This window comes from Tatumella ptyseos ATCC 33301 (genome assembly GCF_000735525.1).
Taxonomy (GTDB): domain Bacteria; phylum Pseudomonadota; class Gammaproteobacteria; order Enterobacterales; family Enterobacteriaceae; genus Tatumella; species Tatumella ptyseos.
This window is the reverse complement of record NZ_JMPR01000008.1, coordinates 113,367-171,037: the sequence shown is the minus strand read 5'-3', so window position 1 is coordinate 171,037 and position 57,671 is coordinate 113,367. Positions and strand designations below refer to the sequence as shown.

General features: G+C 52.5%; 45 protein-coding genes (2 of these 45 cut by a window edge). 24 read left to right on the top strand and 21 right to left on the bottom strand.

Annotated elements, in window-relative coordinates; genetic code table 11:
- From nirB to GTPT_RS02660, 4 genes are all read left to right on the top strand, one after another.
- Window positions 1–2,373, top strand: the 3' portion of a protein-coding gene (gene nirB / locus GTPT_RS02675) for a nitrite reductase large subunit NirB (RefSeq protein WP_029990068.1). Its footprint begins 537 nt before the window's first position; 2,373 of the gene's 2,910 nt are visible here — the last part of the coding sequence; its start codon lies beyond the left edge, outside the window; the stop codon is at window positions 2,371–2,373.
- A 24-nt stretch (window positions 2,374–2,397) separates the two neighbouring features.
- Window positions 2,398–3,234 carry a uroporphyrinogen-III C-methyltransferase gene (gene cobA, locus GTPT_RS02670; protein WP_051170725.1) on the top strand — a complete coding sequence of 279 codons (837 nt, stop codon included), beginning with the start codon at window positions 2,398–2,400 and terminating at the stop codon, window positions 3,232–3,234.
- Window positions 3,235–3,263: 29 nt separating this feature from the next.
- The gene (locus GTPT_RS02665) at window positions 3,264–7,364 is read left to right on the top strand and encodes a bifunctional nitrate reductase/sulfite reductase flavoprotein subunit alpha (RefSeq protein ID WP_029990065.1); all 4,101 of its coding nucleotides are present in this window, start codon (window positions 3,264–3,266) and stop codon (window positions 7,362–7,364) included.
- A 151-nt stretch (window positions 7,365–7,515) separates the two neighbouring features.
- Window positions 7,516–8,316, top strand: a complete 801-nt coding sequence (locus GTPT_RS02660; protein WP_029990063.1) for a MetQ/NlpA family ABC transporter substrate-binding protein — start codon at window positions 7,516–7,518, stop codon at window positions 8,314–8,316.
- 199 nt (window positions 8,317–8,515) lie between these two features.
- Here the strand turns inward: GTPT_RS02660 and GTPT_RS02655 are convergent, their stop codons facing one another.
- A complete protein-coding gene (locus GTPT_RS02655; RefSeq protein WP_029990061.1) occupies window positions 8,516–9,634 on the bottom strand; it encodes an ABC transporter substrate-binding protein in 1,119 nt (372 codons plus the stop codon).
- A 168-nt stretch (window positions 9,635–9,802) separates the two neighbouring features.
- Window positions 9,803–11,056, bottom strand: a complete 1,254-nt coding sequence (locus GTPT_RS02650) for a dicarboxylate/amino acid:cation symporter (protein ID WP_029990059.1) — start codon at window positions 11,054–11,056, stop codon at window positions 9,803–9,805.
- Between the two features lie 365 nt (window positions 11,057–11,421).
- Here GTPT_RS02650 and GTPT_RS02640 point away from each other — a divergent pair, with 365 nt between their 5' ends.
- On the top strand, window positions 11,422–12,141 hold the full coding sequence (locus GTPT_RS02640) for a dienelactone hydrolase family protein (protein ID WP_029990057.1): 720 nt from the start codon (window positions 11,422–11,424) through the stop codon (window positions 12,139–12,141).
- Window positions 12,142–12,207: 66 nt separating this feature from the next.
- On the opposite strand, the gene fecA is transcribed toward GTPT_RS02640, so the two are convergent.
- The 3 genes from fecA to fecI all read right to left on the bottom strand — a co-directional run bounded on the left by fecA (window position 12,208) and on the right by fecI (window position 16,144).
- Complete coding sequence (gene fecA / locus GTPT_RS02635; protein WP_277871036.1) at window positions 12,208–14,502, bottom strand: TonB-dependent Fe(3+) dicitrate receptor FecA; 2,295 nt, start codon at window positions 14,500–14,502, stop codon at window positions 12,208–12,210.
- A gap of 161 nt (window positions 14,503–14,663) precedes the next feature.
- Window positions 14,664–15,623, bottom strand: a complete 960-nt coding sequence (gene fecR, locus GTPT_RS02630; RefSeq protein WP_029990054.1) for a ferric citrate uptake sigma factor regulator FecR — start codon at window positions 15,621–15,623, stop codon at window positions 14,664–14,666.
- A complete protein-coding gene (gene fecI / locus GTPT_RS02625) occupies window positions 15,623–16,144 on the bottom strand; it encodes a ferric citrate uptake sigma factor FecI (protein ID WP_025901603.1) in 522 nt (173 codons plus the stop codon). Before fecI ends, fecR begins: the two co-directional genes overlap by 1 nt.
- A gap of 175 nt (window positions 16,145–16,319) precedes the next feature.
- On the opposite strand from fecI, the gene GTPT_RS02620 reads away from it, so the two are divergent.
- Window positions 16,320–17,066, top strand: a complete 747-nt coding sequence (locus GTPT_RS02620; RefSeq protein ID WP_025901602.1) for a 5'-nucleotidase, lipoprotein e(P4) family — start codon at window positions 16,320–16,322, stop codon at window positions 17,064–17,066.
- A gap of 168 nt (window positions 17,067–17,234) precedes the next feature.
- Here the strand turns inward: GTPT_RS02620 and GTPT_RS02615 are convergent, their stop codons facing one another.
- From GTPT_RS02615 to GTPT_RS02590, 5 genes are all read right to left on the bottom strand, one after another.
- A complete protein-coding gene (locus GTPT_RS02615; RefSeq protein WP_025901601.1) occupies window positions 17,235–17,837 on the bottom strand; it encodes an NUDIX domain-containing protein in 603 nt (200 codons plus the stop codon).
- A gap of 368 nt (window positions 17,838–18,205) precedes the next feature.
- Window positions 18,206–19,846, bottom strand: coding sequence for a GMC family oxidoreductase (locus tag GTPT_RS02610; protein WP_025901600.1), 1,641 nt, complete (start codon window positions 19,844–19,846; stop codon window positions 18,206–18,208).
- A complete protein-coding gene (locus tag GTPT_RS02605) occupies window positions 19,843–20,376 on the bottom strand; it encodes a sugar dehydrogenase complex small subunit (protein WP_025901599.1) in 534 nt (177 codons plus the stop codon). The genes GTPT_RS02610 and GTPT_RS02605 overlap by 4 nt, the downstream gene beginning before the upstream one ends.
- Window positions 20,363–21,754, bottom strand: coding sequence for a cytochrome c (locus GTPT_RS02600; protein WP_422396441.1), 1,392 nt, complete (start codon window positions 21,752–21,754; stop codon window positions 20,363–20,365). Before GTPT_RS02600 ends, GTPT_RS02605 begins: the two co-directional genes overlap by 14 nt.
- Before the next feature lie 381 nt (window positions 21,755–22,135).
- A complete protein-coding gene (locus GTPT_RS02590) occupies window positions 22,136–23,488 on the bottom strand; it encodes a carbohydrate porin (RefSeq protein WP_038010765.1) in 1,353 nt (450 codons plus the stop codon).
- Window positions 23,489–24,202: 714 nt separating this feature from the next.
- Between GTPT_RS02590 and spfP the strand changes: the two genes are divergently transcribed.
- Complete coding sequence (gene spfP, locus GTPT_RS18080; RefSeq protein ID WP_071892919.1) at window positions 24,203–24,250, top strand: small protein SpfP; 48 nt, start codon at window positions 24,203–24,205, stop codon at window positions 24,248–24,250.
- A gap of 87 nt (window positions 24,251–24,337) precedes the next feature.
- Here the strand turns inward: spfP and yihA are convergent, their stop codons facing one another.
- Window positions 24,338–24,970 carry a ribosome biogenesis GTP-binding protein YihA/YsxC gene (gene yihA, locus GTPT_RS02585; RefSeq protein WP_025901595.1) on the bottom strand — a complete coding sequence of 211 codons (633 nt, stop codon included), beginning with the start codon at window positions 24,968–24,970 and terminating at the stop codon, window positions 24,338–24,340.
- Window positions 24,971–25,422: 452 nt separating this feature from the next.
- Between yihA and yihI the strand changes: the two genes are divergently transcribed.
- Both yihI and hemN read left to right on the top strand, forming a co-directional pair.
- Window positions 25,423–25,935, top strand: coding sequence for a Der GTPase-activating protein YihI (yihI, locus tag GTPT_RS02580; RefSeq protein ID WP_025901594.1), 513 nt, complete (start codon window positions 25,423–25,425; stop codon window positions 25,933–25,935).
- 228 nt (window positions 25,936–26,163) lie between these two features.
- The gene (gene hemN / locus GTPT_RS02575) at window positions 26,164–27,537 is read left to right on the top strand and encodes an oxygen-independent coproporphyrinogen III oxidase (RefSeq protein ID WP_029990047.1); all 1,374 of its coding nucleotides are present in this window, start codon (window positions 26,164–26,166) and stop codon (window positions 27,535–27,537) included.
- 41 nt (window positions 27,538–27,578) lie between these two features.
- On the opposite strand, the gene glnG is transcribed toward hemN, so the two are convergent.
- From glnG to glnA, 3 genes are all read right to left on the bottom strand, one after another.
- The gene (glnG, locus tag GTPT_RS02570) at window positions 27,579–28,988 is read right to left on the bottom strand and encodes a nitrogen regulation protein NR(I) (protein WP_029990045.1); all 1,410 of its coding nucleotides are present in this window, start codon (window positions 28,986–28,988) and stop codon (window positions 27,579–27,581) included.
- Window positions 28,989–28,995: 7 nt separating this feature from the next.
- On the bottom strand, window positions 28,996–30,045 hold the full coding sequence (gene glnL / locus GTPT_RS02565) for a nitrogen regulation protein NR(II) (protein WP_025901591.1): 1,050 nt from the start codon (window positions 30,043–30,045) through the stop codon (window positions 28,996–28,998).
- 217 nt (window positions 30,046–30,262) lie between these two features.
- A complete protein-coding gene (gene glnA, locus GTPT_RS02560; protein ID WP_025901590.1) occupies window positions 30,263–31,672 on the bottom strand; it encodes a glutamate--ammonia ligase in 1,410 nt (469 codons plus the stop codon).
- A 453-nt stretch (window positions 31,673–32,125) separates the two neighbouring features.
- Here glnA and typA point away from each other — a divergent pair, with 453 nt between their 5' ends.
- The 5 genes from typA (at window position 32,126) to fabY (ending at window position 37,119) form a co-directional block, all read left to right on the top strand.
- Entirely contained in the window at window positions 32,126–33,949 is a 1,824-nt protein-coding gene (gene typA, locus GTPT_RS02555; protein ID WP_029990043.1) for a ribosome-dependent GTPase TypA, read from the top strand.
- A gap of 229 nt (window positions 33,950–34,178) precedes the next feature.
- Window positions 34,179–34,784 (top strand): glucose-1-phosphatase, encoded by a 606-nt coding sequence (gene yihX, locus GTPT_RS02550; RefSeq protein ID WP_025901588.1) that lies wholly within the window; start codon window positions 34,179–34,181, stop codon window positions 34,782–34,784.
- Window positions 34,785–34,832: 48 nt separating this feature from the next.
- A complete protein-coding gene (locus GTPT_RS02545) occupies window positions 34,833–35,684 on the top strand; it encodes a virulence factor BrkB family protein (RefSeq protein ID WP_025901587.1) in 852 nt (283 codons plus the stop codon).
- Entirely contained in the window at window positions 35,681–36,118 is a 438-nt protein-coding gene (gene dtd, locus GTPT_RS02540) for a D-aminoacyl-tRNA deacylase (RefSeq protein ID WP_025901586.1), read from the top strand. The genes GTPT_RS02545 and dtd overlap by 4 nt, the downstream gene beginning before the upstream one ends.
- A 59-nt stretch (window positions 36,119–36,177) precedes the next feature.
- The gene (gene fabY / locus GTPT_RS02535) at window positions 36,178–37,119 is read left to right on the top strand and encodes a fatty acid biosynthesis protein FabY (RefSeq protein ID WP_025901585.1); all 942 of its coding nucleotides are present in this window, start codon (window positions 36,178–36,180) and stop codon (window positions 37,117–37,119) included.
- 41 nt (window positions 37,120–37,160) lie between these two features.
- Here fabY and GTPT_RS02530 read toward each other — a convergent pair whose 3' ends face one another.
- The 7 genes from GTPT_RS02530 to gmk form a co-directional block, all read right to left on the bottom strand.
- On the bottom strand, window positions 37,161–38,843 hold the full coding sequence (locus tag GTPT_RS02530; RefSeq protein ID WP_029990040.1) for an AsmA family protein: 1,683 nt from the start codon (window positions 38,841–38,843) through the stop codon (window positions 37,161–37,163).
- A 166-nt stretch (window positions 38,844–39,009) separates the two neighbouring features.
- The gene (locus GTPT_RS02525) at window positions 39,010–40,398 is read right to left on the bottom strand and encodes a nucleobase:cation symporter-2 family protein (RefSeq protein WP_029991285.1); all 1,389 of its coding nucleotides are present in this window, start codon (window positions 40,396–40,398) and stop codon (window positions 39,010–39,012) included.
- Between the two features lie 84 nt (window positions 40,399–40,482).
- Window positions 40,483–42,561: an ATP-dependent DNA helicase RecG gene (gene recG, locus GTPT_RS02520; RefSeq protein ID WP_029991283.1), complete on the bottom strand. Its 2,079-nt coding sequence runs from the start codon at window positions 42,559–42,561 to the stop codon at window positions 40,483–40,485.
- On the bottom strand, window positions 42,558–43,268 hold the full coding sequence (gene trmH / locus GTPT_RS02515; RefSeq protein ID WP_038010762.1) for a tRNA (guanosine(18)-2'-O)-methyltransferase TrmH: 711 nt from the start codon (window positions 43,266–43,268) through the stop codon (window positions 42,558–42,560). Before trmH ends, recG begins: the two co-directional genes overlap by 4 nt.
- 4 nt (window positions 43,269–43,272) lie before the next feature.
- The gene (gene spoT / locus GTPT_RS02510; RefSeq protein ID WP_025901580.1) at window positions 43,273–45,390 is read right to left on the bottom strand and encodes a bifunctional GTP diphosphokinase/guanosine-3',5'-bis pyrophosphate 3'-pyrophosphohydrolase; all 2,118 of its coding nucleotides are present in this window, start codon (window positions 45,388–45,390) and stop codon (window positions 43,273–43,275) included.
- A gap of 21 nt (window positions 45,391–45,411) precedes the next feature.
- On the bottom strand, window positions 45,412–45,687 hold the full coding sequence (gene rpoZ, locus GTPT_RS02505; RefSeq protein ID WP_025901579.1) for a DNA-directed RNA polymerase subunit omega: 276 nt from the start codon (window positions 45,685–45,687) through the stop codon (window positions 45,412–45,414).
- Between the two features lie 54 nt (window positions 45,688–45,741).
- Entirely contained in the window at window positions 45,742–46,365 is a 624-nt protein-coding gene (gene gmk / locus GTPT_RS02500) for a guanylate kinase (protein ID WP_025901578.1), read from the bottom strand.
- A 236-nt stretch (window positions 46,366–46,601) separates the two neighbouring features.
- Between gmk and ligB the strand changes: the two genes are divergently transcribed.
- The 10 genes from ligB to GTPT_RS02445 all read left to right on the top strand — a co-directional run.
- The gene (gene ligB / locus GTPT_RS02495) at window positions 46,602–48,308 is read left to right on the top strand and encodes an NAD-dependent DNA ligase LigB (protein WP_244875088.1); all 1,707 of its coding nucleotides are present in this window, start codon (window positions 46,602–46,604) and stop codon (window positions 48,306–48,308) included.
- A 308-nt stretch (window positions 48,309–48,616) separates the two neighbouring features.
- Window positions 48,617–49,660: a phosphate ABC transporter substrate-binding protein PstS gene (gene pstS / locus GTPT_RS02485; protein WP_025901575.1), complete on the top strand. Its 1,044-nt coding sequence runs from the start codon at window positions 48,617–48,619 to the stop codon at window positions 49,658–49,660.
- A 74-nt stretch (window positions 49,661–49,734) separates the two neighbouring features.
- Window positions 49,735–50,697, top strand: coding sequence for a phosphate ABC transporter permease PstC (pstC, locus tag GTPT_RS02480; RefSeq protein ID WP_025901574.1), 963 nt, complete (start codon window positions 49,735–49,737; stop codon window positions 50,695–50,697).
- Entirely contained in the window at window positions 50,694–51,581 is an 888-nt protein-coding gene (pstA, locus tag GTPT_RS02475; RefSeq protein WP_029991277.1) for a phosphate ABC transporter permease PstA, read from the top strand. The genes pstC and pstA overlap by 4 nt, the downstream gene beginning before the upstream one ends.
- Before the next feature lie 52 nt (window positions 51,582–51,633).
- Window positions 51,634–52,407, top strand: coding sequence for a phosphate ABC transporter ATP-binding protein PstB (gene pstB / locus GTPT_RS02470; RefSeq protein ID WP_029991276.1), 774 nt, complete (start codon window positions 51,634–51,636; stop codon window positions 52,405–52,407).
- A 71-nt stretch (window positions 52,408–52,478) separates the two neighbouring features.
- On the top strand, window positions 52,479–53,204 hold the full coding sequence (gene phoU, locus GTPT_RS02465; RefSeq protein WP_025901571.1) for a phosphate signaling complex protein PhoU: 726 nt from the start codon (window positions 52,479–52,481) through the stop codon (window positions 53,202–53,204).
- A 163-nt stretch (window positions 53,205–53,367) separates the two neighbouring features.
- The gene (locus GTPT_RS02460; RefSeq protein ID WP_156022701.1) at window positions 53,368–54,558 is read left to right on the top strand and encodes an MFS transporter; all 1,191 of its coding nucleotides are present in this window, start codon (window positions 53,368–53,370) and stop codon (window positions 54,556–54,558) included.
- Between the two features lie 431 nt (window positions 54,559–54,989).
- Window positions 54,990–55,211 carry a hypothetical protein gene (locus GTPT_RS02455; RefSeq protein ID WP_025901569.1) on the top strand — a complete coding sequence of 74 codons (222 nt, stop codon included), beginning with the start codon at window positions 54,990–54,992 and terminating at the stop codon, window positions 55,209–55,211.
- 117 nt (window positions 55,212–55,328) lie between these two features.
- Window positions 55,329–56,621 (top strand): HlyD family secretion protein, encoded by a 1,293-nt coding sequence (locus tag GTPT_RS02450; protein WP_025901568.1) that lies wholly within the window; start codon window positions 55,329–55,331, stop codon window positions 56,619–56,621.
- Window positions 56,614–57,671: the 5' portion of a peptidase domain-containing ABC transporter gene (locus tag GTPT_RS02445; RefSeq protein WP_029991274.1), read on the top strand. It continues 1,054 nt past the right edge of the window; only the first 1,058 of its 2,112 coding nucleotides appear in the window; its start codon is at window positions 56,614–56,616; the stop codon falls past the right edge of the window. The genes GTPT_RS02450 and GTPT_RS02445 overlap by 8 nt, the downstream gene beginning before the upstream one ends.

Here is a 57,671-nt window from a genome sequence, read left to right as displayed (position 1 = left end):
CTGATGGCGGTACAGCTGGATAATGACGGAGCGTCGATGTTGCAGAAGAAAATTTCTGCACTGGGCGTCCGGGTGCATACCGCGCGTCAGACCGTCGAAATTACCGACGGCGAGCAACGGCAACATAAGCTCTGTTTTACCGATGGGACTGAGCTGGAGACCGATTTGGTGTTGTTCTCTGCGGGGATCCGCCCCCGTGATGAGCTGGCAGCGAGTGCGGGACTGGAAAAAGGTCCCCGTGGCGGCATTGTGATTGATGATTACTGTCAGACCTCAGACCCATCGATTTCGGCCATTGGCGAGTGTGCTCTCTGGCAGGGCAAAATTTTTGGCCTGGTCGCGCCGGGATATCAGATGGCTCGTTGTCTGGCCGACCGGCTGGCAGAGAAAGCCACAGCCTTTACCGGCGCGGATATGAGCACCAAACTGAAACTCTTAGGCGTGGAAGTTGCCTCTGTCGGTGATGCCCATGGAGCGACGCCGGGGAGTCAGAGTTATCAGTGGATTGATGGTCCGGGGCAGATTTATAAAAAAATTGTCGTTTCGGAAGATGGCAAAACATTACTGGGTGCGGTACTGGTTGGCGACAGTTCAGATTATAGCGATTTATTACAGCGGATGCTGAATGCTATCCCTCTGCCGGCGAATCCGGAAAGTCTGATTTTACCGGTATCGGAAGGCGGAGCACCGGCCGGTGTCGGCGTGGCATTATTGCCGGAAAGTGCACAGATTTGTTCCTGCCACAACGTCTCTAAAGGCGATATTTCTGATGCGGTCCGTGGCGGATGCACCGATATGAACGCGCTGAAAAGCTGTACCCGGGCCGGGACCGGGTGTGGTGGCTGTGTTCCTTTACTGAAGCAGGTGATGGAACATGAGCTGGAAGCCCTGGGTGTGGAAGTTAAGAAGGATATCTGTAGCCACTTTGCCTGGTCGCGCCAGGAACTCTATCACCTGATTCGGGTAAATAACATCCGGACCTTTGATGCACTGATCCGGCAATACGGGCACGGAAGAGGGTGTGAGATTTGCCGGCCACTGGCCGCTTCGCTGCTGGCTTCCTGCTGGAATGACTATGTATTACAGCCGCAGCATGTGTCGCTGCAGGATACCAATGACCGCTTTCTGGGGAATATCCAGAAAGACGGTACCTATTCCGTCGTACCGCGCATACCGGCCGGTGAAATTACCCCGGCAGGCTTAATCACTCTCGGTCAGGTGGCTCAGCGCTATAACCTGTACACCAAAATTACCGGCGGGCAGCGTGTGGATTTGTTCGGTGCACGCCTTGAGCAACTGCCTGCCATCTGGCAGGAGTTACTGGAAGCCGGATTTGAGACCGGTCATGCCTACGGTAAATCCCTGCGTACAGTAAAGTCCTGCGTCGGATCGACCTGGTGCCGTTATGGCGTACAGGACTCCACCGCGCTCGCCATCCGGCTGGAGGATCGTTACAAGGGGCTGCGTTCGCCTCACAAAATCAAAATGGCCGTTTCCGGATGTACCCGGGAATGTGCTGAGGCACAGGGAAAAGATATCGGAGTGATTGCCACCGATAAGGGATGGAACCTCTATGTCTGCGGCAATGGCGGGATGAAACCCCGGCATGCCGATCTCTTTGCATCCGACCTGGACACGGACACGCTGATCCGCGTGATTGACCGGACCCTGATGTTTTATCTGCGAACGGCGGATCGCCTGCAGCGAACCAGTAGCTGGCTGGATAACATGGACGGCGGGGTGGACTATCTGCGCCAGGTCATCCTGGAAGACAGCCTGGGCCTGGCGGAGACGCTGGATCAGGAAATGCAGCAGATTATCGACACCTACCAATGCGAGTGGCAGACCACTCTCGACGATCCCCGTTCACGACAACTGTTCCGCGCCTTTATTAACAGTGATCAGCCGGATGAAGCGGTGGTGATGGTGCCGGAGCGCGGACAGATCCGCCCTGCGGAGCCTTCAGAAAAACCGGGAGTAGCGGTGACCGAAGAGCCGGCAGATGAATGGGTCACCGTGGGGCGGCTTGACGATATTCCGCCGGATACCGGGAGGGCAGCCCGCCTGGGCCGGCAGCAGATTGCGGTTTTCCGTCTGGGGGAAGAACAACCGGAAGTTTATGCACTGGATAATCTTGAGCCAGGCAGCGGGGCAAATGTCCTTGCCCGCGGTCTTCTCGGCGACGATGACGGTATCCCACTGGTGATTTCACCGTTATACAAAAAACGACTGCGGTTAACCGATGGTATCAGTCCGGATGATAGTACGGTCCGGGTCCGCTGCTGGCCTGTACGCGTTGAAAACGGGATGATCAGCGTGCAACGCCGGCCGGTGTCCGTTTCACCGCCACAAACCGCGCTTCCGGTTTCCTGAGGTTCTGACAACGGAGATTTTCCGATGAAAAAACTTAATGATTTTATCAGGGCGGCAGAGAGCCGGCAGCCGGTGGAAAAAGGCACGGTCTGGCTGACCGGCGCAGGCCCGGGGGATGCAGAGCTGCTGACGCTGAAAGCATTACGTGTCATTCAGCAGGCGGATGTGGTGGTGTATGACCGCCTGGTGTCTGCAGAAATTATGGCGCTGGTGCCTGAGACGGCGTTATGTATCGATGCGGGGAAATCCCCCGGCGATCACCGCCTCAGTCAGGCACAAATCAATCAGTTACTGGCGGACCTGGCGCTGGCGGGACAAAAGGTAGTACGCCTGAAAGGCGGTGACCCGTTTATTTTTGGTCGTGGCGGGGAGGAGATGGTCTTCCTGCAACAGGCAGGCATCCGCTGTTACATTATACCCGGGATCACCGCGGCGACGGGGTGTGCCGCGGCGGCAGGTTTGCCGTTAACCCACCGTGATTGCGCGCAGTCGCTGCATTTTATCACCGGATATACCCGATCGGCCGGTGATATTGCGGAGACCGCAACGCTGGCCCGCGCGGGACAGACGCTGGTTTTTTATATGGGGCTAAGTCATAGCCTGCGTTTTTGCCAGCGGCTGATCACCTCAGGGCTGGCGGGGACGACGCCGCTGGCCATCATTGAAAATGGGACACGGCCGGAGCAACGTTTGCTGATAGCGACGCTGGAAACCCTCCCGGAACTGCTGGCACGTTATCAGCCTCAGTCACCCGGGTTACTGATTATTGGTGACGTGGTCAATTATTGTCGTGAACCTGCGCTGCGGGTGGATAACACAGCGGCAGCCGGAAAGCACGCGGTAAGCGATGCGGCTGCCTGATAGCGGCTCAGTGACCGGGGAAGATGCGCATGAGTCATGACGTGAAGCAGGTTAAAAGCGTCTGCCCTTATTGCGGGGTGGGCTGCGGTATTGTGATGCAGGTCGAAAACGACCGGATTATTAACGTCACCGGCGATAAATCACATCCGGCGAACCGGGGGAAACTCTGTACCAAAGGGCTGACCTGCGCCGGCGCAGTCACGGCTCCCGGGCGCCTGCAGCAGGCTTTTATGCGCGATAACCGGCAGCAGGAGCCGGTGCAGACTGCTCTGGACCTTGCACTGCGGGAAACGGGCCGCCGTTTACGACAGATTATTGATACCCATGGGCCGGATGCGGTATCCCTGTATGTTTCCGGGCAGATGTCACTGGAAGCCCAGTATCTGGCGAATAAGCTGGCGAAAGGTTTTATTACGACCCGGCATATTGAGTCTAACTCCCGGTTATGTATGGCCAGTGCCGGAAGCGGTTACAAACAGTCACTGGGAGCTGATGGCCCGCCCGGATCTTATGACGATTTTGAACAGGCCGATCTGTTCCTGGTCATCGGTTCAAATATGGCAGACTGCCATCCGATTTTATTCTTACGCATGATGGCCCGGGTCAAGGCCGGGGCCAGGCTGATTGTGGTCGATACCCGGCGTACCGCGACGGCAGAGAAAGCCTCACTTTTCCTGCAGATCAAACCCGGTCAGGATCTGGTGCTGCTTAACGGCTTACTTAACCTTCTGTACCGTCATGGACATACCGATAACGACTTTATTGAGCGTTATACGGAAGGCTGGCACGACATGCCGGAATACCTTTCAGCGTTCCCGCCGGAACAGGTAGCCGCGGTGACCGGGCTGCCTGAAGAAGCGATTTGCCAGGCGGCACAGTGGATAGGTGAGGCCGGGGCCTGGATGAGTTGCTGGACGATGGGGCTGAACCAGAGTGTGCAGGGGACTCAGAACACCAGTGCACTCTGTAACCTGCATCTTGCGACCGGCACATTGTGCCGCCCGGGATGCGGTCCTTTTTCGCTGACGGGGCAGCCGAATGCGATGGGCGGCAGGGAAATGGGCTACATGGGGCCGGGATTGCCGGGTCAGCGTTCTTTACTGGCAGAAAATGATCGCCGTTTTACGGAAAATGTCTGGCGGTTAGCCCCCGGGACATTACGTCCTCTGGGCGGAGAAGGCACGGTAGAGATGTTTAAGCAGATGGCTGCCGGGGAGATAAAGGCCTGCTGGATCATCTGTACCAACCCTGTCGCCAGTATGGCCGATCGCCGGCATGTGATTCAGGCGTTAGAACGTGCCGAACTGGTGATCACACAGGATGCCTTCCTGGACACAGAAACCAACCGCTATGCAGATATTCTGCTACCGGGGGCGCTCTGGGCGGAGGGAGAAGGAGTGATGATCAACTCAGAGCGTAATCTGACGCTGATGCAGAAAGCCGTGACGCCCCCCGGAGAGTCGCTGCCTGACTGGCAGATTATCGCCCGGGTGGCCTGTGAAATGGGATATCAGCAGGACTTTGATTATCAGTCTGCCGAAGAGGTTTTTTGCGAGCTTCAGCAATTTGCCAATCCGGCGACCGGGTACACCTTGCAGGGGGTGAGCTATCCGCGGCTCAGTAGCAGCCCTGTCCAGTGGCCGTCCCCGGCCGGAGACAGCGTCTCGCGCCATCCTGTTCGTTACCTGCGGGGCGAAGTGGCGGTCGCTGACCTGTCTGCCGCGCCCGCGATATTTTTCCCGACGCCCTCCGGTAAAGCCAGGTTCCACTGCTTCCGGGATCTTGTGGCTCCCGAGCAGGCAGACAGTGAGTTTCCGTTCATCCTGAATACCGGCCGGTTACAGCATCAGTGGCATACGATGACCAAAACAGGCCGTATTCCGGCGCTGAATCAGCTAAACCCGGCACCTTTTATCGAAATTCATCCTCAGGATGCGGAACGCCTGCAGATCCGGCCTCAGCAACCGGTTGAAATCCGCTCCCGTCGGGGGTATGCGCGACTCCCGGCGAGTATCAGTCACCGGGTTTTACCGGGGCACTGTTTTGCACCGTTTCACTGGAATGACCTTTTCGGCGAACACTGCGCGATCAATGCCGTCACCAGCGACAGTGTCGATCCGTTGTCCTTACAGCCGGCACTGAAACAATGCGCAGTATCGTTAGTTCCTGTGGCAGAAGAGAACCGTATGGATGATGACAGCAACACCGCAGAAGCAGAACCGGCCGGAAATGTTACCCGTTCCGTCAGTGATCTCACCGCAGAACTTTTTGCCGGTGAGCTGGGCTTATCCCGCGCACCGGCCATAGAATGGGACCCTGAAGAACAGCGTTACCTGCAGGGTTTTCTGGCGGGTCTGCGCCTGGCCCCGACAGAAGCCGGGGGAAGTATCCCGCGCCTGCCTGCCAGTTCACCGCTGGACCCCGGAAAATTACAGTGGGTAAATGGCCTGCTGGCGGGGTTATATTCACGGGCCGCAGAGGAGACGAAACCACGTACCTCCGCCAGTCAACGTGCCGGGGTTAGGGTGTTGTGGTGTTCAACGACCGGTAATGCGGAGTCTCTGGCGGCACGCTGTGTCGGGCAACTGACAGACGCCGGGATCCCGGCCGAAGCCAGTTGTATGGCCGGAACGGAAGTCTCGCAGTTAGTCGCTGCAGAGTATGTGTTGCTGGTGGCCAGTACCTTCGGGGACGGAGATCCTCCCGATAATGGATCGGCTTTCTGGCAGGTACTTGCCTCGGAGTCGGCTCCACGGCTGGAGTCTCTGCACTTTTCGGTGCTGGCGTTAGGTGACAGCAGTTATGATCAGTTCTGCGGGTTCGGCCGTTCACTGGATGAGCGATTATCAGCGCTGGGGGCGACACGGCTTTTGCCTCATGCCGAGTGTGACGGGGCAGATCTGGCCCCGGCCAGTCAATGGCTTGCGGGGATCTGTGAGCGTCTTGCCCGACCGGGAGAGCCGCAGGCCGCGGGGGCTATGGTACCGGTAAAGCCGGTGAACACGGTTACGGAGAAATACCACCGGCATCATCCTTACCCGGCCAGGGTGATGGCCAACCGCTTACTCAGTGGTGAGGGGTCAGACAAGGAGACCCGGCAACTGATTTTTTCTGTGGATGACGCAGAATTCAGCTATCAGGCCGGAGATGCTCTGGGCGTATGGCCACAAAACAGCGAGCCGCTGGTTGATGCCGTGATCCTGGCGCTGCAGGCCGGGCCGGACACTCTGGTGAATACGGAGCGCGGGGGCCGTGTTACGCTTAAAACGGCGCTGACATGGCATACAGACTTATCGGTAGTCAGTCGTGAACTGGCGCAGGCTGCCGGTGAACACACGCTGGCGGACCGGTTCCCGGACTCATTACAGCAACTTCTGTCTGCCGGATCCAGTGACTGGCAGAAACAGCATCGTGTTCTCGATCTGCTGCGTGCGTTTCCGGCCAGGATACCGCCCGAACAGTTTGTCGCGTTACTCAGTCCGTTACGTCCGCGTCTGTACTCCATTTCGTCCTCTCCGGACTTTTTCCCGGGGGAGGTACACCTGACGGTGTCGGTGATCCGTGACCCAACGACCCCCCTGAATAACGGGGTCTGCTCGACGTTTCTTGCGGATATACCGGCCGGTGGTGAAGTCCCGATATTTGTCCAGAAATCGGCCTGGTTCCGTCCGCCGGCGGATGACCATTTGCCTTTGATCATGATCGGACCGGGCACCGGAATTGCGCCTTTCCGGGCCTTCTTACAACACCGGCAGGCTCTGGGTGCTGATGGAAAGAACTGGCTGTTTTTTGGTGAGCAGCATGAAGAAAGTGACTTCTATTATCGTCAGGAACTGGAAGTCTTTCGCCGGGAGGGCATCCTGCATCGGCTGGATACCGCATTTTCACGGGATCAACCGGAAAAGATCTACGTACAGCAACGTATGCTGGAACAGGGCGAGGAATTCTGGCGCTGGTTACAGGCGGGAGCCAGTGTCTGTGTCTGCGGGGATGCCAGCCGAATGGCGAAAGATGTCCACCAAACCCTGCTGCAGATTATCGCCACACAGGGAAAGATGACCGCAGCGGAGGCAACAGAGTGGCTGGCAAAAATGACACACGAAAAACGGTACCTGCGTGATATTTACTGAGTCACAGACCGCTATTAGCTCATACCTGCTCCGTCGTTCACCGGACGAAATGAGGAGCAGGCTGAGCTAAAAAACACGGGCAAATTTTTAGATGTACAGACGTCCAGACTTCCTTTATAGTGCCAGTAAACTGATACAGGGAGAGTTTCCAATGAAAAAGATATTACTGACGTCGGCCATCGTTCTGTCTGCCTTATTACTGAATGCCTGCAAGCAAAACGATCAGGACAGCGTAAAAGTCGCAATTAACACCGGGCCGGACCAGCAACTCTGGGACACCGTAAAACAGGTGGCTAAGCAGAAATATCATCTGGATGTTCAGGTCATTGCATTTAATGATTATGTACAGCCGAATGAAGCCCTGCTGAATAAAGATGTGGATGCCAATGCCTTCCAGAGCGTACCTTATCTGGAAATGCAGGAGAAAGAGCGCGGTTATCCATTCGCAATTTTAGGTAAAACCTTTATCTTCCCAATCGCAGCCTATTCTAAAAAGATTAAAAATATCAGTCAGCTTCCTGATGGCGCGACGATCACGTTATCGAATGAAGCTACCACTCTGGGACGCAGCCTGCTGCTGTTACAGGCTCAGGGACTGCTGAAGGTAAAACCGGAAGCCGGTTTATTGCCGACGTTACTGGATATCACCTCTAACCCGAAACATCTGAATATCCTGCAGGTGGATACGCCACAGCTTGCCCGTACGCTGGATGACCCGAAAGTCTATCTGTCGGTGATTAACAATAACTTTGCCTCGCTGGCTGGGTTATCTGCGTCACGTGATGGTCTGTTTATGGAAGGGAAGGCATCGCCTTACCTGAATGTGCTGGTGGTACGTAAAGATAATATTAACGACAAGAAACTTCAGGAACTGAAAGAAGCTTTTCAGTCTCAGGAAGTTCTGGATAAAGCGAATGAAATTTATAAAGGTGATGTGATTAAAGCCTGGTAATTTCGAGCGTTATCCCCCTGTCGCATGGCGGCAGGGGGGCGTCTCCTCCCTGATTTCCTGTCCCCCGGCAACAGCCTGATGCATCTGCTGCCTGCCTCTTCGAAGGTGTCCCTGGCCCGGCGAAGATCTCACGAACGAATAAAACAGGTAGCTGGCGGATCACCCCGTGGCGGGGAAGCTAAAGCCACGGGGTGCTGCCTTACTGAGAAACCCAGAAGGTTCCGGAGGTCTTCAGACCCATATAGTTCTGATGAATATTTTCCAGGTCTGCCTGCGGATCAATATCCTTAAATAACTGTGGATGCAGGAATTTAGCGATAGCTTCTACCGCGACCACATTGGAAGGCAGATCATAGAACTGATGGTAAATGGCCAGCACATGATGATTCTGCGTTGCCTGCAGGACGTTAAATCCGGTCCGGTTCATCAGTGCTGCCAGTTTCTCTTTGGCGGCACCGGACGGGAGACCGTAGCCCAGTGGAATTGACGCCGATGCTTTGCGATTTCCCTGCCAGTCTGCACCGGTCAGCAAATAGAAGTCCGGATTGAGGGTAATAATTTTTTCCAGGGTGACATCGCCGCCCATCCCGTCAAACAGCTTACCGCCCAGGTTAATTCCCCCTGCCGCCTGGACAAATTCGCCCATGCTGCCCTGACCGAAAGTGCTGCAACAGAAATCACCGAGGATGCCGGCACTACGCTCGATAAACACCGTCGGGCGCTGTTGGGGGCTGAGGGTAGCGACGCGTTTCTCAATCAGCGACATTCTCTGACGATAGAAATCCAGATAGCGTGTTGTATTTTCCTGCTGATGGAAGACTTCACCCAGTAGCTCGATGCTTTTTGCACTGTTCTGTAACGGTTTCTGCCGGAAATCGATAAAAATATACGGGATATGCAGGCTGTTAAGCTTATCCATCACCCCTTCATCCTTTAGCTTACTGACCAGACCGATATCAAAAATGACCAGGTCCGTTTTCCGGGCAACGGCATTCTCGACGTCAAAGGTGGTGGTGTAAGGGTTACCAAACGTAGGGATCTTCTTCAGAGCAGGAAAGTTGGAAGCAAACGCCGTCATAATGTCCGGTGATTTCTTCTTTAAGGAGTCATCCCAGGCAGCGATGCTGGACGAAGGGTCGCCGTTAAAGATGATGCTCATGGCCTCAATCGCACGGGCATCTGCCAGCATAATATGATGGGGCACGTCCGGAATATTGACTTGTCTGTTAAGCAGGTCGGTCACTGTCTCTGCCAGGGTCGGCGCGACCGGTATCACCATCATGGCTAATGTAAAAATGATTTTTTTTGCAAATTTCATTTCAGTTGTCTGCCTGTCTGTTAGCTAAGGAGTCCCGTCATCCCGGGAAGGGGTCCAATTTAACAGAGGTGATGGCAGAAAGGGACCCGGGAAATGTCAGACAGAGTGTCAGGAAGCCTTGCCGGGAGACACTGTTCACCCCTTTTCCGGGGATGAACAGTGCAGACATTATTTACCGTTCAGGGTGTCATGCATTTTTTGCTCGTCCAGCTCACCCACGCGCTTAGCCACGAAAATTGTCGCTACGCCGTTACCAATCAGGTTAGTCAGAGCACGGGCTTCAGACATAAAACGGTCAATGCCCAGAATCAGTGCCAGACCGGCGACCGGGAGTGTACCCACGGCAGAAAGTGTGGCTGCCAGAACGATAAAACCACTGCCGGTCACGCCCGCAGCCCCTTTCGATGACAACAGCAGGATCACCAGCAAGGTTATCTGATGGAAAATATCCATATGCGTGTTGGTCGCCTGGGCAATAAAGACCGCCGCCATCGTCAGATAAATCGAGGTGCCATCGAGATTAAACGAGTACCCCGTCGGGATCACCAGACCTACCACAGACTTCTTACAGCCCAGCGCTTCCATTTTATCCAGCATGCGCGGCAGGACGGATTCGGAGGAGGACGTTCCCAGCACGATCAGCAGTTCATCTTTGATGTAGCTGATAAATTTAAAAATATTGAAACCTGTGTAGCGGGCAATCGCCCCGAGGACGATCACGACAAACAGAACACAGGTAATGTAGAAGCAGATAATCAACTGGCCCAGCTGTAACAGAGAGCTGATGCCATATTTACCGATAGTAAATGCCATTGCCCCGAAGGCCCCTATCGGCGCGAGGCGCATGATCATATTGATGATGCCGAAAATCACCTTAGAAAAGTGTTCAATGACATTGAACACTAACTGACCGGTATTCCCCAGGCGATGGAGGGCAAAACCGAATAAAATGGCGAACATCAGGATCTGCAGAATATTACCGCTGGCAAAGGCTCCGATAACGCTGTTTGGAATGATATCAAGCAGGAAAGGCACGACTCCCTGACTCTTTGCCTGTTCGGCATAGGTGGCGATGGCCGAGGCATCCAGACTGGCGGGGTTAATATTCATACCACCACCGGGATTGGCAATATTGACGATAATCAGCCCGATAATCAGTGCCAGGGTGCTGACAATTTCAAAATAGAGCAGTGCAATCGCCCCTGTCCGGCCGACGGCTTTCATACTCTCCATTCCGGCAATGCCTGTCACGACAGTACAGAAAATCACCGGTGCTATTACCATTTTAATCAGTTTGATAAAGCCATCCCCGAAAGGCTTCATCTGTGTTCCGATGTCCGGATAAAAATGACCCAATGAAATACCCAATGCAATGGCGATGATCACCTGGATATAGAGGCTGCTGAACAGCGTTTTTTTCATAATGATTCCAGTCTTATAAGTATGACGTTTATTTTTATAGTCGCTATCAACTACGCGCTAAAAAGTAACAGCATGTTAATTAAAAGCAAATATCATCACAGTGTTAAAGTAAAAATTGGTAGTTTTATGAACTGACTCGCTTCAGTGTGTTCATTCGGGGATCATACCGTTTACCGGTATCTATAATCCGCAATGGGGATGAAACGGGAATTTTCTGTCTGTGGCATATTATTAAAACAGCACAGATGCTTATAACGGGAATTTTTGCACCGGAAGCGATTATCAGTCATGGTGTGTGCACGGCAGAGCGCCTGTACCGCGTGACAGAACCATTTTTACGTTTATTCACCTGATCAGGAAAACATATGAGCCATATTCAATCGAAAAAAATCGTTTATCGTGACAACAGCACCGACTTAGAAGGTATCCTGGTATTTGATGCCAGCAGCAAAGTTGCGGCACCAGGCTTAGTAATGGCCCCTAACTGGATGGGTGTCACCGATGCTTCTGTCTCACTGGCAGAGAAAGCGGTGGCTCAGGGGTATGTTGTGCTGATTGCCGACCTGTACGGGCAGGGCAAACGTCCGTCTTCCGCAGAAGAGGCCGGTGAAATTATGATGACAGTTAAAAATACCCCGCAGGAAGTCGGACGTATGGCGCTGGCGATTGATGCCCTGAAAGCACAGACCGAGGCACCTGTCATTGCTGAGAAAATTGCGGCCTTCGGTTTTTGTTTAGGCGGACACAATGTCCTGGAACTGGCACGCAGTGGCGCGGATATTAAAGCGGCCGTTTCTTTCCACGGCGGACTGGATACCTGCGGTCAGTATGATGCGAAGAAGATCCAGGGGTCCGTCCTGGTGCTGGATGGGGCCGGCGATCCGCTGGTACCTCGCGAACAGCTTCCGGCCTTTGCGCAGGAAATGCTGTCTGCTAACGTCGACTGGAAACTGCACAGCTATAAAGGTGCTGTTCACTCCTTCACGGATGTGAACGCGAATGTTGAAGGCGTTGCCGAATACAATGCGGATGTCAGTGACCGTGCTTTTAAAGCGATGTTTGCTTTATTAGCTGAAGTCTTCTGATATTGCTCCCCCGCGGGCATCATCGCCCACGGGGGAAAGTCACCGACTCTTTTTCCTGCCAGGAGATTATAGTTTCACTGAAGCCTGCATGTAGAATGTGCGCGGCTCACCGGCATACAGCCCTTTATTGTTATCGTCATAAGAACGGACAAAATACGGCTGATCGAACATATTTTTGACCCCGAAGCCCACCTTCAGATTTGAATAACGCGGGCCAAAATCATATCCGACACGAGCGCCCCACAGCATATAACCGGCAATACGCCCGGTACTGCCATCGGCACTTTCTGCCACGGTATTGGCGTTATCGGCGAATTGTGACGACTGATACTCACCGTTCAGATTAAAACGCCATTGCCCCGGAGTGTAATCGAGGCCCACGACCCCTTTATGTTTCGGGGAAAAGGGCACCTGATTACCGTAAGTCTCCCCATGTTCAAGGATCACAGCATTCACATAGGCGTAGCTGGCATAGACCGAAAGATCATCCAGTGCCGGAGACAGCGCTGACATATCATAACGGACCTGAGATTCCAGCCCGCTGTGACGGGTTTTTCCGCGGGCCGTGACAGAGTCAGTAATCTGGTCTGAGTCATACTGATTATTGAAATTAATCAGGAAGATCCCGGCTTCAGCACTCAGATAACCATCATCGTATCGGGTTCCGGTTTCCCAGGTCCGTGCTTTTTCCGGCCCGATACTCCCGCTGCTGACCGCTTTACCAATCTGACTATATTGCACAGTACCGAACGAGCCTTCGGTATTGGCATACAGGTTCCAGCTATCGGTAAGATGATAGAGTACGCTCAGCGCCGGTAACGGTGCGTTATAGCTGATTTGCTGGTGTGTATGAGTCAGAGCATTATTCTGAAACGACTCGATATGCTCAAAACGCATTCCCGGGGTAATCGTCCAGTTACCCATATCAATACGGTCATCGGCATAGAATGCATGGGCTTCTGTGCCTGAGCGCGTATCCCGGTCGTACGGGCTATAGGCGGTCGGTACGACCCCACCGGTCGTGGGTGTGTAGTAACGCATTTCATGGCTGGATTCGCTGATATAGCGGTAACCGACACTGATTTCCTGAGCAACGCCGCCATCAGACAGGAAACTCTGACTGTAGCGTGGCTCAATACCTCTTACCCAGTACTCCCGGGGGGAAAGGGTGATCTTCTTACCCTGTTCAAGATAGCCGCTTCGCAGTGTATGCGTGAGGAACCCCTGCACATTAAATTTATGCTGCGTATCCGGCTGGTACTGATAACCGAGACTGGCAAGTTCTCTGCGTCCCCAGAACTGATCGTAAGGACGGGTGGACTGCCAGCGATTGGCCTGGTAGTCGGCCCGGCTGAGGCCTCCCGGCATGTCGGCCCGGCCATCGTAATATTGCAGCAGGCTGTTAAACGTATTGACACCGTCAGGCGCGTAGCGGCTCTTGAGCATAATATCATCGATACGGGTCGCACTATGCTGGCGCCAGTCGCTGCCCCGGGTCCCGGAATAGAGCAGGGCACTGCCGAAACCGTTATCAGCGGTGCCGCCGACCATCAGGTTATGGGTTTCTTTCGGGCTGTTCTGTGATGAGGTCGGGCTGAGCATACCCTCGACTCCGGCTTCTATCCCGAAGGTTTTCGGGATAGCCCGGGTGACATAGTTGACGACCCCGCCGACACTTTGCGGTCCGTACCGCACTGCACCGCCATCCCGTACCACGTCGACTGCATCCATGTTCCCCAGAGATACCGGTGCCAGAGACAGTTGCGGCTGCCCATACGGGGCATATGGCACAGGAATGCCATCCATCAGTATGGTTGAACGTGTTGCGAGACGCGGATTTAATCCGCGAATACCAAAATTCATCGCCAGGTCATCGCTTCCGGTCCCGTTATTGTCAGGTGCATTCACGCCCGGGATACGGTTTATGACATCGCGTATTGTGGTTGCTCCGGTTTTAGCAAAATCCTGTCGGCGGATAACATCGCGGGCACCGGGATGTTCAAAGACATCACTTTCACGGGCCTCTCCGAGCCAGTCACCCACCACGGTCATTGAGTTACCCTGAATAGCGGGAACAGGCTCCAGCGTCCAGCTGCCGGGACCTAATGCTTTGGCCTGTAACTGGCTTCCGGTCAGCAGTGCCTGCAGGCCGTCTGCGACCGTGTAGTCACCCTGCAGACCATGACTTTGCTTGCCGCGGGTTAGTTCTGCCTTCACGGATAAAGTAATTCCGCTCTGCGCGGCATACTGGTTCAGCGTGTTATCCAGAGAACCCGCCGCAAGCTGATAGTGATGCGTTAGCGGGGGAGAAGCCGCGAAGCTACCGGTACTGAACAGGCCCATCCCGCTGAACAGGCTCATGCGCAGCCAAAGAGCCAGAGAAGGTGATTGCCGCGATCTTCTTACGGATGCGCTGTCTGAGGTCGTCATACTCTCTCCATCATAATTTTTAGTATTCACTGATGAAGTCGTATGAGAACGTCAAAAGGACAAAAGGAAATGATAATTTTTATTATTATCGTTCAGCTTTTGTTGCTGATGACGATAACGTACTGTGTCAGGGTATGGATAGTCACCGGCAGTGTTGCCGAAATGGCCGCCAGGGTGGCTTTAAGATTGACTGCCGGGAAGGTACCGCTCAGACGAAACTCCCCTGCGGTGCCTGTACAGCGGATCAGTCCGCGATGATAACGGGAGAGTGTCGCCACCACCTCACTCAGCGGTTGATCACTGAAACTGAGGGTACCCCGTTGCCATCCGGTTTCTTGCGGATCTGCCGGTTGAATCGCTGAAAAAGCGTGGCGGGTAAAGCGCAGACTTTCCCCTGCACATACCAGCCTGAACTGACCGGGGGCATCCGGTAACCGGACCTTCACCGCATGCTCACTGACCGTCAGTAGTGTACTCTCCTCGTCTTCCCGGACGGAAAAGATTGTCCCGAGAGCCGTCAGCAGCCCCTGGCGGGTCAGCACCCGGAACGGACGGTGCAGGCTGTCTTTACCGGTGGTAATGGCAATATCACCATACAGCAGCCGGATCAGACGTTGCTGCTGGTCAAAACGAACATTGACTGCACTTCCGGTATTCAGCATCAGAGTCGAGCCGTCAGCCAGTTGCTGCTGCATCATCTGTCCTTTCGCCGTATGGTAATCGGCCCGCAGACCTTCAGCCATCTCTGAGCGCCATAACGGCCAGCCGGTGGCAGCACCACCGAAGAGCAGAAGGAGGCCTTTCAGCACCGAACGACGTGTGGCTGGTGGGTCTTTCAGTAAAAAACGACCGGTTCCGGCGGGCAGATCGGTGATTTGCTGACGCAGCGCTTCAACCTGTTGCCATGCCCACTGATGGTCGGTATGACCGTTCACCCACTGCTGCCATTGACGGGTCTGCTGTGGGGTCACCTGCGGATCATTGAGCTGAGCATACCAATGGGATGCCGAGCGTAGTGCCCGCCGTCTGGCCTCTGTCAGCGAACTCTGCATTACAGCCCATTCTCCAGCCGGAAGAGCAGACAGTGCTCAGTGGCTTTGGCGATATATTTCTTCACTGAACTGACCGATACGCCCAGGACTTCTGCAATATCGCGATATTGCATGCCGTCCAGCTGAGAGAGCAGAAAAGCCTTACGGCTTTTTTCACTGAGAGTATCCAGCATGCGATCGACCTGTTGCAGGGTCTCCAGCTGGATCTGGCGGATTTCTTCTGACGGTTGCTGCGCTTCCGGCAGAGAGGCCAGCATCTGTAAATAGCTTTGTTCCAGTGCCTGGCGGCGGAAAAGGTCAACCATTACCCGTTTCGCTACGGTACAAAGAAAAGATTTCGGGTCGCGGATAGTGGGTATTGTATCTTTCCCGAAAAGCCGTAAAAAAGTGTCATGCGCAACGTCTTCGGCATCAAAAGCGGAGTGTAATTTCCGGGTAAGCCAGACCGTTAACCAGCCATGATGTGAATGATAGAGTTTATCCAGCGTCAGGGCAGCAGAAGAAATGGCGGAGTCAGTCATGGCATCAGGCGTCACAGGTTAAGATCAGGCTGCATATTAATATGAGAATAGTTATCATTTCAATGACGGGATACATTTATCCTGGCGGGGGATAGCCCCGGTGATTTGCGTTGGTCATAAAATTGTCATACCGTCAGTGTAGTCTGCCCGAAAATATTCAGAGAGAGCGAACATGATGAAAAATAAGTTAAAAATCCTGCCCCTCATTTTACTCCCGCTGGTAAGTTTTTCTTCCCGAAGTGCTGATGTCCCTTCAGTCTGTGCCCCGAAAACCTATGAAATGGCACTCCGTTATCAGCAGAAATCTGCAGAAATTATGGCTCTGCAGTTGCAGACCTATAAATTTGCACAGCAGACCTTTCAGGCAAAAGTCGCCCGACTGGCGGACCCGGAAAAAGCGGCAGTGGTGATGGATTTAGATGAAACCGTGCTGGACAATACGCCGTTAATGGTCAGGGATATCGAAAATTGCCACGATTTCACCCGCTGGGATACGTGGGATGCATGGGAGAAATCGGGACATCCCGGGCTTATCCCCGGCGCAAAAGCGTTTCTGCAGGCCGTGAATGCGAAAAAGGTGCATATTTTTTATGTCTCCGATCGCAGTCAGGCGAATAAAGCACAGACTCTGGCATTACTCCGTTCGCTGGGGTTACCTCAGGTATCAGAAGATAATGTTATGCTGGATACCGCATCTAAGCAGGTCAGACGCGCCACCATCCGTCAGCACTACTCCATCATTATGTTATTCGGTGACAGCCTGCCGGATCTCTCAGCGCAATTTAAGAATAAAAAAACAACCGAGCAGCAGCGTCAGCTGGTCGCAGAGAATGAAGCACATTTTGCGGATGACTGGATTGTGTTACCGAATGCGGCCTATGGTTCCTGGACGGATGCCACATTGACCCCCTGGAAACAATGAGGGCATAAGGTCGATACTTTATTTATCACAGACTGACCGGGATCCCCATGTGAAGTAAAGAATGTACCGGTGCTACGACCGGTATCCGATACCTTTTCTGGCCGGTCTTTCATAAAATTTTCCCGCTTACCCTGTCCCTCTTGCCTGATTTCAGGGGGGCAGGCATGATTACTGGTCAATAGAGGGTGACATTAACTGATTCAGGGCCGCGTACTGCAGCAGCATAATAGTTTTCCCGTCATTGATGGTACCGTTATTCATGGCCTGCATAGCCTCGGTAAAAGGCATTTCAAGCACTTCCAAATCTTCGCCTTCCTCTTTCAGTCCGCCTCCCCGCGAAACCCGGTCTTCCGGGTGATATTCCGCGACAAACAGGTGTAACTTTTCGGTGACCGATCCGGGACTCATCCAGGCCTCAAAGACTTTCCTGACGTGACTTATCCGGTAACCGGTTTCCTCTTCAGCCTCCTGACGTACACGGGACTCAGGGTCTTTTGCTTCCAGCAATCCGGCAGCGACCTCAATCAGCATGCCTTCGCCGCCATTAATATACGCGGGCAACCTGAATTGGCGGGTCAGTATTACGGTGCCTTTCTCGCGGTTGAAAAGTAACACGGCCGCACCGTCACCGTGATCATAGGCTTCACGATTTAACCGCTGCCACGAACCGTCATGGCGCTGAAAATCAAAGGTATATTTCTCCAGCAGATACCAGTCATCAGAAAGCGTTCTGACATCGACTATCCGGACTCTGTCATTCGGTGATTTCACTGTATGGCCTCCATCGGGTGGTTTGCCGGGAAAATAACCCCGTCATTCTGTACTTTTTACAGGCAATCAGTGTAGCGGGGAGGGGGAAAATGTCATTATAAAAGACGTTTTGTACCCGGATGGCAGCGCCGTGGGGGGTGACAAACCGGAGATTCGGACATACCTGTAGCCATTTCATGGCCCGGACGTTGCAATAGGTTCCATCATCATAGGCCAACTGTTCTGTACAGGCAGAGAGTTCTGCTGCGCTAACCCGCGGCTGCCTCCGGAATACCTGGATCTTATATGACCGGAACAAGCGGTTTTGCCTCCGCAGATGACCCCGGGCTGTACAGATACCGGGCCTTCACCGGCCCGGTATCTGAGCGTTATACCAGGTTGTTTTTGAGCAGGTGATCTGCCAGCCTCAGCGTTAACGCCGCCCCGGTCAGGGTTGGATTCATACAGGAGGTGGAAGGCATCACACTGGTTCCGGCGATATAGAGGTTCGGATGGTCATGAGTCCGGCAATCTGAATTGACGACCGAATTCTTAGGATCATCACCCATGATTGTGGTTCCCATGATGTGCTGACGATCCTGATAGCTGGTATCAATTTTCAGTATTTTTCCGCCGAGTAGTTTTGCAAAGTTAGCAAAATCTTTCAGCCCTTCATTTTTACCCGCTTGCCAGTAATCGGTGACACTATAAGAGAGTTCCGGCAGGGGAATACCAATAGCATCTGTTTTGGTTTTACTCGGTACGATGCGGTTCTCTGGCAGCGGTACTGTTTCAAAATCGATAGCAAAGTTAAGTGAACGTGCAGATTGTCTGCGCAGCTCAGCATCCAGTTCTGATCCCAAAATCCCTTTGCTGATCAGCGAAGCTGCATAGTCTGCCGTAGGCACGGTATTACGTACTTTGATTTTGTAACTTGGAAACTGTTTCCTGAATTCCCCGTCACGGTTATTCAGATACACCAGTAATTCTGTCGGTCCCTGCCCGGGCCAGACATCCTCATCCATCATAAAATTCATACTGATGCCGGTATGTCCCATCAGGTTCCGTCCTACCTGATCTGAGGAGTTAGCGATACCTTTAGGGTATTTTTCAGAGACAGACATCAGCAGAAGTTTTGGCGATTCAATCCCGTAAGCCGCGACAATAAAGACATTTGCCGTCAGGGAGTGCTCTGACCGGTCCGGCTTCCTGTACCAGATACGGGTAATTTTACCGCTGTCATCGGCTTCAATGTTATAAACGACCGAGTTATCCAGTAATTTCGCTCCCAGGCGTTCTGCTTCATCGATGTGACGGGTACCGTCATATTTGGCTCCGATTGGGCAGACCGGGTTACAATTATTATTTCCGGCACATACCGGACGATTCCCCCATGGACGGGTGGCCCTGCCATTTGGTTCAAGCACCGGGTTGTAGCCTCCCTTTCCCAGTAATTCACTGAGGCGGTCAAACATATAACTGGTGGGTAGCCCGGGCATCGGAAACGGTTTTGAGCGCGGCGGCCAGGCTTTACCCCCATGTCCGCTCTCATCCTGCCCATCGACGCCGGATACACCAAGCTCATATTCTGCATCGCAGTACCAGGGCTCCAGGTCATCATAGCTCAGAGGCCAGTCACGGCCATGGCCGTACAGGCTTTGTAACCGGAAATCATTTGGGATCATTCGCCACAGGGCTGAACCAAAATGCCAGGTCGTTCCGCCCACCACCCGCAAATACTTGGTAGGATATTTGACCGGGCCGACCTGCTGTAAATAATCGCCATAGGTCGAAGGCACATAGGGCAGGTCAGGATAAGGTGACCCGACACCTTGCAGTTTCATATTAGTCAGAGACATTTTAAACGGTGAGTTACGGAAGCGTTCCACAATCTCCTGTCGGGTGACCCTCGGGCCAGCCTCGACAATAATGACGGATTTACCGGCCTGCAGCAGCCGTGTTGCCAGTAATCCGCCCATGACACCTGACCCGATAATAATAACATCTGCATCTGTCGTCGTCTGACTCATACTTCCGGCCCCTGATGTGCGGGTTTATTATCAACGGCAGCCCAGGAAATCGGGCCACTGCCATACGTGGGAACCACAAGAATGCCCTGTGTTGGCAGGTACATCATGGCTTCTGCATAGGCGATTAGCTCCAGTTTATCGTCATTCCCTACAACTCCCCGGTACCAGGCTGAGATAACTTGTGAGGCTGCCTGACGGAGATCAGAATTCACAGGATTATTCTGCAGAAAATTATCAATATTCCGGTATTTTCCCGGCCGGATATCCTGCTGTAACAGGGACAGTTTCTGATCAAAATTAGCATCATGACGATGCAGGCCATCAAAATAACGTTGTGCCAGCACAGGATTTACCCGCCGGTTTACCAGGAATTCCGACAGCGGAATAAAACCGCTGTCATGTAAACCGGCAGCCGCGGCACGATACGCAGGGAACAGAGAACCGCATAATCCGGCAACCGAAAGTACTCCAATCCCTTGTAATAAATGCCGGCGGGAAATACCGGAAGGGGGGGGATTATTTACGGACATGTTTCCTCCTTTTACGCAGAGCCAGCAGGATCAGCACGAGGATCACTATCACGCCGCCTGCCAGTACTGCCGGGTTAGCCAGCCGGACAATGATCGGCGTCGGACCGCCTTCCCGCACCGTTTTGACCTGATCTGCCGTCACGGACAGTGCGGCATTACCGTAGTGTTTCAGTACATAGTTAGCGACATCAGCGACCTGTTGATCATTCAGTCGTTCAGAAAAAGCCCCTGCGGGGCCAAAAGCTGGCATCGCGATGTACTGCCCATCCGCATGGCGATGTACGCCAAACAGGATCGTAGCGATCAGATTGTCCGGTGTTGTTGCACCGGTGGCGCTGTTATGAAACAGAGAAGGATAGAACTGACTTCCTTCGCCGTTTGCCTGATGGCAGCTGGCACAGGTGCTGCTATAGATTTGCCAGCCAGCATCCGGATGAGCCACCGAACGTAATGTGTTTTCAGTCTCTGACGGTTTCCCCTGATCAAAGCGTGATACCGTCGCCGCTGCTCCGGAGGGGGGCACCTGGCGGAGCCAGGCGACGATGGCATGCAAATCATCATCGCTAAGATATTGCAGGCTATGATCAATGGCTTCAGCCATCGGGCCAGCGGCCTGCGCCTTACCATTAACATGGCCGGTTTTCAGATAACGATATAGCTCATCATTGCTCCAGCTACCGATGCCGGCGGTTTTATCAGAGGTGATATTCGGGGCATACCAGCTCCCCAGTTGACTGCCAGACAGCGCTTCACTGTTTTTCTGCCCCATCATAAAATTACGTGGCGTATGACAGGTATCACAGTGCTCCAGAGCATTGACCAGATAGTAACCCCGGTTGAGCTGCGCCGATCCCTGAGTATCGGGAGTAAAACGCTGATTATCAGCAAATAACAGGTCCCATAGCGCCATGGTGCTACGTATTGAGAACGGGAAAGGCAGGTGTGTCGCCGGAGCGGCTTTATTGACGGGGTTAACATCATGCATAAAATACTGATAAAGCGCGCTTATATCGCTATCAGTCATTTTACTGTAAGAGGTATAAGGCATCGCCGGATAGAGGTATTCCCCTTTGGCATTCACCCCTTCGCGTACGGCCCGGGCAAAGTCTGCCTCACTGTAATTACCGATGCCGAAGATCTTTGATGGAGTAATATTGCTGGCGATAATATTTCCCATGGGCGATGAGACAGCATACCCGCCGGCCATCGGTGCCCCTGAAGGTCCGGGTGAGTTATGACAGGCACCACAGTCGGCAGCAATTGACAGATATTTTCCCTGCTCAATGACTGATGCTGCGGCCGGGGTATCTGCAGCTTGTGCCGCTTTACCTGCCAGCATCAATAGGCTGAGAATCAGAGCCAGACTCGATCGTCTCAATTTACACTCCTGCACATGACTAAGTTATCAATCACTGCCCCGAACACCGGGACCGCCGATCCCGCGGCCAGCGCCGTAGAGGGAAGTGAAAAAAGCATCCTTCGTGATAAGAAAAATAATGCGTACTCTCAGGTCCCGGCCAAACCCGGGGATAAGCCATTGAACAGGTTATCCGGCGAGGTAATTACCTTAAAAATAGTCATCACGCTAATGTTTGCAACGAATATTATTAACAATTTGTTAATTTAATCGCAAAATCTACAGGGGGGAATAATATTGTAACCGGTGATATACCCCTGCCAGACGATGCGGGGTCTCGCTGGCAGAGGGGGCATGCCATAAAAAAGGCAGCCGGAGCTGCCTTTGATGCCGGTGGATATTTTAGAAATTGACGTTCGCGCTCAGGCCACCAATAAAGGCATTCTGTACCTGGCTGACCGCGCCGGGGGCGGCGACCAACTGCAGATTCGGACGTACCTGTAGCCATTTCGTGACCCGGACGTTGTAATAGACTTCATAATCATCTTCCGAACCGCTCTGTACAGGCAGATAGGTCGGACGGGTATCGCTATTCACGCCCTCAGCACGGTTTTCATCACGCAACATGCGGGAGTAGCTTGAGTTCACGTGGATACGGGCAGCACCGACCCCGATTTCATCTTCCGGGCGGGCATCAAAAGGACCTTTCCAGGTGAATGAAACGGCCTCGTAATTATCGGTTTTCGACGTCCGATGGTCATTCATCACAGCCTGTAATGTCAGTGTTAACCCACGATCTGCGCTGCCATGCCAGGTGGTCAGTTGCTGTTGAGCCACCAGGTAACCGCCATAAGCATGGGCGGTATCGCTATACCCTGTGTTGTGCCATGAGCTGTAAACATTGTCACTGGCTGACGAGTAGTAATAACCCAGACGATAGTTGCCAGGTAAGTGATCCGGACCCAATGCCGGCTTCCAGCCCAGCTCTACCGGCACCATATTGCCGGTCGTCGGGCTGAACTCCAGACGGAAACCGTCACCGCGTTCGGTGTTGTAAGGGGTCTGATTATACAAACCGACCTGCATAAAAACGTCCGGCGTAATATTCAGCTTAACCCGGCTACCCCATTGGGAAACCGGCCAGTTAAACCAGTGATCACCACGCCAGTTACCGGCCTGGCCATTTCCGAAAGCCAGGTTCTGGAACTGACTGTCGATCACATCAAAGTCTTCTGCGACAGTGAGACGACCGGCCTTGATATCCAGACGATGATCGAAAAAGCCTTTTCTCAACCAGAACTGGGTCAGACGCCAGGTCTGGCCCCGTCCCCAGACTTCCTGAGGAGATGACAACATGCCCGCCTGCGGATCACTGATATGATCGCCCAGGTTTTGCCCGTCACGATTGGTGACGGTGAACCGGAATTCGGTATCCTGCCAGTTGAGGAGTTTTTGCAAATCGAGGTCGACTCCGAACCCCCACTGGTCACTGTAACGGGCGGTAGTTGAGGTGTTATAGCCTCCTGCCAGGTTCGCCGCATTTTCCATGGTGTAGTTAACCTGGAAATCTACGCCTTTCTGTTTCAGTTGGGTGCGTGTCCCGCCCCAGTCACCGGACATCCAGGGCGAGCCATTACTCAGGGCATCGGCTGCTGAACTGACGGACGGAAATACTGATGTGCTCAGCAGCGCCAGACTGAAGATAAGAGTGTTATGAGAGAGCCTGTGCATTGCTTTTTTTTTCATGATAATAATTCTTATAAAAAAGGTATTTTCTTACTTTATGGGTGTGATTGCCTTTTTATGAATATCGTGCTCAGAAGAATTTTATTATTTAAAATTCAGAGAAGGTGCACCAATATCTATCGTTATATTAAAAAGCCGATCCGCGTATCCCATGTTTTTGTCTTTGCCGGCCAGCAGGGGGGCTGCTTTATCCTGTATTCCGTTTTGCCGACGGAGGATGGCGAAAGCTCACTATTTGTGGCGACGCCTGCCGGGGAAAGGCGGGGGCTACTATACAGTAAAATCTGCATAAGTTAATTAATTGTTGATTTGTTTTGTTCTTAATGTTTTATAAATGGATCGTGGTGTTGTATTTTCAAGGAAGGAAAAGGGATCATATTTTCGGAACATATAAAAATGTACTGTTTTTCACACTATTCTTAAGGAAAGTTATTATTTTCAATGGGTTGTGTTTTTCCGGTTTCCGGGGGAGCAGGCCGTTTTCAGGGGGCAGGGGTAAATAAACGCGATAATTCACGAATAAGAAATGAAAACCTGAGGGAAACAGAAGAAATATTATCTTTATTACGTGACAGGTGTTTATTATGCGGATAGCCCGCGATATTTTTTTATTTTATATTTTCTGATTAATAAGGCGTCAAAAGTATTAAAAAAAGAGCAAGAAAGTGCTTTATTGGGTCCGGAAAATCAGGTACATTTTCAGACGTAGGGTACAGAGGTAAGATGTTCTATCTTTCAGACCTTTTACTTCACGTAATCGGATTTGGCTGAATATTAGCCGCCCCGGTCATTTCGGTGATCGGGGCGTTTTTTATGGAAGATAGTGCGAAAGTACCGTCAGGAAGCCATATGCGGGAATTAAACTTCGGCGTTATCTCCGGCACTGATCGAATAAGTACTGAACCACTCGTCCAGTTTATTTTTTAATTTATCAACGCCAATTTTCTTCAGTGAAGAAAACATCTCTACCTGAACGTCGCCTTCAAAGGATTGGCTGTGCTCACGTACCAGATTCAGCTGTTTTTTTCTGGCGCCAGAAGCCAGCTTATCGGCTTTGGTCAGTAATACCAGCACCGGAATATGGCTGTTAACGGCCCATTGCACCATTTGCTGATCGAGATCTTTCATCGGATGGCGGATATCCATAAGAATGACCAGTCCTTTTAATGAATCCCGCTTTTGCAGATATTCAGCCAGCGCGCGTTGCCACTTCAGTTTCATCTCTTCCGGGACTTCCGCGTAACCATAACCCGGTAAATCCACCAGCCGATAGCCGTCAGCAACTTCAAACAGGTTAATCAGCTGGGTCCTGCCGGGGGTTTTACTGGTACGTGCCAGCGACTTCTGATTGGTTAACGTATTTAACGCACTGGATTTACCTGCGTTAGAACGTCCGGCAAAAGCCACCTCCACACCACTATCGACAGGCAGATGGCGAATGTCCGGGGCACTGGTAACAAAGTGGGTAACGTGATAATTCCATCCAGACAAGGTCAAACTCCGCATAATAAGGTCAGGGTAATAACGGGAGTATACCTGTTATGGCGGCAAAGTGCCTGTATACAATGTGATCCGCACCCGATTTGATCGCGGGTGGCGCCCGGCAGGATCGGTCATCAGTGAACGGGGGATATCCGTTACCCTGTTTTCGCCCTGTTATTGGCCTGGAATCCAGCTCACACGGGTGTGTAATCCCCTGACCCTGTGAGTTTTTCCTGCTATTGTTACGGAACAGGTGAACAGCCTTGCGGTTTACTCAGTGCTGATCTGCGGGGGAATAAATACCGGTTACCGGGCGACAAAACCGGCTTCGGGTATCAGCATGGGAGCACCTGGTTCTGATAAATGTGCGATACCCGCAGCTGTCGCTTTTTAATTGTGCTGGTTTCTGCTAGATTCCGCCGCAATTCTATACTAAAGAAAAACCATTGAGACTGAACACCATGAAACAACCTGCCAAAGCACCGCGCGGTAAATCCGCACCTCAGCGTAAGACGCGCGCCGAACTGAATATGGAAGGCCGTGACCGTCAGCGGCAGAAAAAACAAAAAGGTCTGACAGCCGGTAACCGTGCAAATCCTGCGAATGATCAGGGCAAGGGTAAAGGGAAAGACAAAGCGCTGAACGACCCGCGTCTGGGCAGTAAAAAGCCGGTTCCTCTGGTCGCTGAAGGTGCTGTGGCCGCAAAACCGGTGGTTAAACGTCGCGAAGCGGCACCTGCCCTCAGTGCCCGTGAAGAACTGGCCGCGCTCGAAAGTAATGAGCGTCTGGATACGTTGCTGGATCAGCTGGAGAATGGCGTAAAATTATCTGCAGAAGAACAGACCTGGCTGGATACGACGCTGGACCGTATTGAAGTCCTGATGGAAAAACTGGGTATCGATCTGGATGAAGACAGCGAAACGCAGGATCCTGAAGCAGAAGAAGATATGTACAGGTTACTTAAGGGTAACTAATCAGTTTTCCGGGGTGCAGAGTGAATTTTGTACCCTTTACTGAGAATAGTTAATCATGCTTTGGCCAGGATCAATTTTAGCGCTGTTGTATGCGTGTTTTCTCCTGTTCTTCTTCGGTAAACTACGGCGTCTGTCACGATTGAAATCGCGGGTGCGTCGCCGATACCGGCCCCCTTCTCCCGGAGTTGCGCGATCTTCTTTCAGAGCCCGCCACCGGAAGGAGTAAGTATGTCTGTACCTCAGATTGAATGGGATCAGCCATTAATCGAAAAATATAATTATTCCGGGCCGCGCTATACATCGTATCCCACTGCTCTTGAGTTTGATCAACGCTACACCGAACAGGACTTTTTGCAGGCGGTCGGTCGCTATCCGCAACGTCCGCTGTCTCTCTATCTCCATATCCCGTTCTGCCATCGACTATGTTATTTCTGTGGGTGCAATAAGCAGATCACCCGGCAAGGGCATAAAGCGGATCAGTATCTGGATACGCTGGAAGCTGAGATCCTGAAACGCGCACCTCTGTTTCGTGACAGGACAGTGACACAGATGCACTGGGGCGGGGGAACACCGACATTTCTGAATACTGCTCAGGTCTCACGTCTGACGGCCTGCCTGAAAGCGAACTTTTGTTTCTCTCCGGATGCTGAAATTTCTCTCGAGCTGGACCCGCGCGAAATTGAACTGGATATGCTCGATCACCTGAAACAGGAAGGTTTCAACCGGCTGAGCATGGGGGTTCAGGATTTCAATAAGCAGGTCCAGAAACTGGTTAACCGCGAGCAGGATGAAGACTTTATTTTTGCCCTGATGGCACGGGCAAAAGCACTGGGTTTTGTGTCCGGAAACATTGACTTAATTTATGGATTGCCGAAACAAACCCCGGAAAGTTTTGCCTATACCCTGCAAAAGGTCCTGGAATTACGTCCGGATCGCCTGAGTGTCTTTAATTACGCCCATATGCCGGAGCTGTTTGCCGCTCAGCGAAAGATAAAAACGGCTGATCTTCCTGATGCCGCTCAGAAACTGGCTATTCTGCAGCAGAGTATTACCACCCTGACGGAGGGGGGCTATCAGTTTATCGGCATGGATCATTTTGCCTTACCGGAAGATGAACTGGCGATAGCGCAGCGGGAGGGAGTATTACACCGGAACTTCCAGGGATACACGACACAGGGAAATACCGATTTACTGGGTCTGGGCGTCTCGGCCATCAGTATGATCGGGGATACTTATGCGCAGAATCATAAAGTGCTTAATCAGTGGCACCAGAGTGTTTCAGAACAGGGGACGGGGCTCTGGCGCGGAGTCAGCCTGGATACCGATGATTGTCTGCGCAGGGAAGTGATTAAAGCCCTTATCTGCCAGTTCTCGCTGGATATTCGCCAGACGGAACAGCAATGGGGGATCGATTTCAGTGACTATTTCTCAGAAGATTTGCAGTTATTAACGCCTTTTATCCGCGATGGTATGGTCATCAGGGAAGGGGATTGTCTGCGGGTGACTGCCCGGGGGCGGTTACTGATCCGTAATATCTGTATGTGCTTTGACCGGTATCTGCGTAATACCGTCCGGCAGCAGCACTTCTCACGTGTTATCTGAAACAACCGGCAGTCTGGCTGCCGGTTTTCAGAAGAGGGGGATTATTCCATCCCCAGTTCCTTCAGTTTCCTGGTCAGAGTATTCCTTCCCCAGCCTAACAGACGCGCGGCCTCCTGCTTATGCCCCTGGGTAAAGCGCAGGGCTGTCGTCAGCAGCGTTCTTTCCATTTCCGGCTGAGCATCGGATAACAGGTTTTGATGACCGGAACGTAATGCCCGGTCAGCCCATTGCGCCAGCAACGTTGCCCAGTTATCCGGTGACGAGGTGACCGGAGTCTCCGCCGGTGTTGTTTCAAATAACTCCGGAGGCAGATCCTGAATCAGCACTTCCTGTCCGGCAGCCATGACGGTCAGCCAGCGGCAGGTGTTTTCCAGTTGCCTGACGTTCCCTGACCAGTGCAGGCGTGTCAGTGCCGCTTCGGTTTCCGGATGCAGGATCTTTGTTTCCACCCCAAGCTCCCTGGCAGCCACTTGCAGGAAGTAGTGTGCCAGACGCGGAATGTCCTCCCGGCGTTCACGCAGCGGCGGGAGGTGGATACGGATCACGTTCAGACGGTGGAATAAATCTTCACGGAATTTCCCTTCCTGAACCCGTAATTCCAGATTCTGGTGGGTCGCGGCAATAATACGGACATCCACTTTGACCGGGGCATATCCCCCGACCCGATAAAACTGACCATCAGCGAGTACGCGTAATAACCGGGTCTGCACGTCCAGTGGCATATCACCAATTTCATCCAGGAACAGCGTACCGCCGTCCGCCTGCTCAAAGCGCCCCTGACGAACCTGATTCGCTCCGGTAAATGCCCCTTTTTCATGTCCGAAAAGTTCTGATTCAATCAGGTCTTTCGGGATAGCGGCCATATTCAGTGCGATAAACGGTGACTTTGCCCGCGGACTATGACGGTGTAAGGCATGCGCCACCAGTTCTTTCCCCGTACCGGATTCCCCGTTGATCAGTACACTGATCGATGAACGTGACAGACGACCGATAATACGGAAGACGTCCTGCATGGCGGGTGCTTCACCGATAATATCGGTGGTCGGTCCGCTGTCAGGATGGTTTCTGGGTTGCTGTTGTTCCTGATAATGGCTGATGGCCCGCTCGACGAGAGCGACGGCTTCATCGATATCAAAAGGCTTGGGCAGGTAATCAAAGGCCCCTTGCTGGTAGGCACTGACCGCAGCATCAAGATCAGAATGTGCCGTCATTATGATGACCGGCAGCATAGGATGACGTTTTTTAATTTGCTTGAGTAGTTCAAGGCCATCCATACCCGGCATGCGGATATCTGACAATAATACGTCCGGCGTTTTACTGGCGAGTGCATTCAGTACGTCGTTTCCGTTTTCGAACGCCGTACAGCTGACACCGGCTCCAGTGAGCGCACGTTCAAGCACCCAGCGGATGGAGCTATCGTCATCGACGATCCAGACTATCCCTCGTTGCATGGTAACCTCACTGGCGAATAGGCAGGAAAACCGAGAATTCGGTATGTCCTGGCCAACTGTTAAATTCTATTTTTCCTGAGTGCTGGTCAATCAGGCTACGGGCAATGGATAATCCAAGGCCGGTACCTCCCTCACGTCCACTCACCATGGGATAAAATAATGTATCCTGCAGTTGCTGGGGTATGCCCGGGCCATCATCTTCAATATCGATACGGGCAACCAGACGGTAACGCACACCGTGTAAGGTGAGCTGAAATGCGGTACGGGTACGCAGGGTGATGGTCCCACCCGCCTCACCTAATGCCTGCAGAGCATTCCGTACTACGTTCAGTAATACCTGTTCTATCTGATCCGGGTCGTGGGCCAGTTCCGGCAGACTGGGATCATAATCTCTCACCAGAGAGACATTCTCCGGCAGTTCCATCGACACCAGATTGACAATACGTTCAGCCACCTGGTGAATACTCTGAGTCACGTGCATGCCTGGCTGCTGCGGGCCCAGTAACCGGTCAACCAGGTTACGTAAACGATCAGCCTGCTCGATAATGACTTTGGTATATTCATTGAGCGACGGGTCCGGAAGTGCCCTGGAAAGCAACTGCGCTGCTCCGCGTAATCCTCCCAGTGGATTTTTTATTTCATGGGCCAGTCCACGGACTAAGTCTCTGGCGGCGACCTGTTGTGCATGCTGAATCTGTTCCTGGCTCAGGCGGCGCTGGTTATCCATCGGGGCCATTTCCAGCAGGATTTTTTGATCAGGAAACGTCTGTGCGGTCAGGGACATAATGTGCGCTCTGCCATCCACCACTATCGTCACTTCACTGTCAGTAAATCCCAGACCTGATTTCAGGCTTTCCTGCATCACATCGATATTCAGAGAGAAATATCCGGTCAGTTCCGGTAATGGCGTACCAAAAATTTTACGGGAACTCTGTGCCAGTAATTGTAATGCAGCCGGGTTCGCATAATGGATGACCAGATTATCATCGACCACTAACACACTGTTGATGAGAGAGTTGAGTATCTGCACGGCATCGTGTTGTGTGTTGGCTATCATTTTTCCATCTCCGCGTGACCAGATAAAGCCCGTCAATGCCGTATTCCGGACTAAAACATCAGTTGATACGGGCTGTTGTCTGTCTGCCCGGCAATGAAAGGCGGTTAACTGGCAGTATAACCAGCATGAAATAATTATTACACATTGAAATTACTGAGAAAAAAGCCCATCCGGAGATGGGCTGAATTTTTCCACGCCAACAACTCTGCAGCAGAGATTAAACGCTGTAGTAAAGCTCGAACTCTACCGGGTGCGGAGTCATACGCACACGGTCGTTATCTTCTTTACGCAGGGCGATATAGGCATCGATAGTATCATCGGTGAATACGCCACCACGGGTCAGGAAGCTACGGTCTTCGTTCAGTGCGTCCAGCGCTTCTTCCAGAGAACCTGCCACTTTCGGGATCTCTGCTTCTTCTTCAGGAGGCAGGTCATACAGGTTTTTATCCATCGCATCGCCAGGATGGATTTTGTTGATAATACCGTCAAGACCTGCCATCAGCAGTGCTGCGAATGCCAGGTATGGGTTGGCCGCCGGGTCCGGGAAACGCGCTTCGATACGGCGAGCTTTAGGGCTGGCAACTACCGGGATACGGATTGAGGCTGAACGGTTACGGGCAGAGTAGGCCAGCATAACCGGAGCTTCATAACCCGGGACCAGACGCTTGTATGAGTTAGTCGTCGGGTTAGTCAGGGCATTAATCGCTTTCGCGTGTTTGATAATACCGCCGATGTAGTACAGCGCCGTTTCAGACAGGCCGCCGTATTTGTCACCTGAGAACAGGTTAGTACCGTCTTTAGACAGTGACATATGGCAGTGCATACCTGAACCATTATCGCCAAACATAGGTTTTGGCATAAAGGTCGCAGTTTTACCGTAAGCATGTGCAACGTTGTGTACCACATACTTATAGATTTGAATTTCGTCGGCTTTTTTCACCATGGTGTTAAAGCGGGTAGCGACTTCGTTCTGGCCTGCAGTAGCAACTTCATGGTGATGTGCTTCAACGACCAGGCCCATCTGCTCCATCGTCAGGCACATTGCTGAACGCAGGTCCTGTGAGGAGTCGACCGGAGGTACCGGGAAGTAACCGCCTTTCACACCAGGACGATGGCCTTTGTTACCGCCTTCGTAGGCTTTACCGGTGTTCCATGCTGCTTCGATATCATCGATAGCCACGTGAGAACCGGACATGGTTGAACCGAAACGTACGTCATCAAACAGGAAGAACTCGGGTTCCGGTCCGAACAGTACAGTATCAGCGATACCTGAAGTGCGCAGGAAGTCTTCGGCACGTTTCGCGATAGAGCGCGGGTCACGGTCGTAGCCTTGCAGTGTGCCTGGTTCCAGAATATCACAACGGATGATCAGGGTCGGGTCTTCGAAAAACGGGTCCAGTACCGCGGTGGTTGGGTCCGGCATCAGCACCATGTCTGATTCGTTAATACCTTTCCAGCCGCCGATGGATGAGCCATCGAACATCTTCCCTTCTTCAAAGAAGTCTTCGTTGACCTGGTGAGCAGGGATGGTGACGTGCTGCTCTTTACCTTTACTGTCGGTAAAACGGAGATCAACAAACTTAACTTCGTGTTCGTTCATCAATGAGAGAACGTGTTCAACGGACATACTAACTCTCCTGAAATAATCATTGTTGTCGTGGATGGAGAACTGAACCGACGATGACTCACGAGGCGCTGTGAATTCCCGGTGGAAAGTTCCCGACAAGCGTTTCAACCGTTATGAAACTGTCGTTGTTGCTTCTCTTTGGTTAAGCGAAAACTGTGCCAACTTTTTATTTCACCGGAAAACGGGGTTTTAGCGGCAACCGGCATTAATGGGCGGGGCACTATACTGGCGCAATGCACCAATTTGGTGATATCAGGGGAGATGAATTGCACTATGATGGTGCATGCTATCTCTGTCTGCTCTCCATTGCACTAAAAACGTACGTAATCTGCTGCGGATACAGGCCATTTAAAAAAGACTGTGAGAAAGTTACACGGAATACTGTGATCATGTTCAGTCTTCCGCCTAATACGTGTACAATAGCTCGCTATTTCTAATGCCTGAGGCAAAGCTGTGATCGAAAATTTGCGTAATATCGCCATCATCGCGCACGTTGACCATGGAAAAACGACCCTGGTTGATAAGCTGTTACAACAGTCCGGTACTTTTGATGCCCGTACCGAAGCAACTGAACGTGTGATGGACTCCAACGATTTGGAGAAAGAGCGTGGGATTACTATCCTCGCGAAAAATACCGCGATTAAGTGGAACGATTATCGAATCAATATCGTCGACACTCCGGGACACGCCGACTTCGGTGGTGAAGTGGAACGTGTCATGTCGATGGTAGACTCTGTGCTGCTGGTGGTTGATGCTATCGACGGCCCGATGCCACAGACGCGCTTCGTAACCAAGAAAGCATTTGCTCATGGTTTGAAGCCAATCGTTGTAATCAACAAAATTGACCGTCCGGGCGCACGTCCTGACTGGGTTGTCGACCAGGTATTTGACCTGTTTGTTAACCTGGACGCGACCGACGAACAGCTGGACTTCCCGATCATTTATGCATCGGCTATCCAGGGTATTGCCGGTGATGATCACGCTGCAATGGCGGAAGACATGACGCCACTGTATGAAGCTATCGTTAAGCACGTACCTGCGCCGAACGTTGATCTGGATGGTTCTCTGCAGATGCAGATTTCTCAGCTGGACTACAACAACTACCTGGGTGTTATCGGGATCGGTCGTATCAAGCGTGGTAAGGTAAAACCTAACCAGCAAGTGACTGTTATCGATAGCGAAGGTAAAACCCGTAACGGTAAAGTCGGTAAAGTCCTGGGCCACCTGGGTCTGGAACGTATCGACAGCGACCTGGCGGAAGCCGGAGACATCATCGCTATCACCGGTCTGGGTGAGCTGAACATTTCTGACACTATCTGTGATCCTCAGAATGTTGAAGCGCTGCCTGCACTGACCGTTGATGAACCAACCGTTAGCATGTACTTCTGCGTAAATACCTCACCATTCTGTGGTAAAGAAGGTAAATACGTAACTTCACGTCAGATCCTGGATCGTCTGAAGAAAGAGCTGGTACACAACGTTGCTCTGCGCGTTGAAGAAACCGAAGATGCTGATGCCTTCCGTGTATCTGGTCGTGGTGAGCTTCACCTGTCTGTACTTATCGAAAACATGCGTCGTGAAGGTTTCGAACTGGCGGTATCCCGTCCGAAAGTTATCTTCCGTGAAGTTGACGGTCGTAAGCAGGAACCTTACGAGAACGTGACCCTGGACATCGAAGAACAGCACCAGGGTTCAGTGATGCAGGCGATGGGTGAGCGTAAAGGTGACATGAAGAACATGGATCCGGATGGTAAAGGCCGTGTGCGTCTTGACTATGAAATCCCGAGCCGTGGTCTGATTGGCTTCCGTAACGAATTCATGACCATGACTTCAGGTACCGGTCTGCTGTATTCGACCTTCAGCCACTATGGTGACCTGCGTCCGGGTGAAGTCGGTCAGCGTCAGAACGGCGTACTGATTTCTAATGGTCAGGGTAAAGCTGTTGCGTTCGCACTGTACAGCCTGCAGGACCGCGGTAAGCTGTTCCTGGGTCACGGTGCTGAAGTTTATGAAGGCCAGATTATCGGTATTCACTCACGTTCAAACGACCTGACCGTGAACTGCCTGACCGGTAAAAAACTGACCAACATGCGTGCTTCCGGTACGGATGAAGCCACTACTCTGGTTCCTGCTATCAAGATGTCTCTGGAGCAGGCTCTGGAATTCATCGATGATGATGAACTGGTTGAAGTGACTCCGACCTCAGTACGTATCCGTAAGCGCCATCTGACTGAGAATGAGCGTAAACGTGCTTCCCGTGGCGGCAAAGACTCTTAACTGAGCTTGCTGTAACGCAAAAAACCCCGGCAAGCCGGGGTTTTTTTATGTCTGCAGGCCGGCCTGTGATACTGCGTACATTTGTCCGTAACCCCCGGTCTGTGGCTTGTTTTCCTGTGCCGAAGGCAGGCTTGTTACCTGCTCTGCTATTTTTCTCTGTCTGCCTCTCTGTTAACCGGGACTATTTGCCGCTAAAGTGAAATGACCGATAACAACCAGGGAGACGACTATGCTCTATATCTTTGATTTAGGAAATGTCATCGTTGATATCGATTTCAAACGGGCACTGGGGGTCTGGAGCCATCTGAGTGGCGTACCGCTAGCTTTATTACAGCACCGTTTTACGTTTGACGAGGCGTTTGAACAGCATGAACGCGGAGAGCTGACCGATCAGCAGTTTGCTGCCTCTCTCTGTAAAATGCTGGAGATTAACCTCAGCTATGCGCAGTTTGCGGCGGGCTGGCAGGCTATTTTTGTGGGTGCCCGCAACGAGGTCGTCGCACAAATGAATGCACTGCGGGCGCAAGGCCACCGGGTTGTCATCCTGTCAAATACCAATAATCTGCACTGCGAATTCTGGCCGGAACACTATCCGCAGGTGACTGATGCAGCCGATGCCGTTTATCTCTCCCAGCAAATGCAGATGCGTAAACCTGAAGCGAAGATTTACCAGACTGTGCTTGAAAAAGAAGGGGTAACGGCACAGGATGCGATCTTCTTTGATGATAATCCGCAGAATATCGAGGCTGCTCAGCGCCTCGGGATCAAGAGTGTTCTGGTCACCGGTCCTGAAACCCTCAGAGAGTGGTTTTCTGCCAGTGTAGCGACCCACTAGCCGACAGATCTCCGGGTCTTTCATTTCATAGGCAGGGAGCTCAACGATATGATCAAGCGGATAAAATTTCTGCTCAGCTGGGTGGCGCTGCTTTGGCGTCGCATTGACGACGATAATATGACCGTCCATGCCGGCAATCTGACATTTGTCTCGTTGCTGGCGCTGGTACCTTTGGCGACGGTGGTGTTTGCCTTGTTTGCTGCCTTCCCGGTATTTTCTGACATCAGCGTCCAGTTGCGGCATTTTATTTTTGATAACTTTGTCCCTGCCGCGGGCACGGTGGTGGAAGATTATCTGGAACGCTTCGTTTCCAATGTTAACCGGATGACGGCGGTGGGAGCCATCGGGCTTATCGTCACAGCGCTGCTGCTGATGCACTCGATTGACAGTGCATTGAACACCATCTGGCGAAGTACGAAAAAGCGGCCGCTGGTTTTCTCGTTTGCCGTCTACTGGATGGTGCTTACCCTGGGGCCGTTACTGGCCGGGGCAAGCCTGGCAATGAGCTCGTATCTCCTCTCTGTGCAATGGCTCAATGATACCGGGGTCACTCATTTGCTGGACCCTGTGCTGCGCTTATTCCCCCTGTTGCTTTCCGTACTAGCCTTCTGGTTGTTGTATAGTATTGTGCCTACACGTGAGGTGCCTTCACGGGATGCGTTTACCGGTGCATTGTTTGCCGGCATTCTGTTTGAACTGGGCAAAAAGGCATTTTCACTGTATGTCACCATGTTCCCGTCATATCAGCTGATCTACGGGGTGTTGGCGGTAATACCGATCCTTATCCTCTGGATGTACTGGACCTGGTGTATCGTGTTGCTGGGCGCAGAGATCACGGTCTCAATCGGGCATTACCGGCAGCTGAAACAATCACAGAAAGAAGAGTCGGAAACCGCATGATTGCATTAATACAACGCGTCACTCAGGCCAGTGTCACTGTCGACGGTGGGGTCGTCGGCCAGATAGGCCCGGGCTTACTGGTGCTGCTGGCGGTAGAAAAAGAAGACGACGAGAAAAAAGCGCAACGGCTGGCTGAGCGTGTGCTGGGGTATCGTGTTTTCAGCGACGAGCAGGGGAAAATGAATCTGAATTTACAGCAGGCAGAAGGTAGTCTGTTGGTGGTGTCGCAATTTACTCTGGCGGCAGATACCGGTAAAGGGATGAGACCGTCATTCTCCGGGGGAGCTGCGCCGGAAAAAGCACAGGCACTTTATCAGTATTTCAGTGAATGTTGTCGTCAGCAGGGTGTCACTACTGAAAACGGGCAATTTGCCGCAGATATGCAGGTGAGCCTGGTCAATGACGGACCGGTCACTTTCTGGCTGCAGGTGTAATAAGACAAATGTCGGTACTCTGGCCGGACCGTTGATGGGTCAGCAGGGAGAATTTTTATATGTATCACCTTCGAGTGCCCGAAACACCGGAAGAGCTGGAAACGTACTTTCAGTTCCGCTGGGAAATGCTGCGCAAACCTTTAAATCAGCCCGTCGGCTCTGAGCGCGAAGCATGGGATGCTACCGCGCATCATCAGATGGTCGTCGATGAAGATAACCATCCGGTGGCTGTCGGACGTTTATATATTAATGCCGATAATGAGGCATCGATCCGGTTTATCGCGGTAGATCCGGCGCTGCGTGGGAAAGGGCTGGGAACACTGTTGATCATGACGCTGGAATCCGTGGCCCGTCAGGAAGGTGTGAAACGTATCACCTGTAGTGCCCGTGAAGATGCTATCGAATTTTTCGTCAAACTGGGGTATGTCAATCAGGGGGAGATCCTTGCGGCACAGACCTCACCGGTTCGCCATTTTCTGATGATAAAGCCCAGTGTCAGTATGGACGATATTCTGCATCGGGCTGACTGGTGTGAACAGTTGCAACAGGCCTGGTACCAGCATATTCCCCTGAGTGAAAAAATGGGGGTCCGTATTCAGCAATACACAGGGCATCAGTTTATTACCACGATGCCGGAAACCGGCAATCAGAACCCCCATCATACGTTGTTTGCGGGGAGCCTCTTTTCGCTGGCGACATTAACCGGCTGGGGGTTGATCTGGTTATTGTTGCGGGAGCGTCATCTGGGGGGAACCATCGTCCTGGCAGATGCCCATATCCGTTACCACAGTGCCATTACCGGCCGGCCGGGAGCGGTGGCTGAATTAGGTTCACTGCGCGGAGACCTGGACAGGCTGGCCCGGGGGCGGAAAGCCCGGGTCCGTCTGAATGTACAGCTACAGGGTGATGAAAAAACCGGTGCGGTATTTGAGGGCGTCTATATTGTCTTGCCTGCCGATCCGCAGCGGTCACTGGAGGAAGGCGGCTCAGGAATTAACTGAGCAACGCCGGGTCAGACGGGCGCTGTCGCGCCCGTGGGTATTTAACGGATCACGCCGTCCTGCATGGACTGCTGTTGTGCCCCTGCCGGGGTGCTCAGGTGTAACGTACCATTAACGGTCGGACGAAGCGGCTGATCTGCCTGCAGCTTGCCGGTCACATTGAGCGTAATACTGCCTTTTTCACCCGCGGGAGTCACCGGCCAGCCCCAGTGGGCAAAAAGGTCGGTCGGAACAGACTGCCCTTGTAAGCTGAGGCTGAAATTACGTGACGGCTGCTGTGAGATTTGAGCACTGCCAACCAGCGGACCGTTATCTGCCAGCATTTTCAGATCACTGACAGTGATTTGCCGGTCATCGGCATGGAGTTTCAGCCAGGGGGCATTAATATCCCGGCGGTTAAATGTCGCTTCGGTCGCTTTCCATTCACTGTCACCGGACCAAATCCCCCACTGATGATTTCTGGCCAGTAATAATTCGTGGCCGGTACCATGCAATGCTGTCATCTGGAACGGAAATGCCGGATTGATATCGATCACCAGCGAGTTACTCACGGCCAACTGATGAACGACCACCGAGTCCAGCCAGTCAGGTAACGGAGCCATCCACCACTGACGCCAGTCCTGCGGCAGGGTATATTCCAGCCCGGAGATTGTCAGGTTGTTCAGTGCCAGTTGCCGGTTAGCACGCAGCCAGTCACCACTGGCGCTTAGGGTTCCGTTTTTCCAGTGAGTACTGATGCTGTCTATTCGCAGACCCTCAGGGGTGGCTTCGGCGTCGGCCTGTGGCGACACAAAATCATTATTATCATAGACCAGCTCACTGGCTTGTAATTTCAGTGTGCCTCCCTGAGTCAGCAGGTCACTGGCCGGTAATTGCGGATTGGCCAGCTGCATATTGAAATCTGTGACTGCCCAGTCCGGGCCGACAATGGTGGCATGGCTGATATCTATCCGTGCGGGACGAATATTGTGGCGGACCAGCGGTGCCAGAAAATCAGGTAAGTTTTTTTCGGTCTGGAACCGGATATCCTGCAGGGAGAGTTGCTGTACCTGCCAGTGACCCTGCGCATCGCGGGTCAATGAACCGGAGAAATTGCCCCGTTCTGCCTGACCATCCAGATGATCCAGAGTCAGTTGTTGCGGATCAACCTGGCCGTTGGCATGAATATTCGATAATTGCTGTGTGTTTAGCGTTAACTGTCCGATACCCATACTGAAGTGATACTGGCTGCCTTGCAGACTGTTTTCCCCGGGGTTCCAGGGCGAAATATCTGCCACTATCTGACTGGCTTGAAAGCCGGAATCGGTACCCGTACCCGGCTCGACGATGCTGATGTTGTTCAGCCGGAGGTGATTTGCCTGTAACGGGATAGCCGTACCGGGACTGATGTTCGCCAGGTTAACTTCACCGTTCGTCAGGGTAATCGAATCAAAGCGGGAAGGAGAGCTGAACTGAAGCAGTGATAAATCCAGTGTTACCTTATCGGCGACGACCAGGGCCGGCTGACCATCATGACCAAAACTGAAGTTGTCTAAGGTAACTTCCAGCGGAGTACTGAACGAGTGGTGTAATCTGCCGATAGACAAATGATAGGCGGTTTCATCGCTGATCCAGCGACTAAGCGTGGCTGCTCCCCAGGCGCTTTTCAGCAAAAAATAGCCAGTAATAAGCACAAGTAAAAGGATTAGCAGCAGTATCAGGAAAAATTTTCCAATAAATTTCATGGTGTCGGTCCTGAGTCCTGAGGGTAAGCGAAGGTCTGTTATGCCTGAATTTGCTTCAGACCTCAACGGTGATCATGCGCGGAGTCCACCGGAAGGCGAAAAAAACAGCCTGAACCGGTTAGCAGAATGGCGGGGTTACCCCGCCATTCTGCTCTGAAGTTCTGCCTTATGCGCTTTCCTGGTCTGCAGGAAAAATCAGATTCAGGATAATCGCCGTGATCCCCCCGGCGGCAATGCCGGAAGAGAACAGGGTTTTTAGCCAGTCAGGAGCAAACTGCAGGATCTGCGGTTGCTGGGAAACGCCCAGGCCGACGGCCAGTGAAATGGCAATGATCAGGATAGCCCGCCGGTCAATCGCCTGCCTGGAAACAATACGCACTCCGGAGGCCGCAATCGTGCCGAACATGACCAGCGTGGCCCCGCCCAGCACCGGTTCAGGAATATGCTGAACGGCTGCACTCACTGCCGGGAAAAGCCCCAGCACAATCAGCATTAATGCCACCAGGAACCCGACATAGCGGCTGGCGACCCCTGTCAGTTGAATAACGCCGTTATTCTGCCCGAAACAGGAGTTAGGGAAGGTATTAAACAACGCGGACACACAGGAGTTGATACCGTTAGCCAGTACGCCGCCCTTCAGGCGTCTCATATAAACAGGACCACTCACCGGTTGTTCTGAGACATCAGAGGTCGCCGTAATATCGCCGATGGTTTCCAGGGAGGTCACCATAAAGACCAGCATCAGCGGCAGTAACAAATTCCAGTCAATGCCCAGTCCATAGTAAAAAGGGCGGGGCACTGCGATCAGCGGAGCATCCGGATCCGCGGCAGTTACCGGCAGCATATGCAGGCACCACGCCAGCAGGTAGCCGATGGCCATTGCGATCACCAGTGAGGCAATACGCAGATACGGGTTTTTCTGACGGTTAAGCAGGATTATCGTCAGTAAAACGACACCGGCCAGCAGCAGATTTTCCGGAGCGCCGAAGGTGTGGTTGCTCATGGCGCTAAAGCCCCCTCCGATGGAGGTTAATCCGACCTGGATCAACGACAGACCGATGATCATCACGACAATACCGGAGACCAGGGGAGTAATCACCTTACGGGCATACGGCAGAATGCGGGATAACAGCATTTCGGTACAGGAAGCCAGCATAAGGGTGCCAAACAGAGCAGCCATCATCGTCGGGACATCGGCCCCCCCATGTTTCAGCGCCAGGCCGCCCATGATCAGCAGGGAGACAAAGTTAAAGCTGGTGCCCTGAATGGAGAGCAGCCCCGAACCTACCGGCCCCCAGGTGCGGATTTGCAGCACAGAGGCGATACCGGACGCGAATAACGACATACTGATAATATGCCGGGTGTCCTGTGCCGGTAAGCCGAGGGCATGGCAGATGAGTAATGCCGGCGTGATCACAGCCACAAACATTGCCAGCAAATGCTGCAATGCCGCGAACAGGGCCTGCGGTAAGGGCGGTTTGTCTTCCAGACGGTAAACCAGATCACTGTGTGAAGAACCGGAAGGTTGTCGGTCAAACGGGGCATGGGCAGACATCAAGGCATCCTGATCGAGATAAAAGAAAGCGATTTTAATTATCCGCCGGATAAAAGCAAACGTTTGCCAACGGGGCAGGAACTCTCAGGCGTGGGAAAAACGTTCTGTCGCGGGCAGCCAGCGTTCAATCAGTGCAACCGACTGCGCCGGATATTGCTCATGAAGATGGCGTGCAATACGTTGTATGGCCGGGATCATCGCCTGATCGCGGAGCAGATCGGCGACTCTGAATTCCGCATTACCTGTCTGGCGTGTACCCAGTAATTCTCCCGGGCCACGGATTTCCAGGTCATGCTGGGCAATAACAAACCCGTCATTACTGTCACGTAACACCTGTAAACGTTTCTGTGCTGTTTTACTGAGCGGCGATTTATACAGTAAAACACAGTGGGAGGCGACGGCCCCGCGCCCGACGCGGCCCCGCAGCTGGTGCAGCTGGGCAAGCCCGAGCCGCTCAGGATTTTCGATGATCATCAGGCTGGCATTGGGTACATCGACACCCACTTCAATGACCGTGGTGGCGACCAGCAGGTGTAACTGGTTTGCTTTAAACTGCTGCATGATGGCCTGCTTGTCGGCAGGTTTCATCCGTCCGTGTACCAGACCGATTTTCATCTCAGGCAGCGCAAGTTGCAGTTCCTGGCAGGTGGCTTCTGCGGCTTGTGCCTCAAGCTGGTCAGACTCTTCGATAAGGGTACAGACCCAGTAGGCCTGACGTCCCTGCCGGCAGGCCTGCCCGACCCGCTGAATGATGTCGTCACGACGGGTATCCGGGATGGCCACCGTCGTAACCGGCGTACGGCCCGGAGGCAGCTCATCAATGGTAGAGGTTTCCAGATCGGCGTACGCCGTCATGGCAAGCGTACGGGGGATCGGGGTCGCGGTCATAATTAACTGATGCGGATGGAAGCCCTGTTGCTCCCCTTTTTCCCACAGTGACAGGCGCTGATGTACCCCGAACCGGTGTTGTTCATCAATAATGACCAGTGCCAGCCCGTTAAATTTCACCTGCTCCTGAAACAATGCATGTGTACCGACAATCATAGAAACCTGACCACTGGCAATGGCTTCCTGCTGCGCCTGACGAGCTTTACCTTTCTGCTTGCCGGCCAGCCAGCCCACCTCGATACCTAACGGTGCCAGCCACTGGCGGAAATTACTGGCATGTTGTTCTGCCAGTAGTTCTGTCGGGGCCATCAGTGCGACCTGATAGCCATGGGCAATGACATTTAATGCTGCCAGTGCGGCCACCAGCGTTTTACCTGAACCGACATCCCCCTGAACCAGGCGTAGCATCGGGTAGTCATGCTGCAGATCCTGCTCGATTTCTTTGACTACCCGCGTCTGTGCTCCGGTCGGGGCAAAGGGTAGCGAGGCCAGAAATTGCCGGCTGAGGCGGTGGTCTGCCGGCATGGGGCGGGCATGATGACGCTGTGCGCCGGCCCGTACCGCCAGCATACTCAGGTTATGGGCCAGTAATTCTTCGGTGATCAGACGTTGCTGTGCCGGATGTTTCCCTTGTTCCAGGTCGCTGAGCAATAACCCCGGCGGGGGACGGTGTAGCGTTTTCAGGGCGTCGGCCAGTGACATCATGCCGCCACGCAGTTCAGCAGGCAGCAGTTCATCAATCGGGCAGCTTTCCAGTAATTGCAGGGCCTGGTCGGTCAGTTTACGCAGCGTCGCCTGGCGGATACCTTCGGTAGCCGGGTAGACCGGGGTCAGCGTTTCCTGTAATTTCGTCACCTGTTGTTGTCCGGTGATCCGGTATTCGGGATGAATAATTTCAGCGCCCCGTTGCCCGCGTTTGATCTCGCCGTAGGCAACCACATGGCTGCCTTTTGCCAGCGCATTTTTCATGCCGGCATTGAAGTTAAAAAAGCGCAGCGTGACGATGCCACTGCCGTCACTGATCTGGCAGACCATCATCCGGCGTCGTCCGAAGGAGACTTCCGTGGAGAGGACTTCACCTTCTATGGTGGCAAAGAGGCCGGGCAGTAAGTCATTGATCCGATACAGGCGGGTACGGTCTTCGTAGCGAACGGGAAGGTGCAGTAATAAATCCTGCAAGGTATGCAGGCCAAGCTTTGCCAGTTTTGCAGCCTGACTGGCGCCAACGCCGGTCAGGGTATTCAGCGGAATGGCGTCGAGCAGGCGGCCTTTCATTTTTTATGCTTTCGGCTATGACCGGTTGCCTGCATGGCAGACCACCAGTGCTCATCGGCTTCTACCTCACCCTGATCGTTGATCCGGGGATAGGGCAGCCCTTTTTGCCGCGCGACCCGAGCCAGTACAGGGTAGCCACCTTCGAATAACAGACGTTGCTGTTCAGCCTCGTCCAGCAAACAGTGGTCACGCTCGTACATACCGGCGATTTGTCGCTGACGTTGTGCTTCATACAGGATCAGGGCGCAGGCGACTGAAACATTCAGTGACTGCACCATCCCCAGCATCGGAATAATAATATCCTGGTCAGCGAGGTCCAGCGCTTCCCGGGTGATACCCGTTTTCTCCTGGCCCATCAGAATACAGGTAGGCCGGGTATAATCGATGTCACGGAAATCTACGGCCGTATCGGAAAGATGGGTCGCCAGAACCTGCATACCTGCAGATTTTACCGTGCTGACGGCTTCTCCGATGCTTCGGTGCGTGATGACATTGACCCAGCTATTACTGCCGGCGGAGGAGGAAACGGCGGTACGCATGCGATCCCCGGGCCAGACGGCGTGGACATGATGAATGCCGACCGCATCTGCCGTGCGGATCACCGCAGAAACATTATGGGGTTTATGGACCTGTTCCATGCATACTGTCAGGTCATGCTGGCGACGGGCCAGCATTTCCGCTATCCGGGAAAAACGTTGGTCATTCATGTGATCAGTTACGGTTCCGATGTACTTTAATCACATCCGGCATTACACGAATTTTCCGCATAATATCCGCCAGATGAATACGGTCATGGACCGTGAGGCGCATAAAGGCAGTATAAACCCGGCCATCACGTTCTTCGGTATTCAGGCTCTGAATATTGGAATGACAGGTGTTGATCGCTGCTGTCAGGTTTGCCAGGGCACCCTGATGGTTGAGCATATCGACTTTAATTTCTGTCACAAAGTCCTGTCCGGTCTCTTTGTCCCATTCGACCGGCATAAACTTCTCTGCTTCTTTCTGATAGCCCCGGATGTTACGACAGGATTCATGATGCACCACCAGCCCTTTACCGGGACTGACATGCGCTACAATCGGGTCACCGGGAATAGGCCGGCAACATTTTGCGAAGGTGATCAGTACACCGTCAGCCCCTTTAATCGGCAGCTTATGCTTTTTACTGGTCGCCTGAGGCAAGTGCTCTGTCGGTTCTCCCGGCAGTAAATTCTTAGCCACAACAACGCTCATCGCGTTACCGAGACCGATTTCTGCCAGCAGATCATCCAGAGACGCCAGTTTCATCCGTTCCAGTTCATGGCGGATATTTTCCTGCGGAACTTCAGCCAGCTTTTTACTGCCGCCCAGCGCATGGCTGAGCAGACGGCGTCCGAGACTCACGGACTCTTCCCGCTTCAGGTTTTTCAGTAACTGACGGATTTTAGCCCTGGCTTTTGAGCTGACCACAAAGTTGAGCCAGGCAGCATTTGGCCGGGCACCTGGCGCGGTAATAATTTCGATGGTCTGTCCGCTGGACAGTGACTGTGATAACGGATAAGGCTGGCGATCTACCCTGGCACCCACACAGGCATGGCCGATATCCGTATGGACGGCATAGGCAAAGTCGACCGGCGTTGCACCTGCCGGCAGTTCGACAATGCGACCTTCCGGGGTAAAGACGTAGATTTCGTCAGGGAACAGATCGGATTTCACACTTTCGATAAATTCGAAGGAGTTCCCTGTACTTTGCTGCAGTTCCAGCAGACTCTGTAACCAGCGCTGGGCGCGAACCTGAGCGGTGGTGGAACCACTTTCGCCATGTTCTTTATAGGCCCAGTGTGCCGCAACCCCCATCTCTGCCATCTGATCCATATCTTCGGTACGGATCTGTACTTCCACAGGCACACCGTGTGGCCCAATCATGGATGTATGAAGAGACTGATAGCCGTTGGCTTTGGGGATAGCAATATAATCTTTCACCCGGCCCGGGCGAGGCTTATACAAACTGTGCATTTGCCCAAGGACACGGTAACAGGTATCGACATCTTTCACGATCACGCGAAAGGCATAGATATCCATAATGGAATGAAAACGCTGCTCTTTGAGATGCATTTTCTGATAGATAGAGTAGAGGTGTTTCTCACGTCCGCTGACACGGCAGGGGATACCGGATTCCTGTAACCGGCCATCGATTTCGGCCAGTATTTTCTGGATCATCTCTTTCCGGTTACCGCGGGCCGCTTTCACCACCTCTTTAATCACCCGATAACGGTTAGGGTAGAGCGCTTCAAACCCGAGCTCTTCCAGTTCCGTTTTCAGGTGATGGATACCCAGCCGGTGGGCCAGGGGGCTGTAAATTTCCAGCGTTTCCAGCGCGATACGCCGCCGCTTGTCCGGACGAAGCGAACCGAGGGTCCGCATATTGTGTGTCCGGTCTGCCAGCTTGATTAATATGACCCTGATATCCTGTACCATGGCCATGATCATCTTGCGGAAGTTTTCTGCCTGAGCTTCTTTTTTATCGCGGAATTTCAGCTTATCCAGCTTGGATACGCCTTCGACAAGCTCTGCGACACTCTGACCAAACAGTTGCTCCATATCCTGGTAGGTGGCCGGGGTATCCTCAATCACATCGTGCAATAACGCGGCCATGAGAGTTTCATGGTCGAGTCGCATTTCAGCCAGAATACAGGCAACGGCTACCGGATGGGTAATATAAGGCTCACCGCTGGAACGCGTCTGACCCTCATGGGCATCACGAGCAACAAGATAGGCTTGCCTGAGGCGTTTAATCTGATCCTCAGGCAAATATTTTTCAATCAGTTGATTAAGACTTTCAAACAGATACAAAGGCGGCCTGCAACAGTCAGATTAACGACGACCTTCAGCAATCGCGGTCACAGCCTGAAGTTCGGCCGCTTCCTGTTCATGCTGTTCCTGACGATCACGTACGTCCAGAATCTGGTTTGTGATCAGCCCTTCTTCGATTTCACGTAAAGCGATAACCGTGGTTTTATCGTTCTCTTCCGGAACCAGGGCATCTTTGCCTCCGACCTGCATCTGACGTGCACGACGTGCAGCGACCAATACCAGGTCAAAACGGTTTCCAACTTTTTCTACTGCGTCCTGAACGGTTACGCGTGCCATAAGTGTGCTACTCCACAGATGAAGAAATGACTGGGCATCATACTGAAACCCGGTTCAGTGTGCCAATAATTTGCTGATTAATGCATCATGTCGCGCAGTCTGACGGCGAATACGCAGTCGTTCTGCACGGATAATGGTCTTCAGATCCGAAAGCGCAAGATCAAAGTCATCATTAACAATCAGATAATCGTACTCTGCATAATGACTCATTTCATCGACAGCCTTCGCCATACGCTTTTCGATAATGTCTTCACTGTCCTGACCACGGCCTCTCAGACGTCTGTCCAGCTCATCTTTTGAGGGCGGCAGAACAAAGATGCTGCGAGCTTCCGGCATCTGATGACGGATCTGTTGTGCGCCTTGCCAGTCGATATCCAGAAAAACGTCGACCCCTGTCGACAGCACCTGTTCAATCGCCTGACGGGAGGTACCGTAATAGTTACCAAATACCTCGGCATACTCCAGAAATGCATTTTCAGCAATCATGGTACGGAACTCGTCTTTAGAGACGAAATAATAGTGCTCGCCTGCGACTTCGCCCGGTCGAATGTCCCGGGTGGTGTGTGAAACTGAGACCTGAGTGTCATACAGTGGCTGCGTTTTCAGCAGTGCCTGTATCAGGCTGGATTTTCCCGCACCGCTAGGGGCGGAGACAATATAAAGCGTACCTTGAGCCATGGTTATCTTGAATTGAGTAAAGAGCGGGGACAATATTCTCATGATTATACACGCCCCGGCGCTCTGGCGCAGCGTTTGCTTGCATTTAGCCACAGATTTATTTGCGGGGCCGCCGGGCATTCTGCTGCCTGCGGGCGGATAACCGATGGTTTTTTTGTGAGAAATCTCCGGTAATACAAGATGTTCTGCTGAACTTCCGTAACAAAGGCGGCATACCAGGGGTCGGAGGTGTGCTTGTGTTCAGACGACTACTTATTATCTGCGGGCTGACAGGGTTATCAGTGATGGCGGCAGACTGCCCCCCGTGGACCCCCGCCCGGGCGTTGACGGAAGTGGCCGGTCTTCAGCAACAGCTCAGGCAGTGGGATGATGCTTACTACCGCCAGGGGCTGTCACCGGTAAGTGACAGCGACTATGATCGGCTGTCGGAAAAAGCAGCGCTTTGGCAGAAATGTGCCGGGTTACCGCCGTCGCGCGCTATCCCCCGCTGGCCAGCCGATGGCCGTCAGCGGCATCCTGTCGCGCATACCGGTGTGCGTAAGCTGAAAGACAAGCTGGCGGTTTCCCGCTGGATGCAGAATAAACAACCACTCATCGTACAGCCTAAAATAGACGGCGTGGCGGTCACGCTGGTATACCGCCACGGTAAGTTGTCTGCCGTGACCAGCCGCGGGGACGGTTTGCAGGGCGAGCCCTGGCTTGGCAGAGCGTTAGCAATTACTGCGGTTCCGCCGGTGATCCCTGCAGACGCGGCGATCATCGTACTACAGGGTGAAATTTTTTTACCCCGGCGGCAACATCGACGGGCCCGGGAAGGCGGAGGGGGTGACAGGGCCCGTGTTGCAGGACTGATGCGCAGTCAGAGCTCTCTCCCGGCAGGTCAGCGGCTGGGGATCTTTATCTGGGCCTGGCCGGATGGCCCGCCGTCGTTACAGACACGCATTACGCAACTGTCGGAGTGGGGTTTTCCCCTGACGAGAGCATGGACCCGGGAGGTGGTAACGGCAGAGGAGGTTGCGCTGTGGCGTGACCGTTGGTTTCGCGGCGAGTTACCCTTTACTACAGACGGTATTGTGATCCACTCCCTTCCTGCGGCTTCGCAGCAATGGCGACCCGGGCATAACCTCTGGTCTGCAGCCTGGAAATATCCGGCCCCCGAAATCAGTACCGGCGTCCGGGAGATCCGTTTTACGGTCGGACGGACAGGAAAAGTGTCCGTTGTCGCGACGCTGCAGCCGGTACCGCTTGACGATAAACGCATCAGCCGCGTCAGTCTCGGGACTGTCGCAGCCTGGCGACGCCGGGATATTCTTCCCGGGGATGAAGTCATCATCGGGCTGGCCGGGCAGGGGGTTCCTGCCATCCGACGAGTGGTGTGGCGGGTGGCTGAGCGTCATTATCCTGCCCCGCCGTCAGAGGCCAGGTTTCATGAATTCAGCTGTTTCCGGCTGACGACCGCATGCCGTGAACAATTTTTATCCAGGCTGAGTGGTCTGAGTGAACGGCAGGGGCTGAACCTTCGGGGGATCAGCCGTGGCAGCTGGCAGCAAATGCTGTCTGTACCGGAATTTGACCATCTTCTGTCATGGATGTCGTTCACCCCGGCACAACTGGTGCAGGCCGGGTTCAGTCCTGTCCGATCCGCGGCAATGGTCCGGCAATTCCTTCAGGCCCGGCAACTGCCGGCGATCCGCTGGCTGCAGGCTCTGGGGGTTCCGGTTCCCCGTCAGGCAGCAAGGCACTTACGTAGTGAAGAGCTTACAGCATTGTCAGCCCGCTCTCTGGCTGACTGGCAGTCCCTTCCGGGTATTGGTGCAGAGCGGGCCAGGGGGATCAGCGCAAGGCTTCAGGATGCCAGGTTCCGGGTGTTACTTACCTTTCTACAGCAGCAGATGGCGAAGATACCGCAGACAACGGTCAGACAACGCGGGGACAGTGAGTAACCGGCAGCGGACATTTTTATCTTCAGGTATGACAAACCTGAGCAGACTGCCGGCCATCCAATATCAGCGGTGCGTTTTCGTGAAAAAAGGGACCGTTGCAGCCTGAAGAGGCTGCGGTGTTCGACGTGTTGCGGCGGGCTTTGTGCCGGCCGGCAACCCTCTGGCGGTAAAGGAGCAGTGGGGCTGTCATAAAACTGTCATAATTCGGACATTTTAATGTCATTAAACTGTCCTATTTTGCCTCCTGCAGCATGACTAACCCGTTTAAACTGGCATTGAGCCTGAAAATACACTCCCCCGGAGGGAATATGACACTGATGCATAAGACTGTTGCCCGGGTACTGGCAGCGACATTGTCTCTGAGCGCTGTTTCTGCATTTGCAGCTACCAATTTAACCGGCGCGGGCGGTACCTTTCCGGCCCCGATATATGCCCGCTGGGCTGCGGATTACCAGAAAGCGAATGGTAGTCAGGTGAACTATCAGGGGATTGGTTCTTCCGGTGGTGTGAATCAAATCATTGCCAAAACCGTTGATTTCGGTGCTTCTGATGCACCACTTTCTGATGCGGATCTGCAGAAACACGGTCTTTTCCAGTTTCCGACGGTGATCGGTGGTGTGGTTCTGGCGGTCAACCTGCCGGGAGTGAAATCCGGTGAGCTGACGCTGAACGGTGAAACCGTCGGTGACATCTATCTCGGAAAAATCAAAAAATGGAATGATCCGGCGATCGAGAAGCTGAACCCGGGCATTAAGTTACCTTCCTCGAATATTAATGTTGTTCGCCGTGCAGACGGCTCAGGGACGTCGTTTGTCTTCACAAGCTTCCTGTCTAAAGTGAACAGCGAGTGGAAAGATAAAATCGGGAAAGGTAATACCGTGAACTGGCCGGTCGGGCTGGGCGGTAAAGGGAATGATGGCGTTGCCGCTTTTGTACAGCGTCTGCCGGGCTCCATTGGTTATGTTGAGTATGCTTATGCGAAACAGAATAACCTGACCTATACCAAACTGGTGGATGCAGATGGTAAGGCTATCCTGCCTTCTGAGAAAAACTTCAGTAACGCTGCGAAAGGGGCTGACTGGAAACAGACATTCGCTCAGGACCTGACTTATCAGAAAGGCGATGATGCATGGCCTATCTCTTCAACCACCTTTATCCTGGTTTATAAAAAGCAGTCAGATGCCACTAAAGGCGCAGCGGTGTTAAAATTCTTCGACTGGGCTTATAGCCATGGTGATAAGACTGCAGAAAGCCTGGACTACGCGGCTTTACCGGCGTCTGTTGTAGAAGAAATCCGTAGTGCATGGAAAACCAATATCACTGATGAAAACGGAAAAGCCCTGTACCAGTAAGGCTGAATACCGTTAACTCATGTGACCCCATGGGCGGCTAATGCCGCCCTGTTAATCGTGAAGCAGAGACTCTTATGGCGGAAAGAAAGCCGACATTTAAAGCCCCCGGAAAGCAAGGCGATATCCTCTTCAGCGCACTGGTCAGGCTGGCTGCGCTGGTCGTATTATTACTTCTGGGCGGTATTATCGTTTCCCTGATCATCTCCTCCTGGCCCAGCATCCATAAATTTGGTTTTGCCTTCCTCTGGAATAAAACCTGGGATGCCCCGAACCAGCAGTTCGGTGCGCTGGTACCTATTTACGGAACGGTGGTCACGTCAATAATAGCTCTGCTGATTGCCGTACCGGTCAGCTTCGGTATTGCCCTGTTTCTGACAGAACTTTCCCCGGGCTGGCTGCGCCGTCCTTTGGGCACCGCGATTGAATTGCTGGCGGCGATCCCAAGCATTGTTTACGGCATGTGGGGGCTATTTGTTTTCGCTCCCTTATTTGCCAACTATTTTCAGACGCCGGTCGGCGACCTGCTGTCTTCTGTCCCTTTTATTGGTCAGTTATTCTCAGGTCCTGCGTTCGGTATCGGTATCCTGGCGGCCGGCGTTATCCTGGCGATTATGATCATTCCTTACATCGCCTCGGTAATGCGGGATGTCTTCGAGCAAACCCCGGTGATGATGAAAGAGTCTGCTTATGGACTCGGCTGTACTACGTGGGAAGTTATCTGGAACATCGTGCTGCCTTTTACCCGTAACGGCGTGATCGGGGGGGTGATGCTCGGACTGGGGCGCGCATTAGGTGAAACGATGGCCGTCACCTTTATTATCGGCAATACCTATCAACTGGACAGTGCCTCGCTCTATATGCCAGGCAACAGTATTACCTCTGCGCTGGCGAATGAGTTTGCGGAAGCCTCCTCCGGGTTACACGTAGCGGCATTGATGGAGCTGGGATTAATTCTGTTCTTCATTACTTTTGTGGTACTGGCGATTTCCAAACTGATGATACTGCGCCTGGCTAAAAGTGAAGGAGGCCGCTCATGACGACGTTGGATCCCGGCGCCCGGGCCGCGCTTGCGGCGTCCCGCCGTAAAATGCAGTCACGCCGTAGCCTGAAAAATAAGATAGCGATCTTTTTTTCACTGCTCACCATGGTTTTTGGTCTGTTCTGGCTGGTCTGGATCCTCTGGACCACGGTTTCACGCGGGGTGGGCGGACTGTCTCTGGATCTGTTTACTCAGTCAACGCCTCCGCCAAATACTGATGGCGGCGGCCTGGCGAATGCCCTGGCCGGTAGTGGTCTGCTTATCCTGTGGGCTACGGTCATTGGTACCCCGCTGGGTATTCTGGCAGGGATTTATCTGGCCGAATATGGTCGTAAATCACTTCTGGCAGAGGTCATCCGTTTTATTAACGATATCCTGCTATCAGCGCCTTCGATAGTGATCGGGTTGTTTGTCTATACGCTGGTTGTTGCAAAGATGCACCATTTCTCCGGTTGGGCAGGTGTACTGGCGCTGGCATTGTTACAGGTACCGATTGTTATCCGTACCACAGAAAACATGATGAAGCTGGTACCGGATACGATGCGCGAGGCCGCTTATGCACTGGGGACGCCGAAGTGGCGAATGATCCTGGCCATTACGCTGAAAGCTTCCGTTTCCGGCATTATGACCGGAGTATTGCTGGCGATTGCCCGTATTGCCGGCGAAACGGCGCCCTTACTGTTTACAGCGCTGTCAAACCAGTTCTGGAGCACCGACATGATGCAGCCACTGGCTAACCTGCCGGTGACCATTTATAAATTTGCGATGAGTCCTTTTCCTCAATGGCAAAGTCTGGCCTGGGCGGGCGTGCTGATTATTACCCTGTGTGTCTTGCTGCTGAACATCCTGGCACGGGTTATTTTTACTAAGCGTAAACACTAATTTTTACGGCGTGGCGGATGCGGCGCCGGGATAAGAGAGACGAAGCATGAATATGGCACAAATTAATGCAGCGGCAGCTAAAATTCAGGTCCGTGACCTGAACTTCCATTACGGTAAATTTCACGCGCTGAAAAATATTAATCTGGATATTGCTCGCAACGAAGTGACCGCATTTATCGGGCCTTCCGGTTGTGGCAAATCAACGCTGCTGCGTACGCTGAACAAAATGTATCAGCTCTATCCGGAGCAGCGTGCCGAAGGACAGATCCTGCTGGACGGTGAAAATATTCTCGAAAATAGCCAGGATATCGCGTTATTACGTGCCCGTGTCGGGATGGTCTTTCAGAAGCCGACACCTTTCCCGATGTCTATCTACGATAATATCGCGTTTGGTGTTCGTTTATTTGAGAAGTTGTCCCGTGCCGAAATGGACGAACGTGTGCAATGGGCTTTGACCAAAGCGGCCCTGTGGACGGAAACCAAAGATAAGCTGAATCAGAGTGGCTATAGTCTGTCGGGGGGACAGCAGCAACGTTTGTGTATTGCCCGCGGTATCGCCATTCGTCCGGAAGTTCTGTTACTTGATGAGCCCTGCTCAGCCCTCGACCCGATTTCTACCGGACGTATTGAAGAGCTGATCAGTGAATTAAAACGGGATTATACCGTGGTGATTGTGACTCATAATATGCAACAGGCCGCGCGTTGTTCTGACCATACTGCCTTTATGTATATGGGCGAACTGATTGAATTCTGTGATACCGATACGCTGTTTACCAAACCGGCCCGGAAACAAACCGAAGACTATATTACAGGCCGCTACGGCTGAGCCCCGGCCATGCCCCTGACCCTTTGCCACCCTCTGCATGACAGAGAGCGATTGCGATACTGGAGAACACCATGGATAGTCTGAATTTAAATAAACACATTTCCGGGCAGTTTAATGCTGAGCTGGAGCATATCCGGACCCAGGTCATGATTATGGGGGGGCTGGTTGAGCAACAACTGACCGACGCCATCACGGCCATGCAGAATATGGACAGTGAACTGGCTCAGCGGGTGATTAATGACGACCAGAAAGTGAATATGATGGAAGTCGATATTGATGATCATTGTGTCCGGATTATTGCTAAACGTCAGCCGACGGCCAGCGATTTACGTATGGTGATGGCTATCATTAAGACTATCTCCGAACTGGAGCGCATTGGGGATGTGGCTGAAAAGATCAGTCGTACTGCGCTTGAAAAATTCGGTCAGAACCACCAGCCGCTGCTGGTGAGTCTGGAGTCTCTCGGCCGTCATGCGGTACAGATGCTGCACGATGTTCTGGATGCGTTTACACGTATGGACCTGAACGCGGCTATCGAGATTTATCGTGAAGATAAAAAGGTGGATAAAGAGTATGAAGGCATTATCCGCCAGCTGATGACCTATATGATGGAAGATCCGCGGACTATCCCTAGCGTACTGACGGCACTTTTCTGTGCCCGTGCTATCGAGCGTATTGGCGATCGTTGTCAGAATATCTGCGAAATTATTTTTTATTTTGTCAAAGGTCAGGATTTCCGCCACCTGGGTGGCGATAAGCTGGACCAGTTATTAGCCGGAGATAACCTTCCGGAGTAACAGGCATTATCCCGCTGCTATCCGCCCGGATAGCAGCGGCTGGTGTATTAATCTATCCATAGCTTGTCTGCCCCATCCTTTTTATACTTCCTCCACCTGAATACCTTCCGTAAAAATGGATACACACGTGCGTAAGAAAAAAAGAGTGACGCCAGCGAAAGCAATGCTCGCGGCGATCAGTGGTTATGCGATGGATGGTTTTGATCTGCTCATCCTCGGGTTTATGTTACCGGCGATCAGTCTTTCTCTGTCGCTCAATTATTCACAGGCCGGTTCTCTGGTGACCTGGACTCTGATAGGGGCGGTGATAGGAGGGATTATTTTTGGTCATCTGAGTGACCGTTTCGGGCGGATCAAAATACTTTCGCTGACTATCCTGATGTTTTCTGTATTCACCGGATTATGCGCTGTCGCCAGAGGCTATCCGGATCTACTGGTCTACCGGACACTGGCCGGTGTCGGGCTCGGGGGGGAGTTCGGGATAGGTATGGCACTGATTGCGGAAGTCTGGCCTGCCAGTAAACGTAACCGTGCATCGGCATGGGTGGGTATTGGCTGGCAGGCAGGTGTACTGATGGCCGCTGTACTGACGCCAGTATTGCTACCTTATATCGGCTGGCGCGGAATGTTCCTGGTGGGGCTTATTCCTGCACTGTTTTCTTTTGTTATCCGTCATGGATTAGGTGAACCTGACGCATTTGCCCGTCAGCCGGCCGAACCTACGCCTCTCGCCTTTACGTCTCGTCTTAAATTACTCTTTAAAGACAGAATGACGGCAAAAGCCAGCATAGGTATTTTTATTCTTTGTTCGGTGCAAAATTTTGGCTATTACGGGCTGATGATCTGGATGCCGGGTTATCTTTCCGCGAACTTTGGTTTTACGCTGACAAAATCGGGGATCTGGACAGCCGTCACCGTTATAGGCATGACACTGGGTATCGGGTTATTTGGAATACTGGCCGACCGTTTTGCCCGCTGGAAAATCTTTATCCTGTATCAATTAGGGGCGGTGGTTATGGTGGTGGTGTATGCAAGGCTTACCGACCCCTCGCTGATGCTGCTTGCCGGTGCGGTGATGGGGATGTTCGTGAACGGCATGATCGGTGGTTACGGTGCTCTCATCTCTGATACATTCCCGGTCGCCGCCCGGGCGACTGCGCAGAATGTATTATTCAATGCCGGGCGCGCCGTCGGAGGGCTGGGACCCCTGGTCATCGGCTCGCTTGCGTCAGAATGGTCTTTCACGGCGGCGATAACTCTGCTGGCACTGATCTATGTGGTCGATGTTCTGGCAACGCTGTTTTTATTACCCCGTACCCGGGGAACGGATGATGCTCTGGGGGCGATTGGTTAATACGCTGACGGGCCTGGCGGTGAAAACCGGCAGGCTCTTCTATCGATACGTGATAGTGAAGGCTTTGTATATTATTCATGGCGTTCATTTTTATTGAATGCATTCGGGTGAAATACTCTGATAATTTACCCCTGTATGATTTTGAATTCCGGATATTCTCTTCGGGAGTGAAATAATCATGACGTCAGTTTCCTTTTTGTGGCAGTATTTAATCAGTTTTCCTTTTTTTATCCCGGTATATTTCTTAATTATAAAATGACTCTGTATTTTGCTTTCCGGATGTGTGTGTGCGGATATATTGCATTAAAATAATCGTCAGGTATATTTCCTGTACGCAAATGATAACGGTACGGACCGGTGTATAACTGACGGGGACGTATGTCATTGCGTGTTTCATACTCTTAGGGATTTTTATAAAAAAGGAATAATCTATGAAAGAATTAACTCACGTTGAAGTGGAATGCGTTTCTGGTGCGGGCGCACTGGCAGATTCTCTGGGTAATATCGGTAGCACTCTTGGTGGTGCAATGAAAGTGCTGGGCCTGAAAAACTCGGTAGCAAACGCTTCTGCCGTTGGAACTAACCTGGGGCTGACTCTCGAATCTGCCTTCAGCTTTGTGACCTCCGCGATTAAATTATTACGCGATAAATAGTCACTGACTATCCCTCCAAGGTGCCAGAGATCTGGCACCTTTTTTCAGATCAGGTTATCAGGATCGGTCATTCTTAAGGGATGGCTCCGTCAGTGCTTAAAAGTGATAGTGGAACCCATGGAAGGAAATTCGATTTTCAGGGAGGAGGCTCTCCGTCATCTGAGAACACAGTGGCTCGGTAAGGCACTGCTTATTTCAGCATGTCCGGCCTGGCTGGTGGTGCTTTTTTCTGCCTTCTTTTTTTCTGTCATTATCGGCGGGCTTTTATTTGGTGAATATACCCGCAGGGTTAATGTCGGGGGAGAAATTATCTCCCGGGAGCAGGCAATAACCATTTACTCGCCCTGGCAGGGTGTTATTTCCGGGAAATATTTTGATACCGGGCAACAGGTAAAGAAAGGGGAGCCGTTATATGAGATTGATGTCAGTAAAACAACGCTGAACGGCAACGTAAGTCTGCGTGGTGTGGAAGCTATCAGGCAGCAACTGGTACTGATTGATGAAATTATAAAAAAAATAAATCGTAATAAAATCTCCGCCAGGGAAAACCTGCAACAACAACTGGAAAAATATAAAAAAGCGCATAAAGACTCACTGGCATTAATGGACAGTTCGACCCGTGGACTGCAGGATATGAAAAAAAGCATGGGTAATTATGATGATTATCTTAAGCGGGGATTAATTAATAAAGAACAGTTCAATAACCAGCGCTATTTATTCTACCAGCAGCAATCGGCATGGCAGAGCCTGAATACTCAGGCAATCCAGGAGAGCCTGCAGATAATTAATCTGGAAACGGAAATCGCTACAAAATCTGCTGATTTCGATAATCAGTCAGCGGAGTATGCCTTAAAGCGCAGCGAGCTTGAACGCCAGCTGGCCGAAGTTAACGCCAGTGGCACCTTAATTATTAATGCCCCGGAAGACGGGACTATCGAAAACATGGTGTATACCGTGGGGCAGATGGTTTCAACCGGTGACAGTCTGGCGCAGGTGATGCCGGCCGGAGACCCGGACTTTTCATTGATCCTCTGGCTAACGGACAGCAGCCTGCCGTATGTCTCTCCGGGCGATAGCGTGAATCTTCGGTTTGAAGCCTATCCTTTTGAAAAATTCGGGCAGTTTCCGGGAAAAATCAGGTCAGTCTCACAGATACCGGCAGGCCAGAAAGAGCTGGCAATGTATAGCAGTAGTGCGACCGGTATCAGCCAGGGGGTAACCCAATCCTATTATAAGACGATAGTCGCACTGGAAAGCGGAGACTTCCGGTTTCAGGGCAAACCTATGAGCTGGTCTAACGGGATGAAAGCAGAGACCACGTTGTTCCTGGAAAGCCGGCCATTATATCAATGGATCCTGGCACCTTATTATGACATCAGGCGGAGTCTGAGCGGGCCTTTACATGAATAATGAATTCTTTAATGACATCATCCGGCGGATCCAGCTGTCGCCCTGGCGACGGGTTCCCCGCATTCTGCAAACGGAGGCTTCTGAATGCGGTCTGGCGTGTCTGGTCATGGTGTGTCGTTACTTCGGGATGGACATCGACCTGCTCAATATGCGTCGTCGCTTTGGTATCTCGTCGCACGGCGCGACCCTGGCCACTATCATTCATATCGCCGGGCAACTGTCCTTAAAAACACGTCCTCTGTCGCTGGATATTGATGAAATCTGCCAGCTCAAAAGACCCTGTCTGCTGCACTGGGATATGAGTCACTTTGTGGTGCTGGTGGCGGTGAAGCGGGGGCGTTTTATTATCCATGACCCGGCATTTGGTCGCAGAATGGTTGGTCTTACTGAAATCTCCCGCCATTTCTCCGGTGTGGCGCTGGAAGTCTGGCCGGATAGTGAGTTTATTCCGGTTAAAGCCCGTTCAAAACTGAACCTGCGATCGCTGATGAAAAATATCAGCGGATTACCGGGCTTTCTGATCCGGATCTTCTGTTTATCGTTACTGGTAGAAGCGGTCAATCTCCTGATCCCGATGGGCACCCAGTTGGTGATGGATCATGTCATCATTGCCCGGGATCATGATCTGCTGGGCCTGATCTGCCTCGGACTGCTGACATTTATCCTGTTCCGCACCTTTATCAGTATGCTGCGGGCCTGGACGTCGCTGGTCATGCAGTCACTGATCGATATTCAATGGAAGACCGGGCTGATGGATCACTTACTCCGGCTGCCGCTGGCCTACTTTGAAAAACGTAAGCTCGGCGATATCCAGTCCCGTTTTTCGTCGCTGGATACTATCCGCTCCACCCTGACCAGTAGTCTGGTGAGCGGGACTATCGATGTTATTGTTTCTGTCGGCGTATTCGTGATGATGCTGTTATACGGTGGCTGGTTAATTGCAGTCGTACTGGGATTTACGTTGATCTATATGGTATTACGTCTGTCGACTTATCAGCGCTACCGCCAGGCCCAGGAAGAGCACATTGTCAAAGAGGCCCGTGCCGGGTC

Coding starts and splice junctions, on each gene's coding strand:
- yihX (WP_025901588.1), top strand. CDS start 34,179: ATGCTCTATATCTTTGATTTAGGAAATGTCATCGTTGATATCGATTTC.
- recG (WP_029991283.1), bottom strand. CDS start 42,561: ATGAAAGGCCGCCTGCTCGACGCCATTCCGCTGAATACCCTGACCGGC.
- GTPT_RS02665 (WP_029990065.1), top strand. CDS start 3,264: ATGAGTCATGACGTGAAGCAGGTTAAAAGCGTCTGCCCTTATTGCGGG.
- glnG (WP_029990045.1), bottom strand. CDS start 28,988: ATGCAACGAGGGATAGTCTGGATCGTCGATGACGATAGCTCCATCCGC.
- fabY (WP_025901585.1), top strand. CDS start 36,178: ATGTATCACCTTCGAGTGCCCGAAACACCGGAAGAGCTGGAAACGTAC.
- GTPT_RS02450 (WP_025901568.1), top strand. CDS start 55,329: ATGGAAGGAAATTCGATTTTCAGGGAGGAGGCTCTCCGTCATCTGAGA.
- rpoZ (WP_025901579.1), bottom strand. CDS start 45,687: ATGGCACGCGTAACCGTTCAGGACGCAGTAGAAAAAGTTGGAAACCGT.
- trmH (WP_038010762.1), bottom strand. CDS start 43,268: ATGAATGACCAACGTTTTTCCCGGATAGCGGAAATGCTGGCCCGTCGC.
- GTPT_RS02610 (WP_025901600.1), bottom strand. CDS start 19,846: ATGAGTCAGACGACGACAGATGCAGATGTTATTATTATCGGGTCAGGT.
- hemN (WP_029990047.1), top strand. CDS start 26,164: ATGTCTGTACCTCAGATTGAATGGGATCAGCCATTAATCGAAAAATAT.
- GTPT_RS02545 (WP_025901587.1), top strand. CDS start 34,833: ATGATCAAGCGGATAAAATTTCTGCTCAGCTGGGTGGCGCTGCTTTGG.
- GTPT_RS02460 (WP_156022701.1), top strand. CDS start 53,368: ATGCTCGCGGCGATCAGTGGTTATGCGATGGATGGTTTTGATCTGCTC.
- GTPT_RS02525 (WP_029991285.1), bottom strand. CDS start 40,398: ATGTCTGCCCATGCCCCGTTTGACCGACAACCTTCCGGTTCTTCACAC.
- GTPT_RS02655 (WP_029990061.1), bottom strand. CDS start 9,634: ATGAAATTTGCAAAAAAAATCATTTTTACATTAGCCATGATGGTGATA.
- pstS (WP_025901575.1), top strand. CDS start 48,617: ATGACACTGATGCATAAGACTGTTGCCCGGGTACTGGCAGCGACATTG.
- fecR (WP_029990054.1), bottom strand. CDS start 15,623: ATGCAGAGTTCGCTGACAGAGGCCAGACGGCGGGCACTACGCTCGGCA.
- GTPT_RS02660 (WP_029990063.1), top strand. CDS start 7,516: ATGAAAAAGATATTACTGACGTCGGCCATCGTTCTGTCTGCCTTATTA.
- GTPT_RS02620 (WP_025901602.1), top strand. CDS start 16,320: ATGAAAAATAAGTTAAAAATCCTGCCCCTCATTTTACTCCCGCTGGTA.
- yihI (WP_025901594.1), top strand. CDS start 25,423: ATGAAACAACCTGCCAAAGCACCGCGCGGTAAATCCGCACCTCAGCGT.
- pstC (WP_025901574.1), top strand. CDS start 49,735: ATGGCGGAAAGAAAGCCGACATTTAAAGCCCCCGGAAAGCAAGGCGAT.
- glnL (WP_025901591.1), bottom strand. CDS start 30,045: ATGATAGCCAACACACAACACGATGCCGTGCAGATACTCAACTCTCTC.
- GTPT_RS02455 (WP_025901569.1), top strand. CDS start 54,990: ATGAAAGAATTAACTCACGTTGAAGTGGAATGCGTTTCTGGTGCGGGC.
- GTPT_RS02650 (WP_029990059.1), bottom strand. CDS start 11,056: ATGAAAAAAACGCTGTTCAGCAGCCTCTATATCCAGGTGATCATCGCC.
- phoU (WP_025901571.1), top strand. CDS start 52,479: ATGGATAGTCTGAATTTAAATAAACACATTTCCGGGCAGTTTAATGCT.
- GTPT_RS02605 (WP_025901599.1), bottom strand. CDS start 20,376: ATGTCCGTAAATAATCCCCCCCCTTCCGGTATTTCCCGCCGGCATTTA.
- glnA (WP_025901590.1), bottom strand. CDS start 31,672: ATGTCCGTTGAACACGTTCTCTCATTGATGAACGAACACGAAGTTAAG.
- fecI (WP_025901603.1), bottom strand. CDS start 16,144: ATGACTGACTCCGCCATTTCTTCTGCTGCCCTGACGCTGGATAAACTC.
- dtd (WP_025901586.1), top strand. CDS start 35,681: ATGATTGCATTAATACAACGCGTCACTCAGGCCAGTGTCACTGTCGAC.
- GTPT_RS02530 (WP_029990040.1), bottom strand. CDS start 38,843: ATGAAATTTATTGGAAAATTTTTCCTGATACTGCTGCTAATCCTTTTA.
- fecA (WP_277871036.1), bottom strand. CDS start 14,502: ATGAGCCTGTTCAGCGGGATGGGCCTGTTCAGTACCGGTAGCTTCGCG.
- gmk (WP_025901578.1), bottom strand. CDS start 46,365: ATGGCTCAAGGTACGCTTTATATTGTCTCCGCCCCTAGCGGTGCGGGA.
- cobA (WP_051170725.1), top strand. CDS start 2,398: ATGAAAAAACTTAATGATTTTATCAGGGCGGCAGAGAGCCGGCAGCCG.
- pstA (WP_029991277.1), top strand. CDS start 50,694: ATGACGACGTTGGATCCCGGCGCCCGGGCCGCGCTTGCGGCGTCCCGC.
- pstB (WP_029991276.1), top strand. CDS start 51,634: ATGGCACAAATTAATGCAGCGGCAGCTAAAATTCAGGTCCGTGACCTG.
- GTPT_RS02640 (WP_029990057.1), top strand. CDS start 11,422: ATGAGCCATATTCAATCGAAAAAAATCGTTTATCGTGACAACAGCACC.